Here is a 56,308-nt window from a genome sequence, read left to right as displayed (position 1 = left end):
CAGATTATCCGCCACCTGACGAATGATGGCGGGCGGAATGAGCGGCTCATCCCCCTGCACATTGACGATGATGGTATCGGCGGCAAAGCCGTAGTGACGGCACACCTCGGCCAGACGCTCGGTGCCGGACTGGTGATCCGGTGAGGTCATGCACACCTCGACGCCGGTGCTCTGCAGTGCCTGCTGTACCCGCTCGTCATCGGTGGCAACGATCACCCGATCGGCACCGGATTGCAGCGCTTTTTCCACCACGTGCTGCACCATGGGCTTGCCATGGATATCCGCCAGCGGCTTGCCCGGCAGACGGGTTGACGCATAGCGGGCCGGAATGACGACGACGAAACTCATGACGGCAGCTCATCGCTGTTGAGCGGACGGGCACGGTTCTCAAGCAGCACCGGGATCCCCTCCTCCAGCGGATAGGCCAGCTTGTCAAAGCGGCAGACCAGCTCATGAACTGCTTTGTTGTAGTGCAGCTTACCCTTGCAGACCGGGCAGGCGATGATGTCGAGCAACTTGATGTCCAAAGCCAAAACGATACTCCTTCAACGATGTCGCGCTGGCGGCTTTATCACGCCAGCGATGGATGTCGAGCAACCAGATATTCCGTACGGGGCGTATCAAGCCCCTGCTCCCTCACCGAGGCAAGAGAGATTAATCTTGCGCCCTGGCCGCGCCCTTCCCCTTTGTCCCCAGCTTGTGCAGCAGGGCATCGAGCAGGGAGGCGGGCAACTCGGCACTGACCGGCAGATACCACCAGTTATCGAGGGCAAACGGACGACACTTGACCGCATCCTTCTCGGTCATCAGCAGCGGCTTGCTGGCAAAGCGGCCCACCAGCTCATCCCGATCGAAGGGGTGATGATCGCCGTAGGCGGCCTGCTGATCCAGCTGATAGCCGAGCCCTTCCAGGGTGGCAAAGAAGCGGGGCGGATGGCCAATCCCCGCCAGCGCATCGACCGGCCCCGACAAGGGGGCAGCAAGCGGGGCATCGTCGCGCACCCGGCGCGGGGTGTCGGCGACCAGTTGCATGGGGTACTCCCCCTTGCCCGGCTCGCCGCCGTTGCAGATGATGGCATCCACCCGTTTGAGACGAGTGATCGGCTCGCGCAGCGGCCCCATCGGCAGCAAGCAGGCGTTGCCGAAACGGCGCGCGCCGTCCACCACCACCAGCTCGATGTCGCGGGCCAGCGCATAGTGCTGCAGGCCGTCGTCGGTGATGATGATATCCACCTCACCGCTCTGCTCCAGCAGTCGTACCGCGTCGGCCCGTTTCGGGGCAACCACCACGGGGCAGCCGCAGCGCCGGGCAATCAGCACCGGCTCATCTCCGGCCTGCGCCGTGGTGCTGGTCTCATCCAGCCGATAGGGGTAATGGGGCGCCTTGCCACCATAACCACGGCTCACCACCCCGGGGCGATAGCCGCGGGCTTGCAACTGCTCCACCAGCCAGACCACCACCGGCGTCTTGCCGTTGCCCCCCACCGAAATATTGCCCACCACAATGACCGGCAAGGAGGAGCGATACCCCTTGCGCCAGCCATGACGATAGGCGTAGCGGCGGGTGCCGCTGATGATGGCAAACAGCAGGGCAAAGGGGGCCAGCAACCAGCGCCAGCCACTTTTGCGATACCAGAGCCGTTCCAGCATCAGGCTTTGCTTCCCGCGTTGCCAAACTGAATGGCGCGCAGCTGGGCATAGGTGCCGCGCTGCTCCATCAGTGCTTCGTGGTTACCGCGCTCGACGATATGGCCTTCGTCGATCACCAGGATCTCGTCCGCCTTCTCGATGGTGGAGAGACGGTGGGCAATCACCAGCGAGGTACGCGCCTTGCAAAGCTCGTCGATAGCCGCCTGAATGTGGCGCTCGGACTCGGTATCGAGGGCCGAGGTGGCCTCATCCAGCAGCAGAACCGGCGCATCGCGCAGCAAAGCCCGTGCAATGGCAACACGCTGGCGCTGACCACCGGAGAGGGATGCACCGTTCTCGCCAACCACAGTGTCATACCCGTTGCTCATCTTGCTGACGAACTCGTCGGCATGAGCGATACGGGCGGCCTGCACGATCTGGTCGCGGCTGTATTTGTCTTCTGCGGCGTAGGCGATGTTGTTGGCAACCGAGTCGTTGAACAGGTGGACATGCTGGGAGACCAGCGCGTACTGCTTGCGCAGCTCGCTCAACTTGTATTCGCGGATGTTGATGCCGTCCAGCAGGATCTCGCCCTGATCGATGTCGTAGAAGCGGGTCAACAGGCTGGCAATGGTACTCTTGCCAGAGCCGGAACGGCCCACCAGCGCCACCGATTTACCCGCCTCCACCTTGAAGCTGACGTTGTGCAGCGCCGGGGTATCCTTGGTCGGGTAGGTGAAGGTGACGTTGCGAAACTCGATCTCGCCGCGGGCACGCTCCAGAGTACGGGTGCCGGTATCCTGCTCCGGCTCGCTGTCGAGCAGGCCAAACAGGCTGTGGCAGGCAGTGATGGCGCGCTGGAACTGGTTGTTGACGTCGGTCAGGCTTTTCAGCGGCTTGAGCAGCATCATCATGGAGGTGATCATGACGGTAAACGTACCGGCAGTCAGCTCGCTGCGCACACTGTCGATGGTAGCTACATACAGGAAGGCAGCCAGCGCGATGGAGGCCACCATCTGCACCACCGGGCTGCCGATGGCATCGGCAGCGACCATCTTCATGGTTTGCTGGCGCATGTTGTTGCTGACCTGGAAGAAGCGTTTCTCTTCCACCTTCTGGCCACCAAACATCAGCACCTCTTTGTGCCCTTTGAGCATCTGCTCGGTGGAGGTGGTGATATCCCCTACCGCCTGCTGGATGTGACGGCTGATCTGGCGGAAACGGCGGCTGATAAGGCCGATGATGACCCCCACCAGCGGGCCAACCACCAAAAAGATCACCGACAGCTGCCAGGAGTGCCAGAACATCAGGCCGAGCAGGCCGACCACGGTCGCCCCTTCCCGCACCAGGGTCACCAGCGTGGTGCTCGCCGCCGAGGAGACCTGACTGGCGTCATAGGTCACCTTGGAGAGCAGATGACCGGTGTTCTGACGGTCGAAGAAGCTCATCGGCATCGCCACCATGTGATTGAACACCTGCTGTTGCAGACGCATCACGACGTGGTTGCCAACCCAGGCCATGCAGTAGTTGGAGAGAAAGTTGGCGACACCGCGCAGGGCCACGATGCCGAGGACGAAGAAAGGCATCCATTTCAAAACGGTGCTGTCGTTGCCATTGATGCCCTGATCGATCAGCGGCTTGATGGAGTAGACAAAGGTGGTATCCACGGCGGCGTAGCCCAGCATCCCGATGATGCCACCGACCAGGCCCAGCTTGCGATCACGGACATAACCGAGCAGGCGTTTGAATACTGGCCAGCTCTCTTGTGAGGTTTCTTGTTGCATGAATAGCCGTTAGTAATGGAAATGACGGGCTATTCTAGCCAAAGCGCAGGCTTACACCAAGCGCCGCCACCTATATCGCATTCCTACACGGCAGAAATGGCCGATTATTGCTCAAACCACACTCGCGGTCTCCACCAGTCGCCACTATGTCGGTACCAGGGCCCCACATCTCGCTCGGCGGTGACGCTCAAGCCCTCTGCGGTGGGTTCGACCAGCATCGCCCCTTGCTGACCGGTGATCCACTGGCGGGCATCCCGATAGCGGGCCACTACATCGGGACGGGGAAAGCCCCACTGATTCATAAAACCGGCGCTGTGGATCACCTCCTGCGCCGCTACCGCCGCGACAAACGGGGGCGTGGAGGAGGTGCGACTGCCATGATGGGGGCTCACCAGCAAGGTGCTGGCCATCCCCTCTCCCTCCAGCGCCACCAGTCGCAGCTCGGCCTGCCGCTCGATATCGGCGCTCAGCAGCACGCTGCGCTGCCCATCGCTGATACGCACCACGCAGCCATCGTTATTGCGCCCGCCACCGGGGCGCTCGGGCCAGAGCACTGCAAACGAGAGCCCCTGCCAGCGCCACTGTTGCCCACGCTGGCAGAGCGTTGTTCCCTCACTGAAGGGGTAAGAGGAGAGCTCGTGACGCACCGGCATGGCGCTGAGCAGTCGCTTGCGATTGCCGGCATGGTCCCGATCCTTGTGACTGATGATGAGGCGATCGATGACCCGGATCCCCAGATGGCTCAGCTGGGGCAGGATCACCGCGTCCGCCATGTTGTAGCCTCCGGGATAGCGATCACCAGTGTCATAGAGGATGGCACGCTCCCCCTTGCTGATCAGCACTGCCAGCCCCTGCCCCACATCCAGCACCCGCAGTTGCCAGCGGACAGGCGTTGGCCAAAGCGCCAGCAACAGCGCACACAGACCCGGTAGCCAGAGCCAGCTTGCCGGGCGCCACTGCGCGGCGAACCAGAGCAGCAACAACAGGGTGCAGAGCGGCAGCCACCAGCCGGGCAGTGGCCACCACAGTTGCAGTTGATCGGAAAGCCAATTCAGGATGGTCAGCACCCACCCGAGCCCCAGATCCGCCAGCCAGAACAGGACATAGGCAAGCGAGGTGGAGAGCGGCGCCAGCAGCACACCGATCAGGGCCAGCGGGATGATGGCGATACAAAAGAGCGGCACAGCCAGCAGGTTGATCACTATGGCAAGGGGCGCGATCCCCTCGAACAACGCCAACTGCAGCGGCAGCAGACCGAGTAGCAGCCAGAGCTGGATCTGCCAGAGCCCCGGCTTGTCGTGGAGATATCCCACCAGCAGCAAGATGGCCACCGCCAGAAACGAAAGCCAGAAGCCGGCCGAATAGAGTGCGAAGGGATCCCAGAGGGTCAATACCACAAAGGCCCACAGCCAGATGCGCCAGGCCGGCCACTCTCGCCGACTCCAGCGCAACACGCTCCACACCAGCACCATGATCAGGGCCCGCTCGGTGGCCACCGCAAACCCGGCCAACGCGCTGTAGACGGCGGCAAACAGCAGGGAGGTGATGATGGCGCCGCGCAGACCAAACAGCCTGCCCAGCCACCACCCGAGCACCGCAACCAGCGCGATGTGTTGCCCTGAGATGGCGATGATATGGGTCAGGCCGCTGCCGCGAAACAGCTCCCACTGGGCATCCGTGATACCGCTCTGCTCGCCAAAAGTGAGCGCCGCCAGCAAGGGGGCATAGTCAAGCGGACGCCAACTCTCGGTCGCGGCCCCCAACCAGCGTTCGCGCCAACCCGCAGGTGCCTGTTGAATGTCGATCACCCGGCGCAAATTGCCGGTGGCGGTGATCCCTTTGCCCAGCAGCAGACGCCGCCCATCCAGCCCCGCCTCGTTGGCCAGACCGTGAGCCGGTTTCAACGAGGTCACCAGGATGATTCGGCTACCTACCGTCATGGCTGGCAATGCCTGATAGGCATTGACCCGGATCAGGGGCTCAGGTGTCACCGGTTGCTCGTCGAGGGTGCTCACCCGCAGCAGCAGCCGGACAAATTTATCCCCCTCGGGCTCTGCACTTTGCAGCTGTGCGGTTATCATGTGGCTCGTCTGATCGCCCAACCGCTCCAGCCAGGCCAGCCGATAGGCAAGATTGGCCTGCATCCAGAGGATGCCGAGCAGGAGAAACAGCCACCGCCAGGCACGGCAATATGCAAGGGGGATCAGCAGGGACAGCAACAGGCCCCCCCATGCGAGTGAAGGTAACCATGGCCAGAACAGTGAGGAGCTTGCCCCCAGGGCAAACGACAACAGACGCAGATCCATGGAGCAAGTATTTAGCAAGGTTTCAATATGCCCAAACGACTCATTAAACGCTGGATGCCCGATCAGCAAACCCTGAAAGAACACAAGCACCTGCGGCTGTTCGGCAAACTGCTGCTCGATGCCAACCTCTGGCACCTCAACCGCCGCTCGGCCGCCGGGGCCTTTGCGGTGGGCCTCTTCATGGCCTGGGTGCCGCTCCCCTGCCAGATGCTGCTGGCTGCCGGAGGCGCTATCCTGTGCCGGGTTAATCTGCCGCTCTCGGTGGCGCTGGTCTGGCTCTCCAACCCCTTTACCATGCCGCCCCTGCTCTATGGCGCCTATCTGGTGGGTTGCCAGCTGCTGGGACATTCAGCGCAGCAGATAGAGATTGAGTTCACCTGGGAGTGGCTGGTCTCGGTGCTGGGCACAGTGGCACCGCCGCTGTTGCTGGGCTCGCTGATCCTTGCCCTGCTCAGTTCTCTTATCGGTTACACCCTGATCCGCACCTTCTGGCGGATCAGCACGGTGCGCCAGTGGCAAAAACGCAAGATGGCACGCCCATGCTGAGTCGCTGGTTTGCCCGCTTCAAGCTAGATCCCGATACCCTGCGCCAGCAGAAGTGGTTTGCCCTGTTTGGTGAGCGACTGCTTGCCCCCGCCCTCTGGCAAGGGGGCACCCGCGCCCTGAGCGGCGCGGTGGCGGCCGGGATCTTCGCCTGCTGGTTCCCCATCCCGATGCACTCGCTCATCGCAGTCGGTCTGGCGCTGGCATTCAGCCTCAACCTGCCACTGGCGCTGCTGGCGGTCTGGTTCAACAATCCGCTGACTTTGCCGTTCATGTATCTATACGCCTATCGCACCGGTTGTCTGGTACTGCACCAGACACCGGAGCCCTTCCACCTCAGCTGGACCCTCCACTGGCTGGAGCAGGAGGCGGCCACCCTGGTGCCCCCCTTCCTGCTCGGCAGCCTGCTGCTGGCGGTACTCACCGCCCTGAGCGGCGGCGCCCTGACCGCGCTGCTGCTGCAACTGCGCAAGTTGTGGCAAGGTGCCCGCCACCACTGAGCTGCCCTTACCCTTGTTTGGCGATCAGCCGTTGGCGATCAAAAAAGCCCGTCACCAAGGTGACGGGCTTTTTTATGGCATAGTGCTGCATAGCGCCAGAGCATCAGGCGATGGGATTACAGCACCTTGGCAATGGCCTCGCAGAGGGGATCGATATTGGCGCGGGTAATACCGGCCACACTGATCCGGCCGGAGCCGACGATATAGATGGCAAATTCGCTCTTGAGGCGTTCAACCTGATCCTTGGAGAGACCGGAGAAGGAGAACATGCCGTTCTGCTCGCGGATAAAGCTGAAATCCTGGCTCACGCCGAGGGCAGCCAGCTTCTCTACCAGCAGTTCGCGCATCTCGCGAATACGCACCCGCATGGCGGCCACTTCTTCGACCCACTCGGCATAGAGAGCCGGATCGCTCACCACGGCGGTAACCACTGCGGCACCGTGTGACGGCGGGTTGGAGTAGTTGGCACGGATCACTGTCTTGACCTGAGTGAAGGCCACATCGGCGATTTCCTTGGTCGCGCTGACCAGCGTGAAGGCGCCGACACGCTCGTTATAGAGGCCGAAGTTCTTGGAGAAGGAGCTCGCCACCAGCAGCTCTTCATGGCACTCGGCGAAGATGCGCAGGCCTTCGGCATCCTCTTCAATACCACGGGCAAAACCCTGATAGGCGAAGTCAAACAGCGGCAACCAGCCGGCGGCAGCACTCTGCTTGGCCAGTGCGCGCCACTGATCGCTAGTGGGGTCGATACCGGTCGGGTTGTGGCAGCAGCCGTGCAGCAGCACCAGCTCACCCGGCTGCACTTCGGCCAGCGAGGCCTGCATGGCGGCAAAGTCGAGTCCCTTGGTGGCGGCGTCGTAGTACTTGTACCACTTGACGGTCAGGCCCGCGGCCTGGAATACGCTTACGTGGTTGGCCCAGGTGGGATCGGAGATCCAGATGGTTTTGGCCAGACCGTTGCGCACCACGAATTCGGCCGCGATACGCAGGGCACCGGTACCGCCCGGCGCTTGCGCGGTCTTGGCGCGGCCGCTGGCAACCAGCGCAGAGTGCTGCCCGAACAGCAGTTGCTGCACGATGCGGCCATATTCGATATTGCCTTCAATACCGAGGTAGTTCTTGGTCTTCTCGTCGGTCAGCAGCTTCTGCTCGGCTTTCTTGACGCAGTGAAGAATGGGGGTGGCACCGGACTCGTCCTTGTAGATCCCTACGCCCAGATTGATCTTGTGGCTGCGAGAGTCAGCACGGAAGGCTTCGGTCAGGCCCAGGATCGGATCCGCTGGGGCGGCAACAACCTTTTCAAACATGGTATTCCCTGTATTCCGTTGAGTTCGTTGGGTGGCAAAGCGGCTTGATAAACAAAAGCGCTCATCTGGCGAGCGCTTCGTCAACTCTTTATATCACCGCGTTCAATGAGGGAAAACCGCTTTTTGGCTCGCTTTCAGGCCAATTTCAACCAACGGCATGCCACGCTGGCGCCAGTGCGCACACCTCGGCAGACAAGCCACCATTTGACTCAACCAAACCGCTACAAACTGCTAACAATGGCTTGGGGATCCGGCTCGGTTCCCAGGGCCGGGCCTCAGTCAAAGGTTGGGCATACGCACTGAGGATGGGGGCCAGATCACGGGGCAGCCACCAGCTGGCCGGACGACCCAAGCGCTGGGCCAGCGCCTGCAGCCGATCAACCCCGGCAGGGTCGAGGGCGGTGAGATGACTCCACAGCACATTGGGGGGCAAGGCGGCCACCACCTGCTGCAAGGCCAGAGGAGCCGATGGAGGGGCCCACACCAGCAAGGTGCCGGGTTCAAGAGGCATCTCGGCAAAGGCGCCGACGCTGTCTGTGGTGATCACCCGCTCGATGCTCCCCTCCCCCCACAGGATCTTGCCAAGACCCGCCAAAGTGCGCTCGGGCAGGGCCACCTCCCCCAGCGCCTGCAACCAGGGGGCTGCGTCGATCAGGGTACCACCGCTGAAAAAGAGGCTGAACGGCTGGGCTGCGCGCAAGCGCAACAGCTGATCGGCGCAGAGCCGGATCCCCTTGTCCTCGAAATAGATCTGCTCGTTGGGGGTGAAGTTCACTTCGCTCTTGCGATAGAGCGCCGCCAGCACCCGTTCGTTGACCTGCTCCCCCAATTGCCAGCCCTGAGCATGCAACCACTCCTCTGGCTCGGGGGGCGCGGTGGCGATCTCGGCCAGCATCAGCTCGCGGGTGAGATAGCGCCGCCCGGCCGGGGTGAGCTCATAGCTGTGGCTGCCATGGGCGAGCAGCAGCTGGTTATCCTTGAGCAGGCCCACCAGCGGTTGCCACTGGCGGCCACGGATCACCACAGGTGAGTGGCTCAGCAACTGCTGCGCCAGCGCCCGCCATTCGGGGTGACTAAAGTCGATCAATTACAATCCATCCCTGTCAGTGCTCAATCGGATAAACAGCCTGAAAAGGTACCGTTACAGGCCGATGACGCCAAGCCTCCCGCGCCAATTACGTGACCTCGCTCCCTGCAATTTTCCCCAAACAGAAGAGCCCACCGTGGGGTGGGCTCTTCCTTGGATAACACTCGACGCTTAATCGACGTTGAGGCGCAGTTCGGCATCGTGCCAACCCAGTGGCAGGGTCAGCAGCTGATCGATCAGCTCCCGGCGATCGGATTTCTCCAGATAGGCGAGATAGAGCGGACGGCTCAGCGGCTGGCCCCCCTCCACCAGATGGAGCGCCCCCTTCTCGAGGAAGGGGCTGACCATTCGCCGTGGCAGGTAGGCAGCCCCACCGTTGGCCAGCACGAACTGCAACGCCATGCTGGCGGAGCTGGAGTGCAGCACCGGGGTCTTTTGCAGGCTCTGCAAACGGCTGGGTTGCGGCTCGAAGCTGGTGCCCCAGTCGAGATGGATATGCGGCATCTGCATCAGGTTGTCGGCATTGGCGGCCGGATCCCGGCTCACCAGCTCGAATACCAGCTCACCGATGGGATGCAGGGCGATCTCGTCGATCTTGGTGGGCTCGGAGAGCAGGGCCAGATCGAGGGAGCGCTCAAGCAACTGACGGCAGAGGTGCTCGCGGGAAGCCGTTTCCAGCCGTACCGCCAAACCGGGCGCCAGCGCATAGATGTGGTTGAGCCACTCGTTGAAATCGAGCTCCCAAAACACCGCGGGCGCGCCGATGGCCAACTGCTGGCTGAATCCCGGTGAAAGCGCCACATCCTGCTTGGCACGGCCAAGGGTGTGCAAGATGGCGTCTGCGTAGGGCAGCAGACGCTCACCGGAGGCGGTCAGGCGGATGTTGTTGCGATGACGGGCAAACAGACTGACACCCAGTTGCTGCTCTAGCTGGCGGATCCGGAAACTCACCGCCGACTGGGTCAGGTAGAGATTTTCAGCAGCCCGGCCAAAATGCCGGGTCTTGCTCACCTCGATAAAGGTCCGAAGCAGCTCGGTATCCATTAATCGATGGACTCGTCACTGCCACCGCCGCTGCCACCACCGACATCAAAGCTGCCGCCACCGCTGCTCTCTTCGCTGGCACCACCAACAACGGTGCAGAGGCGATGAACACGCTTGGGACCGATCACCTTGAGGTACTTGAACCACACCTTGGCATGGGGGTTGGCACCGGCTGTGCCGGATTTGACCTGCTCGACGAAGGCGGACTCGACATCGTCACGGGGTGCAAGGTTGCCCTGGTAGAGTGCCAGCATGGCGGTACCATACTTTTCCAGACTGTCCGCTTCGGCCACAGTGAATTCACCACTGCGACGCAGGCCACGGGGAAAATGTTTGAAGTCGTTGAAACGCTTGTCTGATTCGAAGCTCATAGTGCTCTTTTTTCTGGTTAGTTTGACCTTTGCGGGCAAGTATCATCAGGCCATCGCCGAGTGCAAAATCAATTTTCTCACTATGTTAATAAATATCTTTTATCGAAGTCACTTTGCCCCATCGCTGACGCCGATTTTGTGGCATAACACACAAAAAACGTTGATAAATAATAAACTTATGTAAACGTGCAGCCAATTTGCACGTCACTTTTTGGACTGTGCAGGCAAAAATAAAGCGCCATACGGCGCTTTATTTATCACATCAGATGAACCAGCTGAACCTTTGGTTCAAACATGCTTACTCAATCATGGCCGGTTGGGCCAGGTTGTCGGCACGCCACAGACGGTAGCGCACTTCATACTCCTGCGGCACGTAAATCACGAACGGCAGTTTTGAGTTGTAGTTCACGAAGAAGCCCTGACCGTAGATCTGGACGAAGGTCTCTTTCTGCTGGTTATCCGGGCACATCATCAGGGTGCTGATGGGGTCGGAGACTTTGCCCAGCTTCAGGTAGTTGTAGCCCCAACCTTTGACGCTGTGCTGTTCCAGGTTGCCTGCAAAACGCGGTACGTTGCAATCAACCATCATCTTTTTGCCGACCTGCAGCTCGACCATCATGTCGGCTTCTTTCTCGACTTCAGGCAGGCGGATCACCACACGTTCCTGATTCACGTCAGCGGCTGGGAACATGCTGATATCAAATTTTTTCGGCTCGGCGGCGAAGGCATGGCCACCCAGCAACAAGGCGCCCAGCAGGCTAAAACGCAATACGGTTTTCATCTGTACCTCATGGGGTTGGTTCAACGCCGCTAGACTAACCGCTCTGCCGATTTCATGCCAGCGATCTGCTACGTAAAAACTGCGTAAAATGATGCAGATCCGGCACACCATGACGTGATCTGGCTATTTTCTGACAGGGCGCACACTCCCGTTACAGGAACCTGAAACAAAAAGCGAGGCCAATTGGCCTCGCTTTGCATCCAAATGGCGCCAGAGTGCTATTTGGCCGCCTCTTGATGGGCCTTGATGACGGCCACCGCCTTGTCAGGGAAGTCGCTGAACACCCCGTCCACATCGGCTTGATAGAGGAAGATGTTGAGCAGATCGGTAAAGTCCTTGGCATAGGCCGGGATCTGCCCCTCATCCTGACGGAAGGTATAGGGGTGAACTTTCAGGCCCGCCGCATGGGCTTCTTTTACCATACCGGTGAAGACCGGTTTGCCCAAAGTGCCCGGCTCGGTGACGATCATCGGTTTCCACGGGCCAATCCCTTCGGCATAGCTGGCGATGGTTTTCATCGCTCCCGGCTTGAACATCCAGTCATAGTTGTAGGGGGTCGCCTTACCCTTGGCGTCGTAGACCATGGTCTCGTTCCAGTCGGTCTCGGCCATCAGCTGCACCAGTTTCAGATCCATACCCATGGCGGGCATCAGTTCGCTGTTGATGCGCTTGAGTTCATCGGCATCGAAGCACTGCAGATAGACCTTGTCATCCTTCCCGGTATAGCCGTACTCCTTGAGCACCTTCAGCACCGCCTTGGAGATATCCTTGCCTTCGTGACGGAACAGCCAGGGTGCTTTGATCTCCGGGTAGATGCCGATGTTCTTGCCGGTGCTCTTGTTGAGCCCCTGGATCATCTCGATCTCCTCCTGGAAGGTGTGGATCTTGAAGTCTGACTTCCAGAGCGGGAAGCGGGCCGGATAGACCGGCACCTGCTTGCCATCCACCAGCTGGAATGGCTCGGTCATACGCAGGGAACGCACCTCATCCAGAGTGAAATCCACCACATAGTAACGACCGTCCGGACGGGCACGACCGGGGAAGCGCGCCGCCACATCGGTGATGCCATCGAGGAAGTGATCGTGCATCACCACCAGCTGGTCATCCTTGGTCATCACCAGATCCTGCTCCAGATAATCGGCCCCCATGCCATATGCCAGCGCCTTGGACTCCAGGGTATGCTCGGGCAGGTAGCCGGAAGCGCCACGGTGGGCGATAACCACCTTGCCTTCATCGGCAGCCAACACGGGTAATGAGAGGGAGGCCCCAAGGCTCAAGGCGATGAGGGAAACGGCGAGTTTTTTCATATGTGATGCTCTTTATTATTGTGTGTAGGTAATTGTTCTATCAGAGGTTTGTTTCATATTTACGGTGGGCAGCAGCGCACTGCCCACCGTCACTCATCAGCTCGCCTTGCGCAGAGCCTGATGGTATTGGTCGAGCCAGATCTGCAGCATTTGCTGCTCTGACTCGTTCAGGCGCAGCCCCAGCTTGCTGCGGCGCCAGAGGATATCGTCCAGTGAACAGGCCCACTCCCGCTCGATGAGATAACGCACTTCCGACTCGTACAGGCCGCCACCGAAGTGAATGCCGCGATCCTCTTTCAGCCAGAGACGGGCATGGGCACCATAGGCCTCGGCAATGCGCAGGGCGCTGCGATCATCGAGCCAGTCAAACTCCAGCGCAAAGGCGCGGGCCAGCTCGCGTACCGAGCAGTCAAACTCGCCGCCGGGCAGACGGCTGGTCGCCGTCCAGTCATCCCCCATCTGGTTGAACCAGGGCTTGAGCTTGTTGCAGGCGGCCTGCGCCAGCTTGCGATAGGTGGTGAGTTTGCCGCCAAACACCGACAAGAGCGGCGCACCATCCGATTCGCCAGAGAGCTCGAGGGTGTAGTCGCGGGTCACCGCCTGCGGCGAGTCTGACTCGTCATCACAGAGCGGGCGCACCCCGGCGTAAGTCCAGATCACATCTTTCGGCGCAATCTGGCGAGTGAAGTGGGCGTTGACCACCTTGCACAGGTAGGTAATTTCGGCCTCGCTGATCTTCGCTTCCCGCGGGCTGCCGTGGTGCTCCACATCGGTGGTGCCGATGAGTGAGTAGTCCTGCTGATAAGGGATGACGAAGACGATGCGGTTGTCTTCGTTTTGCAGGATATAGGCCTCTTCGCGCTCATGGATGCGCGGCACTATCATGTGACTGCCTTTAATAAGGCGAATGCCGCGGGGGGATTTCTCGTGCAGGCTCTCGTCGTAGAAGGTCTTGACCCAGGGGCCCGCCGCATTGACCAGACCACGGCAGGTGACGGTGAACTGCTCGCCCCCTTCCCGCTCCAAAGTGAGCGTCCAGTGTTTGGAACCGCGCACCGCCTTGATGCAACGGGTGCGGGTCTGCACGTCGGCCCCCTTGTCACGGGCCATCATGGCATTGAGTACCACCAGCCGGGCGTCATCGACCCAGGCGTCCGAGTATTCAAACCCCTTGTTGATCCCCGCGGTCAAGCCATCTTGCGGCAGAAAGCGTACACCGCAGCTCCCCTTGAGCTTGTCGCGCTTGGCCAGATTGTCATAGAGGAACAGACCGGCGCGGATCATCCAGGCCGGACGCAGGTGCGGGCGGTGCGGCAGGCGAAAACGCATGGGACGAGCAATGTGAGGCGCCATACCGAGCAGCACCTCACGCTCCGCCAACGCCTCTTTCACCAGCCGGAATTCGTAATGTTCGAGATAGCGCAAACCGCCGTGGATCAGCTTGCTGGAGTTGGACGAGGTGGCAGAGGCGAGATCTTGCGCCTCAAACAGGGCAACCTTCAGACCCCGTCCTGCCGCATCGGCTGCGATGCCGACCCCGTTGATGCCGCCACCGACGACGACCAGATCATAATGTTCGCTCATGTTCACCTACTTTCATTTTTATGATTGCTATAACAGCAATGTTTGATTTCGCTCATTTTAGAACATGAAAATACAACAAACGAACATTTTATGATGAAAGTGTGATCGCCACAGCCCGCCAGAGGTGGCAAAGGGGACAGGTCAGCGGAGCAAATGGCGTCGGGCCAACATCGGCGGGTTAATAGCCAAAAAAACCAGATTGAATAGTGGTTTTTGCAATACCTATAAAGGGGTGAGATGGGTGCAGGGATGGTGGAGAGAAAGAGAAAGGAGGCCGCCCTGACGGGCGACCGGCACAGCCTTGGCGTGTTTCGCCGTCAGCAGATGTGGCAGGCGATCTGGTGTTGCGCCATCAATCGCGTCAGCTTTTCCGGTGGCTCCTGATCGGTAAAGAGGGCGTGGATCTGGCTGAGATTGCCCAGATTGACCATGGCATTGCGACCAAACTTGGTGTGGTCGGCGGCCAGGAACACCTGACGGGAGTGGGCGATGATGGCCTGGGCGATCTTCACCTCGTGATAGTCGAAATCGAGCAGGGAGCCGTCGTTGTCGATCCCCGAAATCCCGATGACGCCATAGTCCATGCGAAACTGGCCGATAAAGTCGCGGGTCGCCTCCCCCACGATGCCGCCATCGCGGTTACGGATCTCGCCGCCGGCAATGATGACGGTGAAGTCATCCTTGGCCGTCAGAATGCTGGCCACGTTGAGGTTGTTGGTGACGATGCGCAGCTCGCGGTGATCGAGCAGGGCGCGGGCAATGGCTTCGGTGGTGGTACCTATGTCGATAAAGAGCGATGAGCCGTCGGGAATATTGGCCGCGACCTCGCGGGCGATGCGCTCTTTCTCCTTGAGTTGCATCACTTTACGGGCGCTGTAGGCGGTATTGACGGTACTCGAATGCAGGGAGGCACCGCCATGATGGCGCCGGATCTTGTTCTGTTCGGCGAGATCGTTCAGATCCCGGCGAATGGTCTGGGGGCTGACGTCAAAGTGGGTCACCAGATCGTCGGTCGAGACAAATCCCTGCCGCGTCAGGACGTCCAGGATCTCCAGATGTCGTTGGGTTTGCTTCACGCTTGCACTCCGATGATGAGACAAAAAAAGGCCCCGGCAGATGCGGGGCCTTTTGGCAGTTTACCTGATCCCCTTTGGGATCAATAAGCTGAGGATCACGTTTTATGCCTTATGGGCAGCCGCTTTCTTGGCCGCAACGGCAATGTTCTCATGCTTGAGGGTCATCGCCAGCAGGATGATGGAGAGCACGCAGGAGACGGTCAGCACCATGAAGCCGCCATCCCAACCGAAGTGGTCAACGGTATAACCCAGCATGGCGTTGGCTGCCACGGCGCCGCCCAGATAACCGAACAGACCGGTGAAACCTGCCGCAGTACCGGCTGCTTTCTTCGGTGCCAGCTCAAGAGCATAGAGGCCGATCAGCATGACAGGGCCGTAGATCAGGAAGCCGATTGCCACCAGCGCCATCATGTCGATGGTCGGGTTGCCGGCCGGGTTGAACCAGTAAACCAGCACAGCCAGGGTCACCAGCACCATGAACAGGATACCGGCCGGTGCACGGCGGCCCTGGAACATCTTGTCAGAGATCCAGCCACACAGCAGGGTGCCAGGAATACCGGCCCACTCGTAGAGGAAGTAAGCCCAGGAGGAGTTGTCGACGGTGAAGTGCTTGGCCTCTTTCAGGTAGGTTGGCGCCCAGTCCAGCACACCGTAACGAATGAGGTAAACGAAAGCGTTGGCGATCGCGATGTACCACAGCAGTTTGTTGTGCAGCACGTACTTGACGAAGATCTCCTTGGCGGAGAACTCCTGCTCGTGGCTCTCGTTGTAATCCTTCGGATAGTCGTTCTTGTACTCCTCGATAGGAGGCAGACCGACCGATTGCGGGGTATCACGCATCACGAAGAAGGCGATCACCGCGATGGCGGCCGCCGCTGCCGCAGGCACATAGAAGGCACTGCGCCAGTCGTTGAACCAGCCCATCCCGAGGATAAACAGCGGGCCAATCATGCCGCCGCCCACGTTGTGCGCCACGTTCCAGACCGCAACCACTTCACCGCGCTCTTTCTGTGACCACCAGTGCACCATGGTGCGACCGCAGGGCGGCCAGCCCATGCCCTGTGCCCAACCGTTCAGGAACAACAGCACAAACATGATGGCAATGCTGGAGGTGGCCCAGTGCATGGTACCCATCATGAACATGATGGCAGCCGAGAGCAGCAGACCGGCGGAGAGGAAGTAACGGGCGTTGGAACGGTCAGAGACGTTCCCCATCAGGAACTTGGACAAACCGTAAGCGATGGAGACCCCGGAGAGCGCGAAACCGAGATCACCACGGGAGAAGCCCTGCTCGATCAGATAGGGCATCGCCAGACTGAAGTTTTTCCGTACCAGATAGTAGCCGGCGTAACCGAAGAAGATCCCGAAAAACACCTGCCAACGCATGCGTTTGTAGAAGGGGTCGACCTTGTCAGCCGGGAGCCTGTCGATGTGCGCCGCAGGCCTGAAGAGACTAAGCATGTTCTGCTTCCTTATTGTTGTTATGGGCGGTTGAGGATGCCCTGACCATTCCGACGAATCATGTGAGTCCACCGATTCGCAAGCGAGCCAATTGTGCTCATATGCGCTCATTTAATCTGTGATGCATGCTCAAATATTGCAGTTTTATTACAAATAAAAGCTCCAAATGAGAAATTGCTCAGCAAGCGCCAGCCCTTGTGTGGCAAGGGTTGCAAGCTACCCCCTAAGTGGTAATCGGCTGTTATCAAGATGCTTTACGTCACATTTTCTTAGCAATGAGTGGGATCTTGTCCACATTTCCTATGGAGGGGGGATGGTGAAATTAGCGGGAAGGGTTATTTTCTGTCACGACCGATAACGAGCGCAAACGAGCATATCGTTTGCGCAAGACGCAAAAACAACAAGGAAACGTTTTCGGCAGCAACGGATAGACACAAAAAGATAGAACGGAACATCAAACCTCTACGGGTGGATATAAGGAATAAAAGTATGAGCATACAAAGACCCAATACCCTGCTTGGTGAGTGCATCGCCGAGTTTATCGGAACCGGACTGCTGATATTTTTCGGCGTCGGATGTGTGGCGGCACTGGTGCTGGCAGGCGCCAACTTCGGGCAGTGGGAAATCTCCATTACCTGGGGTCTGGGTGTGGCCATCGCCATCTATGTGACCGGCGGCATTTCAGGTGCTCACCTGAACCCGGCTGTAACCCTGGCGCTGATGACCTTCTGCGGTTTCGACAAGCGCAAGGTGGTGCCCTACATCATCGCCCAGATGGCCGGTGCCTTCTGCTTCGCCGCCCTTGTCTACTTCCTTTATGGTAACCTTTTCACCCAGTGGGAAGTGACCCATAACGTGGTGCGCGGCAGCGTCGAGAGCCTCGGCACCGCCGGGATCTTCTCCACCTACCCCAATGCCCTACTGACCAATATGCAAGCTTTTGCCGTCGAGCTGGTGATCACCGCTGTCCTGATGCTGGGCATCATGGCGCTGGGTGACAACAACAACGGCGCCCCCAAGGGTTTCGCTGCCGCCCTGCTGATCGGTATCCTGATCGCGGTGATCGGTGCCTCCCTTGGCCCGTTAACCGGTTTTGCCATGAACCCGGCCCGTGACTTTGGTCCGAAACTGTTCGCGTTCTTTGCTGGCTGGGGTGATGTTGCCCTGACCGGTGGTCGTGACAACCCCTACTTCTGGGTTCCGATCCTTGGCCCCATCGTTGGCGCCCAGATTGGTACCGCTCTGTATGTCAAAGTGCTGGCTCCCTGCGTCCCGGGCAACCGTGTCGTCACCACCGAGCAAGCGACCCAAACCGCCAAAGAAGAGGCTGCCGCATAAGAGCGGCCCCCTCCAACGTATAAAAACGTGGAAAATAGAAACGTGGAGAACATCATGTCTGCTGAAAAGAAATATGTCGTCGCTCTGGACCAGGGAACCACCTCTTCCCGCGCCATCGTGTTTGATCAGGATGCCAATATTGTCGGTACCTCCCAGCGCGAATTCACCCAGCACTACCCGAAAGCGGGCTGGGTAGAGCACGACCCGATGGAGATCTGGGCGACCCAATCCTCTGTCTTTACCGAAGTGCTGGCCAAGACTGGCCTTCGCAGCGAAGAGATCGCCGCCATCGGTATCACCAACCAGCGTGAAACCACAGTGGTATGGGAAAAGGCCACCGGCAAGCCCATCTACAACGCCATCGTCTGGCAGTGCCGCCGCACCGCCGCCATCTGCGAAGAGCTCAAAGCACGCGGTCTGGAAGAGTATGTTCGCGAGAACACCGGCCTGGTGCTGGATGCCTACTTCTCCGGTACCAAGGTGAAGTGGATCCTCGACAACGTGGAAGGTGCCCGCGAGAAGGCGATGAACGGCGAGCTGCTGTTTGGCACCATCGACACCTGGCTGGTCTGGAAGATGACCAATGGCGAAGTGCACGTCACCGACCCGACCAACGCCTCCCGTACCATGCTCTACAACATCCGCGAGCTGAAGTGGGATCAGAAGATGCTGGACGAGCTGGGCATCCCCATGTCCATGCTGCCGGAAGTGAAACCCTCTTCCGAAGTGTACGGCTACACCACCCGTGGTGGCGGCTCCCGCATCCCCATCGCCGGTATCGCCGGTGACCAGCAGTCTGCCCTGTTCGGCCAGCTCTGCTTTGAAAAAGGGATGGCCAAGAACACCTACGGCACCGGCTGCTTCATGCTGATGAACACCGGCACCGAGCCGGTTCGCTCCAGCAACGGCCTGCTGACTACCGTTGCCATCGGCCCGAAAGGGGAAGTGAACTACGCGCTGGAAGGTGCGGTGTTTATGGGCGGCGCCACCATCCAGTGGCTGCGTGACGAGCTGAAGATCATTCACGATGCCCGCGATACCGACTACTTCGCCTCCAAGGTGGGTGACACCAACGGCGTCTATCTGGTACCGGCCTTCGTCGGCCTAGGCGCGCCCTACTGGGATCCCTATGCTCGCGGCACCATGGTCGGCCTGACCCGTGGCGCCAACCGCAACCACATCATCCGTGCCGCGCTGGAATCCATCGCCTATCAGAGCCGCGATGTGCTGGATGCCATGCAGCAAGACTCCGGCATCAAGCTGGCTGCCCTCAAGGTAGACGGCGGCGCCGTGGCCAACGACTTCCTGATGCAGTTCCAGGCTGACATGATGCACACCCCGGTGGTACGTCCGACCCGCATCGAGACCACCGCCATGGGCGCTGCCTTCCTAGCGGGTCTGGCAGTCGGCTTCTGGAAGAGCTCCGACGAGCTGGAAGACAAGTTCAGCGTGGACCGCGAGTTCATCCCGCAGATGGACAGAGACGATCGCGCCAAGCGCTACAACGGCTGGAAAAAAGCGGTTGAGCGTTCACGCCGTTGGGCTGAAGAGGATTGATCGGGCTCCCGACATTCCGTTGAGATAAACACCAAGGAGGCCGACCATCACGCCGGCCTCTTTTTGTCTACCCCTTGCCGGCCCTCCCCTCCCGTTGCTCCCCCTGTTTTTATCTGGTGAATCTTGTTCTCACCAACCGTCACAACACAATTGAGTTCTCTATCTATAATCATCATCTGGGTCGCATATGCGGCCTTTCTTTATGGAGGAGAGAAATATGGAGAGGGCGATACACCGTTTTACACTGCACTCACTCTGGTCAGGGCTCGGGATCCGCACCCGGATCCTCTCCGGCGTAGCGATACTGATGGTTATCGCCATCAGTTGCATCACCCTGATCCTCGAGCAGATATCCCACACGCAGGCACAGCAGCGGGTCGAACGCTATGAACTGCCAAGCAGTGTGGACCGCATTGCCAACCAGCTGACCGCCCAGCTGACCCAGCACCTGACCGAGGCGCAAGCGCTCGCCAGCAACAGCTTCGTCATCGACTGGCTGACCGCTGGCATGCCAGAAGCTGAGTGGCCCGAGATGGAGCGCTACTTTCAGGCTCTGCAACGACGTCTCGGCGGTAACGTCTTTATTGCCCCTCGCCAGACCAACACCTTGCTCAACTTCAGTGACGGCCCCACCGCCCAGAAAGCGCTGAGCGAGTCAGACCCGAAAGATGAGTGGTTTTACGGTTTTCTCCAGCGCAATCAACCTTACGAACTGAACCTCGACATCTCCGATTTCAACCAGCGTGCCTCCCTCTATATCAACACCGCCGTCACCCACGAGGGCAAGACCCTGGCGGTGGCCGGTACCTCCATCGACATGAGCATCCTGAGCAAGCTCATCAGCAGCTATCGGATCGGCAAGAGCGGTCAGGTCTATCTGGCGGACATGGAGGGCAATATCGAGATCCACCCCGCACTGGAGCAAAAAGATGCCGCTCACCATCAACAATCCTTTCTCGATACCGTCAAACGGCTTATCCCCAAGGCTGGGGAACAGGTGGCAGTTGAGGCACTGACGCTGGAGGGAGAAACCTACCTTCTTGCTGTACGCTACATCCCCACCCTCAACCGGCTGCTGATTGGCGAGATCAACAGCGCCGAGTTGGAAGAGGGATTACATGAGTCACGCCAGCTCATCATCATGGTGTCGCTCGCCATCGGCACTCTGGCGATGCTGGCCTCCGCCTGGTTGGCTCACTCCATCAGTCGCCCGATTCGTCAGGCTGCCGATGGCATGCACCACATCACCGCCGATCGGGATCTGGCGACCCGCCTCGACTTCTCCGACGAGTCGGAGCTGGGCCAGATGGCCCAGAGCTTCAACCGGCTGATCCAGAGTCTTAACCAGAGCTTCTCCCGCTTCCAACAATCGGGGAGTGCCCTCTCCGCCCAATCCTCGCAAACCCTTCATCAGGCGCAGGCACTGGCGGGAGAAGCGTGCCAGCAGGCAAGGAGCATCCAAGAACTGACCAATGTAGTCGCTGCTATCGGCAGCAATGCCGAGCAGATCGCCAGCCGTTCCGAGGGGGTCAGCGACGTGACCCGGCGCATCGCTGACCACATGCTCAGTGTCGAACAGGATGTGATCCAGAGTGCCGATCGTCTCGATACTTTGCGCAGCAGCATCGGCACCTCGTCCGCGCTGCTTGAAGAGGTGGTCAAGGACAGCAACAACATCACCCAGATCATGAACCTCATCCGCGATGTCTCGAACCAGACCAACCTGCTGGCCCTCAATGCCGCTATCGAGGCTGCCCGGGCAGGGGATATGGGGCGGGGCTTTGCGGTGGTGGCCGACGAGGTGCGCCAACTGGCGGTGCGCACCCAGACCGCCACCAAGGATGTGCAGGATCTTATCTTGCGTCTGCAGGAGGGTACCCGGCAGGCCAGCAGCTCGATGGCAGGCTCCCACACCCTGAGCGAAGAGGGCTATAGCCGGATGCATCAAGCCAGAGAGGTGCTGGTCGATGCCACCAGCCAAATTAACCAGACAGCAAGGGAACTCAACGAAATCAGCGCGCTGGCACAAGCTCAGGATCAACAGATGGGGCAAGCCAGAGCTGCGCTTGACGAGCTGGCCATGGTGGCCGAGCATCAGCGTGAACACGCAGAGGAGAGCAATGCCGCCAGCCGCGAACTGTTCGAACTGGCCAAAGCCATCGACGAGCAGATCCGCCAATACCGGATTGGCTAGACCCGGCGCTTCCCCCTCTCCCTCTCAATAACCAAGACGCCACCGCAGGGTGGCGTTTTCATTTTGCAAATCATTTTGCCTGCGCTCTCGAAACGGGAATGACGACAAGACTTGCAAACCATTGATAATTAACATGAAAAAATGTGGAACGGCCATTGCTTAGTGATATCAGACTCAACAGAGGGATATCGCCATGAAACCCACCACCAATCAAGCGCCCGTAGCCCACGTCGCCACTCAAAAAGAGACCCTGACCCCCCGCGAAGGCACCTTCCTGATGATGGTGGCCCAACTGGTGGTGCTCACCTGCATCGTACTGGCCGCCACCGTCGGCGGCCTCTCCTGGCAGTGGACCCTACTGCTGGCCATTCCACCGGTGATCGGCGGCGCCCTGCTCAGCCGGGTATGGGGCAAATTGCCCCGCTAACTGCGCTTCAGCTCACACACCTTCCCGAACCGGCGGCCGACCCTCAAGTCGGCCGTCTGTTTATCTGCCGCCTGGCTCATGCTGATTGGCCGCAACGAAGGCGCGGCTTGTTTTTCGTTAAGCAAACCGCAACGACGAACCGTTCAAACAAACCGCACAAACCAACCTGAACTACAGGGTATGGCTGCCCAGCTGCTCTTTGAGAAAATCGAGCCAGACCCGCAGCCGGATATCCCGCTGGGCATCGGAGTAGAAGACCGCATTGATGGGGCGCGAGGCGCCACTGTTGCTGCGGGCCAGCACCTCCACCAGCGCGCCGCTCTCCCGATCCGGCCCGGTCATGAAATCTGACAGACAGACGATCCCCTGCCCCGCCAACGCCAGCTGACGCAAGGTTTCGCCGCTGCTGGCTCGCAGGCTGGGGGTAATGGCAAAGCGATCCCCCTGCTCGGCACTGAGCAGCGGCCAGTGGTTGAGGTGATCGGGATGCAAAAAGCCGAGCAGCTCGTGACCGCTCAGCAGATCCGCCGGTTGGCGCGGGGTGCCGCGCTCGCTCAAATAGCCAGGGGAAGCCAGCAGCCGCAACCGCGAACGGCCCAGTGGCAGTGCGCGCAGTGAGGAGTCGGTCAGCTCGCCGATGCGGATGGCCATGTCCACCCGCCGCTCCATCAGATTGATAAAGCCCTCCGAACTGTGCAGCTGCAACTCGATGGCAGGGTAGCGGCGGCGAAACTCGCCGATGATCGGCACCAGCCGGTGCAGAATAAAGGGGGTAGCGGCATCTACCCGCAAGATCCCCTCTGGTTGCTCCCGGCGCATCAGCAGATGCCCCTCCGCCTCGCTCATCTCGGTCAGGATCTTCACCGCCCGCTGATAGAACCAACTCCCCTCCTCGGTCAGACTGACCCGGCGGGTGGTGCGATTGAGCAAAACGGTTGAGAGCTTCTCCTCCAGCCGCTTGATGCCACGGCTCACCACCGAGTTGTCCATGCCGAGGTTCTCCGCCGCCTGGCGAAAACTGCCCGCCTCCACCACCGCCACAAACAGGGTCAGTTCATCAGAATGGGTCTTCATTGCTGTTATCCGGACAAGAGTAATGGGCCTTTATAGGCGCAGCCGCTGTGGATTGGCAAGCGTGCGGTGAGGCCAGTTCTTTTTTCTACAGAAAAAGAACGTGACCGCGAGCCCACATCATGCCCGCGATTTGTCAGTACAATGCAGCCTGAAAAGCACCGTATGACACCACTTATTTCACAAGGATGAATACCATGACATTTGAAGAGCGGCTGGCCGCCGCCCATCAGGAGCTGGCTAACAAAGGGGTATGGCAGTCCAACTACAATCCCCCCTTGTTCTGGTTGTTGCGCCAACTGGGTTGGTCTGTCAAACCGCCACATTACGAGAGCTGGCTTACCAACTTTCTGGTATTTGGCATCGGCCTTGGACTGATCTGGAGCATACTGTTGTGGTTTTTCAGCTGGCAACCCATGGGAATGGATCTGCTATTTGCTCTACGTCAAACCGCATTTTTTGCGGGATTTATCGGCCTCATTATGGCCAGTGTCCTCAGGTTACGGCATAAGCAACTTAAACTGACCCCGTGGGAACAACTTGCTGAGCCCAGCGATGCTGATGATGAGGGAGACGAACTGAATGAAAGCCCATGAAAAACTGGACTATGTGGAGTTTGCTGCGCGAGATCTTGCCGCTACCAAGGCATTCTTTCAGGCCGTATTTGGCTGGCAATTTGTCGATTACGGCCCCGACTACTGCGCCTTTGCCGATGAGGAGCTGGATGGCGGCTTCTATCGGGCGGATCAGTGCAACCTGACAGATCAGGGCGGCGCCCTGCTGGTCTTCTACAGCGCAGATATTGAAGCGACCCAAGCCAAGGTGAGCCAACACGGAGGCATCATCAACCGCCCTCTTTTCGATTTTCCCGGTGGCCGTCGTTTCCACTTCGTTGAGCCCAGCGGCAATGAGTTTGCCGTCTGGGCTGAACCGGCTTGTGCGTGATGGGTTAGTGGGAGAAGCATCCACACGATGCGCCCCAACAATATCCATAATCAGCCGTGATCTCTTACAAATATCTAAAAATACTAATTAATAACTTGTTTTGTGATCTTGCCGATGCAATTCTTTGGAAACAATGAAGTATCATCGACATTCAATGCTAATGTTTGTTATTAGCATGATGCTGCTCTTGTATATATGTTTTTAATATCCATACATTGAATACCAACCATACAATATTTAAATACCGTTTTATCTGGAAGGGATTATGTCAAAAGCAATTCAAGGATTTGAATACGCAATAAAGGATGCTGAAGAGTTATTAGCCCATTTTGATAGTGTAAATGCAAACCCACCTCCACCAAACAGCGAAGTACTAAAACGAGCAGGACTTGTAATGGCACTCACTGCATGGGAAACCTATGTAGAAGATCGTGTTGTCGAAGAAATGCATAAAAAGCTTGCGATTGTTCAAGGTAGCTATCTTGGTGATTTTATATTAAAAAAACTTCATACAGATTTGAAAACATTCCACAACCCTAGCTCCGATAAAACAAAACGAATTTTTCAAGACTATTTAGGGTTTGATGTCACTGAAGGGTGGCGGTGGTCAAATTACGAGCCAGATAAAGCCAGATCAACATTGAATCAATGGATTAAGAAGCGTGGGGATGCAGCCCATCGATCAAAACCTATAAACTCAGGAATTCCATCAGCTCATTTGATTAAACGTGACGAACTTGAAAAAGTAATCAGATTTATAAAAGACTTGGTGAAGGCCACCGACAACTATGTCAATGAAAAGATAGATCAGCACCATGCTTCTGTTTTTGAGAGACAGCATCAGATATCAAGCTAAACAACTGAAAAAAAAGTGCTGTATCTTGGCTATTCCATAATAACTACGCAAGTCTATACAGCTCTAACTATCACTTGACACCGACTTTGTCGGTGTCATTTATCGGATCCCATTGCTGCTCTCCCCTCAATACTGTTTTGCAACCAGCGCCCTGTTTCCAGCAAGTCACGGCAGGCATACTGACCCTTCGTTTTTGCCAAGGAGGTTCAGATGTCATCACCCGTGATTGTGATTGCCCAGCTTGAAGCCAAACCCGAATTCGCCGCCCAGTTTCGCGCCGCCCTTGAGCCGCTGATTGCGGCCACCTTGCAAGAGGCGGGCTGCCAGCGCTATCAGCTGCATCAGGATCTGGACAATCCACACAGCTGGATGCTCTACGAGGTATGGGAGAGCGAGGCGGCCCTCACCGCCCATCAGGGCCAACCCCACTTTACCGAATTTGTCGCCAAGGCCGAGCCCTGGTTTGCCAGCAGCACCATTCGCCGCTATCAGCCGCTGGGCGCCTGACTGGCCCCTGTGCCACTTTCCACTTAGCCCATCAAGGGCCAACCACCACCCCATTGAGGAACAAGATGATCAATATGCCACCCATGGGTCTGGGCACCTTCCGCCTGAAGGGCGAGCCGCTGCTTGCCACCCTGACCAACGGTCTGGAGCTGGGCTATCGCCATATCGATACCGCCCAGATCTATGACAATGAAGCCGAGGTCGGCGCCGTGCTGACCCGCAGCACTGTTGCTCGCCACGAGATCTACCTGACCACCAAGGTGTGGACCAGTGAGTTCGGCCCGGGCAAGCTGATCCCGAGCCTTGAGGTGAGCCTGGAAAAACTGGGCACCGACTATCTGGATCTGGCGCTGATCCACTGGCCCTCCCCCAAGGATGAGGTGCCGATGGCAGTCTATCTGGAGCAGTTGGCCGAGGCCAAGGCCCGGGGCCTGACCCGGGAGATCGGGGTCTCCAACTTCACCGTGGCCCAGCTCAAACAGGCTATCGAGATTTTGGGGCCGGGGGCCATCGCCCACCAGCAAATCGAAGTTCATCCCTTGCTGCAAAACCGCAAGGTGGTCGAGTTCTGCAAAGCCAACGGTATCGCCGTCACCGCCTATATGCCGCTCGCCTATGGCAAGGTGCTGAGCGAGCCGCTGCTGATGGAGATTGGCAGACGCCACGGGGTATCGGCGGCGCAGGTGTCGCTGGCCTGGCTGCTGGCACAGGACATGACAGTGATCCCGAGCTCCACCAAGCGGGAGAATCAGGCCGCCAATCTGGCCGCTCTCGATATCACCTTGAGCAGCGAGGAGATGGCCGCCATCGCCACGCTGGATCGGGGCGAGCGCTGCGCCAACCCGGACTTTGCCCCGGATTGGGATTAAACGGGAAGGGAGACATGGGCTCTCTTGCTTCGACGGCGGATACCGGCAACTCTCACGAGCCTATTGCAACTGCGAACTATCCCCTCTCCCGACGGGAGAAGGTCAGAGTGAGGGGGCAAGCGACCTCCCCCTCATCCCTAACCCTTCTCCCACAAGGGGAGAAGGGTGCAAATAACGCTCAACGACATTTTTCAGCAAAATCGGGAGGTATCATGCCTCCCGCTTTTTTTGCCCTTTCATCTCACTCGTTGCTCATTCCCCCACGCACAGCAGGTTCAGCCAACCCTGTCTCCTTACATTACCCCCGCCCCCGTTTCCTCTTTATACCCTACTCGCTCAACACGCTTTGTCTCTGCTTTCCAGTCACTTCGATCTCATCTCTCTTCCCCCCTCTTTGCGGCCACTCTTGTCTCTCCCATTCCCCTCCTACTCATCGCTATTGCTGCTGATTTGGCAAAAGTAATTTGCTGTCACCGTCATTTTTACCAACAAAACCCATCGGCATACTGGCGCCATTCTCCCGTCGGGAGTCCCTAACCAAGGAGTTGTTATGCCACTGGCGTTATTTGCCCTTACCTTAAGTGCCTTTGCGATCGGCACTACCGAATTTGTGATAGTGGGGCTTATCCCCACCATCGCCGAGCAGCTCAATGTCTCGCTCCCCTCGGCGGGCCTGTTGGTCAGCCTCTATGCCCTTGGGGTGGCCATCGGCGCCCCTGTGCTCACGGCGCTCACCGGCAAGGTACCGCGCAAGTGGCTGCTGATAGGGCTGATGGCGCTATTTACCGCCGGCAACCTGCTGGCCTGGCAGGCCCCCGGTTACGAGAGCCTGATTGTGGCCCGCATCCTGACCGGACTGGCGCACGGGGTCTTCTTCTCGGTGGGCAGCACCATCGCCACGGGTCTTGTGGCCAAAGAGAAGGCGGCGAGCGCCATCGCCATCATGTTCAGCGGCCTAACTGTGGCGCTGGTGACCGGCGTACCGCTCGGCACCTGGATTGGTCAGGTCTTTGGCTGGCGTGAAACCTTTCTGGTAGTGAGCCTGCTCGGCCTCGTCGCCATGGTGGGTAGCCTGCTGCTGATCCCGGGCAACCTGCCCAAGGGAGCAGCCTCGACCATCCGCGAGCAACTCTCGGTACTGACCAAGAAGCCGCTGCTGCTGGTCTACACCAAGACCGCCCTCGGTTATGGCGGCGCCTTCACCGCTTTTACCTTCCTCGCCCCCATCCTGCAGCAGGTGAGCGGCTTTAGCGCCGGTGCGGTGAGCCTGATCCTGCTGGTGTACGGGGTATCGGTCGCCATCGGCAATATCTGGGGCGGCAAGCTGGCCGACAAGATGGGCCCATTGCCGGCGCTGAAGCTGCTGTTTGCCGGTCTGGCGCTGGTGCTGCTGGCCCTCACCTTCACCGCACCCCATCCGGTGCTGGCCGTGCTCACCGTGCTGGTGTGGGGCGCCTTTGCCTTCGGCAACGTGCCGGGTCTGCAGGTGCTGGTGGTGAAGCAGGCCGAACTGCACACCCCCAAGGCAGTGGATGTGGCATCGGGCCTCAATATTGCAGCCTTCAACGTCGGCATTGCGCTGGGCTCCGTGGTCGGTGGCCTGGTGGTTGAGCACCTCGGCCTGATGCACACCCCCTGGATCGGCGCCCTTATCGTGCTGCTGGCCTACGGGCTGACCCATGTCAGCGAGCGCCACGAAGCCCTCCGGCTCGCAGCCTGTCAGGCATAAGCTGCGCCAGCAGGCGTCACGCAAGGGCGTGGCGCCTGCTGCAATCGGCGCGGCAGGCTTCTATGCTGTGACACAGCGCCAACCCGGCAACTGTTTCAGTAACTTTTTCAGCAACCAAGCCTGTCACCCTCGCATCATTTGCCACGGAGTCTGTTATGAAGGTGCTTATTGTCTATGCCCATCCCGAACCCAAAAGCTTCAACGGTGCCCTCTTCTGCCACGCCATCAGGGCGCTGGAGCAGGCGGGTCACACAGTGATGACCAGCGATCTCTATGCCATGGGCTTTGATCCCGTCTCGGATCGGCGCAACTTCACCGCCGCCAGCGATCCCGATTTTCTCAAGCTGCAACTCGAAGAGCTGGCTGCCACCGAGCAAGGCAGCTTCGCCCCGCAGCTGGAGCAGGAGATGCAAAAGCTGGAGGCGGCCGATCTGCTGATCTTCCAGTTCCCGCTCTGGTGGTTTGGCCTGCCAGCCATCCTCAAGGGGTGGGTGGAGCGGGTCTTTGCCATGGGGCGGGTCTACGGTCAGGGCCATATCTACGAGAGCGGCAAGTTTCGCGGCAAGCGGGCGTTGCTGAGCCTCACCACCGGCGGCCCTGCCGAGACCTATCTGCCCGACGGCTTCAACGGCGATATCGACGGGGTGCTGCGCCCCATCCAGCGCGGGATCCTGCAATTTGTCGGCTTCGACGTGCTGCGCCCCCATATCTGTTATGCCCCGGTGCGGGTCTCGCAAGAAGAGCGGGAAGCCTGGCTCGCCCAGTGGGCCGAGCGCCTTGGCCAGATTGAGCAGGAGTCCCCCATCGCGGTCGGCCGCTACCAGTAACGGCTGACGCAGCTGACACTCTCCCCCCAAAAGCACAAAAACAGCGAGCGGCACCCGGCCGCTCGCTGTTTTTCACGCTCTGTCGTTATGGTTTTTGTTATCCGTTGGCGGGTCTTATGCCGCCTGTTGCACGCCTGCTTTGCCGGTCACGGCACGTTTGAGCCAGTAGTCGAGGCTGACGTAACGGCCCCCGCCGTAAACCAGCAGTACCAACAGCATCACGAAGTAGGTGGCGGCAAACTCCATCCCGTTGTTGAGCATCACGGGATCCCCGAGCTCGGTGATGTAGTTGTAGCGACCGGGGAAGTTGGCGGCCAGCCACTCGATAAAGCCGTTGAGGCGCACAGTGGCCTCCATGCTGCCGGTGGCGATGGCGTCCCAGCCGTGCTTCCAGTGCACCATGGCGCTCGCCACGCTCATCAGAAAGATGGTGGGAATAGCCATGATGCGGGTAAAGAGGCCAAGGGCGATGCAGATGCAGCCCAGCACCTCGGTGCCTGCCGCCAGAAAGGCGAGCAGGGTCGGGAACGGCAAGTTGAGCCCCCCCTCCGAGACCGGGGCACCAAACCAGGCGACGGTGCCGGCAAAACCCACCACCTTGGAGTGGGCCCCCACATAGATAACCGGAATGAGATAGAGGCGAATGGCCAGCAGGGCCAGAAAATCGAGCCGCTTGCACTGGGCTACCGCCCGCTCGTACCACTGGATCAGGGTGTTGTTCATGGGAATTCTCCTTGGTGTTTGCTAAATGAGGGCAAGGGAGTGCCAGGCTGGCACTCACCGACGGGCAGGGTAAGCAGACCAAGCCGGTAAAAATGGCGTGCCCACTCGCTCAGATCAAAATCACTGCGAACCTGTTGCACCTGTTGCTGGAACGCGGCTTGGGTGATCCCCGGCTGCTGTTGCAGCAACTGGATCAGCGCCACATCCCATTCGCGCAACCGCTGAGTCACCACCTGATGATCCGGGCTGCGAAACAGGCCATAGAAGTGGTTGCCCTGCCGGGTCGGCACCACGCCGCTGCGACGAATGGCAAAGGGGAGTTCAAGCAGTTGCAGGGTGGGATTGAGCACAAGCGGACTCTCCGCCGTCACCTCAACCCCCGGTACAACTTGCGGCACTACCCCTTCATCAATCTCGACACAGAGGCAGGCCCACTCATACTCCAGCAGCGCCAGCCGCTGCCTGGGCCAGTTGAGAGAGCCCTCGCCTTGGCGATGCTGCACATAGCGGACAAACTCGGTGGCGATATGGTGAAACTCGGGGGCCTCGGCGCCGTGCGCGATGACAAAGCCCTCCACCAGCAGCCCTCTGTCCAGCGGCGCCCAGTGAGCGTGGGTGAGCGGAAAGGCGCTCTCCAGCACCGACTCCACATTGGCACGCACGCTGCGGGCATAGTGGCTGGCGATGCCATCCTGCGGCAGCCGCACCCGGCTCGCCAGCCAGGCGGTCTGCTGCTGCATCCGCTGCGGCGCCGTTTTGGGCGCAGTGATCAGAGATAACCGTCTACCCATAACGCACCTCCCGCACCTGACTGTCGATCGCCTCGCAACAGGCGCCGTGCACCCGCGCCAGCTCGGCCTCCAGCTCTGCCAGCGGTGGCAGATGGTGATCCCGCTCCAGCAGCAGGGGGCGCAGGCCGTGGGTCTGCACCGTATAACGGGCCAGCGCTACCACCGCCTCGCACACCGGTTTGCCATGGGTATCCAGCAAGGTGCCATCCGCCTCTTCCAGATGACCGGCGATATGAAAATAGCTGATCGCACTGCTCGGCAGCCCGGCAATCATCCGCTTGGGGCAGTAACCGTGGTTGCGGCTGTTCACAAAGACGTTGTTGATATCGAGCAACAGCTCGCAGCCGCTGCGCGCCACCAGCTCGGCGAGAAAATCCTCCTCCGGCATCTCGTGGTCATAGCCGTGGTAGTAGGAGATATTTTCCAGCACCAGCGGGCGGGCCAGCGCCTCCTGCACCTGCGCGATCCGCTCGGCCAGATAGGGGATGTTCTCCCACTGGCGCGGCACCGGTAGCAGTTCGTAGAGATAACCCTGCTGGTCGCGGGAAAAGCTCAGGTGCTCGCTGTAGATCTCGATGCCGAACTCGTCCAGAAAGGTGCGGATCTGGCTGAGCAGGGTGCGATTGAGGGGCTGGCAATCGCCGAGGGAGAGGCTGAGGCCGTGGGCCACCAGCGGGTACCGCTCGGCGATCCGGTGCAACTGCTCGCGCCTGGCGCCGCCGATGGCCATCCAGTTCTCCGGCGCCAGCTCGAGAAAGTCGATGCCGGGGCGGACGGGGCCGGAGCAGAGCGCATCCAGATGCTCCTGACGCAGCCCGATCCCCCGACTGCGGGAGCTTATTGGCCGCATACCCCCTCCGTCATCTTGCTGCCCTGGCTGGATGTATTGCCATCAATCCCCTCTCCCACCACGCCACACTTGCCATCGCGAGCGCGCACCAGCCGCCCCTGCGGATCACTGTCGAGGGCCTGCTTCTCGAAGCGCTTCTCGGTGCCGCACTTGCCCGCCGCACACTTGCCGCCGTGCTGTTCGCTGGGGGCGGCCTTGACCGGCGCATCGCTCGGGGTGGCCGCCAGCGCCAGCCCCGGAGTGAGGGCAATCAGGCTGGTCATGGCGATGGAGAGGGTCAGTTTGCCGGTGGTTTTGTTGCTGCTTGAGTTACTCATGGGCGGACTCCTTGACGGATGAAACGGGGTAGCTGGAGAGATCGCGGGCGGCCACGATCTGGCCGTGGAACTGCTGTTTGACGATGGCCATCGCCTCTTTCTTGTGATTGAGGCCGACCCCCATCCAGTGGTTGAGCACCAGCAGCTTGGGGTTCACCTCGGCGGCAATCTTGGCCACCACCGACGGCTTGGCGTGAAGCGAGGCGGAGACAGGGTCGGCCCCTTCGTGGATGGCGAGCGGCATCACCAGAATGTCGGCCCCCTTGGCAAACGGCACAAAGGCCGGGTTGCTGCCGTTCTGATCTGCAGAGATAACGATGGTTCCCTCGGCGCTCTCGATGCGATAGGCCAGACAGGGCACGTCACCGTGAGGGATGCCGAGGGCGGTGATGGTCAGCCCATCCTGCTGATAGACGGTGTGGGGCTGCGGGCTCTGGTAGGGCACATCGTGCAAGGTGATGGGGAAGAGGCCATCGGTGCCATCCTTGAAGCCGCTCAGGTAGGCATAAGCGCCCTTGTCCTTGTTGAAGAGGGCATCAAAGTAGCCGCTCATGCTGGGGAAGGCCGAGCCGGCCTCTGGCCCCGCCAGATCCAGCGGATCGCTGCGCTCGAAGAAGTAGGCCCCCTTGAGCAGGGCGGGCAGGTCGGTCACATGATCGGTGTGAAAGTGGGTGATGCCGATAAAATCGACCTCTTCGAGCTTGGCCCCCGCCTGGCCGAAGCGCAGGTAGACGCCGCCACCGGCATCGATCAGGATGCGGGATTTCCCCTTCCACCAGATCACCTCGCTGGAGGAGGCACGCAGGTCGTCGGAGATGGGGCCGCCACTGCCGAGCACCTGCAGGGTGAAGGTTTTATCCAGTGGCGTCAGTTGTACCGGTTCGGCACAGGCCGGGGCGACGGTGAGCGCGCACCCGATGGCCAGCGCCACCGCTTTCAATCTCTGTTTCATCACAATTACCTGTCGGTTGGTTGTCGGTTGAAAGTGTGTCGTTTGTGTCGTTTGTGTCGTTTAAAGAGGGGGGATAGAGGGGCCGATGGCGACGAGTGAACGCCAGCCACCGGCCATGGCGGGGCGCGAGCCCCCCGCCGTCAGTTACCGTCCCGTTCGTCCGCCTGCCAGCGCGCTTCCAGCCAGAGCAGGTTGCACAGGCCCAGCAGCAGGGCGAATCCGAGGCCCAAAATCCAGGTGAAGTACCACATAGCAGATCCCTTGAGGTCAGTAGAGTTGATGGCTATCGCGCTTGATGCGGGCACGGTCGAGCTTGCCGCGCACCACTCGATAGACCCAGCCGGTGTAGCCCAGATTGATCGGCATCAGCACCAGCACGAGGCCGAACATAATGGCCAGGGTCTTGTAGCTGGAGGTGCTGTCCCACAGGGTCAGGCTGCTGACCGCATCGAGGGATGAAGGCAGCACGAAGGGGAACAGGGCGATGGCTACCGAGCAGAGCATGGCGGCGCAGGCGATGGCGCTGGCCAGCAGCGCAATTCGGCCCCGCTCCAGCCAGGAGGCAATCCCGCTCACCAGCGGCGCCAGCGTCCCGATGATCGGCACCAGCCACAGCAGCGGATAGTCAAAGTAGTTGCGCAGCCAGCCTCCGGCGTGGGGGATCACCCCCTTCATCAGCGGGCTGATGGCGGCATTCGGGTCAAAGGGTTGCGTGCCCATACCGGTCAACTGAAACCCTTGCAGATCCACCAGATGCCAGCCGGCCAGCAGGTAGCAGAGGCTCACCAGCGGGGCCAGCAGGATGGCAATCCCCCGTGCGCGCAGCGCAGGGGTGCCGGTCACCTTGGCTTGCAGAAAACCGGCGCCATGCAGCAACAGCAAGGTGATGGCGGTGGCCAGCACCGAGAGCAGCCAGCCCCAGTGGAAGTCGAAGGCGCCATAGTGCAGACGCAGCGCCGTGTCGAAGCGAAACGGCAGCCCCTCCATCACCAGACCGATAGCCGCACCGAGGATGAGCGCCGGTATCAGGCCGCCGGCCACCAGCGCCCGATCCCACCAGCGGCGCCACACCGGATCGGCCAGCTTGCTGCGATAGTCAAAGCCGACCGGACGCAGAAAGAGCCCAAGCAGCAGCACCACCATGGGGATGTAGAGCCCCGAGAAGGCGGCGGCATAAACCAGCGGCCAGGCGGCGAACAGGGCACCGGCACCGGCAATCAGCCACACCTGATTACCCTCCCACACCGGCCCCACGCTGTTGATCACCAGACGGCGGTCGTCGTCATCTTTCGACACCACCGGCAGCAGCATGGCGATGCCGAGATCGAAGCCATCCATCACGATAAAACCGACCATCATGAAGAGCACCAGCGCCCACCAGATGAGTTTCAGGGTTGCGTAATCCATCAGGCGATCCTCGCAAGTTCGGGTTGTTCACCGCTGTAGCGGCCGGTATGGAGAATGGCGGGCCCCTTGCGGATCACATGGCGCAACAGGAACAGCTCCACCACTAGCAACAGGGTGTAGATGGAACAGATGGCGATGAGGCTGAACCAGAGTTGGCCCGGCTGAAGCAAAGAGACCGAGGCCGAGACCGGCAGCACATCGCTGATGGTCCAGGGTTGACGGCCGAGTTCGGCCACCAGCCAGCCCGCCTCGATGGCAATCCAGGGCAACGGAATGCTCCAGAGCAGGGTCTTGAGCAGCCGTGGCGAGTCTTGCAGCCGGTTGCGGCAGAGCTGGACAAAGCTCACTACCATCAGCCCCAGCATGGTGACACCAAGCCCCACCATCACCCGAAAGCCCCAGAAGAGCGGTGCCACTGGCGGGATGGAGTCATCGACCGCTTTGGCAATCTCCGCCTCACCGGCCTTGGCAATATTGCTGGCATAGGGGGTCAGCAGCATGCCGTAGCCGAGATCCTTGCCGTGCTGCTCGAAGCGGGCGCGGTTGGCCGGGGTGTCATCGCCCTGCCGGATCTGCTCGAGGGCCTCGGCCGCCACCATGCCGCTGCGAATGCGCGCCTCGTTTTGCACCTTGATATCCTTGAGGCCGGTCACCGCCTCGTCGATGGAGCGGGTAGCGATGATCCCCATCAGATACGGGATCTTGATGGCTGCGTGGGTGGTCTCGGCAGTCTGATCCGGGAAGCCGAACAGGGTAAAGGAAGCTGGCGCTGGCTCGGTCTCCCACTCCGCCTCGATGGCGGCAAGCTTCACCTTCTGCACCTCGCCGGTGCGATAGCCCGACTCATCCCCGAGCACAATGACCGAGAGGATGGCCGCCAGCCCGAAGCCGGAGGCGATGGCGAAGGAGCGCAGGGCAAACTGCACCTCGGTCTTGCGCAGCAGATACCAGCTGCTCACCCCCATCACGAACATGGAGGCGGCCACATAGCCCGCCGCAACGGTGTGAACGAACTTCACCTGCGCCACCGGGTTAAACAGCACGGCGGCGATATCCACCAGCTCCATGCGCTGGGTCAACAGGTTGAACTCGGCCCCCACCGGGTTTTGCATCCAGCCGTTGCCGATCAGGATCCAGAGCGCCGAGAGATTGGAGCCGAGCGCCACCAGCATGGTCACCAGCAGGTGCTTGCCGCGGGAGAGCTTGTCCCAACCGAAGAAGAAGAGCCCCACCAGGGTCGATTCGAGAAAGAAGGCCATCAGCCCCTCGATGGCCAGCGGGGTACCGAAGATGTCCCCCACATAGTGGGAGTAGTAAGCCCAGTTGGTGCCGAACTGAAACTCCATGGTGATCCCCGTGGTGACCCCCATGACGAAGTTGATGCCAAACAGTTTGCCCCAGAAGCGGGTGATGTCCTGATAGATCACCTTGCCGGTCATCACATAAGCCGACTCGGCGATCACCAGGATCCAGGACAGCCCCAGCGTGAGGGGCACAAACAGGAAGTGGAACAGGGCCGTGGCGCCAAATTGCAGGCGAGACAGGCTGACCACGTCATCCGGATTGATCATGCGTCACTCTCTTTTGTTGTATTTGCCTTGCACGTTTCGTGCGTGACAAGTACATCACGGAGCATGACACCTATAACAGATGCAGTTATATTGAATCACACCTATAACAGTTGATCCAAATCATGTCCCTTTACCAGCAGTTGGCCGACCGCCTGCAAAGCCAGATTGACGATGGCATCTGGCAACCGGGGGAGCGCATCCCCTCCATTCGACAGAGCTGCAAGACCCACGGGCTCAGCCCCATGACGGTGTTGCAGGCCTATCAACTGCTCGAAAGTCAGGGGCGGATCCTCGCCCGCCCCCAGTCCGGCTACTACGTCAAAGCCGCCTCACCACAGGTCGTGCAGCACACCCCGAGCCAGACCCACTACAGCGGCTCGGTGGATATCAACGATCTGGTGTTCGAGGTGTTGCAGGCGAGCAAATCGCGGGATCTGGTGCCCCTTGGCATGTCGGTAGCAGACCCGACCCTGTTCCCCCATCCCCAGCTCGGGCGTGCGCTGGCCAGCTGCATGCGCAAGCTAGATCCCTTCAGCACGGTGGCCGACCTGCCCCCCGGCAACGAAGCGCTGCGCCGCGCCATCGCCCAGCGCTACGCCAGTGACGGGGTGGCGGTCAATCCGCAGGAGATCATCATCACCACCGGCGCCATGGAGGCGCTCTCCCTCAGCCTGCAGGTGCTGACCGAGCCCGGTGACTGGGTGGTGGTGGAGTCCCCCACCTTCTATGGCGCCCTGCAGGCCATCGAGCGGCTGAAACTCAAGGCGGTGGAGATCCCGGTCATTCCGGGGGTAGGCATCGACCTCGACCTGCTGGCCGACGCCCTCACCCGCATTCCGGTCAAGGCGTGCTGGCTGATGGGCAATGTGCAGCACCCGCTGGGCCACACCATGCCGGATGGTCACAAAGCGCAGCTGATGGCGCTGCTCAACAGCCATGGGGTGCCGCTGGTGGAGGATGACGTCTATGCCGAGGTCTACTTTGGCCGCGAACGCCCCAAGCCGATCCGCCACTGGGATCAGCGTGGCGACAGCCTGCTCTGCAGCTCCTTTTCCAAGTGTCTGGCGCCGGGCTTTCGGGTCGGCTGGGTGGTGGCGGGGCCCCATGCCGAGCGGGTGCAGCGGTTGCAACTGATGTCCACCCTCTCCACCAATGTACCGAGCCAGCTGGCGCTGGCCGAGATGCTGCGCCAGGGCGGGGTCGATGCCCACTTTCGCCGCCTGCGCCACACCCTGGCCCAGCGCCAGCAGCAGATGCGGGCGGCCCTGCAACGGTTGTTGCCGGACGAGGTGCGGATCTCCTCCCCCGATGGCGGCTACTTTCTCTGGCTGGCACTGCCTGCCCATTTCGACAGCCGCGCCCTGCACGCCAAGGCTCTGGGCAGCGGTTTTTCAGTGGCCCCCGGCGCGCTCTTCTCCAGTCAGGGGCAACACAACCACTGCCTGCGCCTCAACAGCTCCCATCCCTGGAGCGAACAGCTGGAGCAGGCCCTCACCCGGCTGGCGGAGCTGATTGCCGCGCAGCTCGGTGAAAAGTAACGAGGCAAGGAGCCGCTGGCGAAACGAACAAAGGCCCGCAACGGGCCTTTGTAGTTGGGGAGTGACGCGCCTTGGCTCGCCATCAGAAACTGGTTATCTGGCCATGATCTGCGACTGCACCTTGAAGCCCAGCGCCTCGTAGAGCGCTTTGGCACGCTCATTGAAGGCCATCACCTCCAGCCGGATTTGCTGAGCATCACGGGCCTTGGCCCACTCATCGCAATGGGCGATCAGCGCCTTGCCAATCCCGCGGGAGCGGTGCTGCTCATCCACCACCACCGAGCCAATGCGGCAGATCGGCGCACGGGTGAGAAAAGGCACGCTCTCATTGATGTCTATCCGCGCCGTCAAAAAGCCCACCACCCTGCCATCCTGCTCGGCAACGCAGAACAGACGCCCTTCGGCGGCAATGGCATCGAGCAAAAATGCCCGCTCCTCTGGTGACGGCGGGCAGAACACCTCGGGATAGTGCTGATGGTGGAGCTCTCCAATCTGCCGGTTCAGCTCGACAATGGCGTCGATATCCAGTTCGCTTGCCTTGCGTATCTCCAACGGTTGCTCCTTGCAAAAATGGTGATGGTCCTGCGCCATCTTAGGGGCTGTGCCCCACAATCCAAATAGGCTCATCCGTATCTTTTGGCGGGCAGCAGAAACAACAACGCCCCTTGAGCGGGGCGTTATCGGCAATCCATGGCGATGAGGGATATCAAGCGGGGGCGTTAAGCTGGGCCACCTGCCGCTCGATGCTCCCCTTGAGGTTGTCATCGAGCTTGAGGGCGCGCGCCAGTTCGTCGAGATAGCCTCGCTCCATAAAGTGATCCACCTCGATGGCGAGCAGGGAGGCGAGATAGACCTCGGTGGCCAGCTCCATGTCGGTCACTTCCCGCGCCAGCGCATGGGGATCGAGGGGACGGGCCAGCTCGGCGTCAATCCAGCGGGCCACATCGCTCTGACCCTGTTCGGTCAGGTACTCCTGAATTTTCTGGCGCTCGGCGCCGTCGATATGGCCATCGGCCCGGGCTGCCGCCACCATGGCACGCACCAAGAGTGCCGCGCGGGCATCCAGCGCATTGCCTTCCAGGGTACTGACGGGATGGGTAGGCTCGGCGGGTGCCGCCTGCTGGGCCTGCCAATCCTGATAGAGCTTGTAGGCCAGCCCGCCAAGGGCCGCAGCGCCGCCCACGGCAGCGGCCTTGCCGCCATATTTGCGCATCTTCTTGTTCCCCAGCAGCAGACCGAGCGCACCGCCGGCCAACGCTCCCTGCATCTGCCCCTTGCGCTTGTCTCCGCCTTCGTTGAGCCAGCCTTTGCCAGCCCCCAGCAACTGTTCCAGCATCTGTTTCATCGTGACACCTCGCTATTGTTCGCCCCATGCTGGCGCTGGCGTCATGAACCAAGAGTGAATGGGCCCCATTATTGCGCCGTCCCCTGTGCATCCTGCCGCCATTCGCGGTATACCTGAAACAGGTCAACAAGGAGCATCAGGATGCGCATCATCACCCCTTTCGTGGTTCTGCTGTTGTGCGGCACTGCCAGTGCCGCCAGCGAGCTGGATCGCTCAGCCCAGCAGGCCAAGCTGGATGCCGCCTGCCAGCAAGCTCAGCAGCAACTGGTCGAGCAGGGCAAGCAACAGCGGATCGACGCCTGCATCAAGGAGGGCGGCAAGGCCGACAAGTGTCAGCAGGAGTTCGCCAACTTCGGCCAGCGCGAGGGCAACAAGCGGCCCGACCTCAACAACCTGCCCCCCTGCCAACAGGCTGACGCCTACCGCAAGAGCTACCGCCAATGACCCCGAACCAAGGAGAGAGCATGATCCCCCCCCGCGAACTGACCCTGCAATTTCTGGCCGAACCCTCCGACGTCAATTTCGGCGGCAAGGTCCACGGCGGCATGGTGATGAAGTGGATCGATCAGGCGGGCTATGCCTGCGCCGCCGGCTGGTGCGGCGGCTATGCGGTGACCGTCTATGTGGGGGGGATCCGCTTTTTGCGCCCCATCCAGATTGGCCAGCTGGTGGAGGTACACGCTCAGGTGATCCACACCGGCACCACCAGCATGCATCTGGCGGTGGATGTCTACAGCCGCCACCCCACCGAGAGCGAGCGCCACAAGACCACCCACTGCATCATCATCTTCGTGGCGATGGATGAGCAGGGCAAACCGACCCCGGTGCCCCAGTGGCAACCACTGAGCGAGAGCGATCTGCAGTTGCAGCAGTACGCCAAAAAGCTCATCGCCCTGCGCGAGGAGATCGACAAGGAGATGCGTCAGCACCTGTGACCTTCATGCCTCACAGCCCGACAGAGCGGGCGCTTTCGGCCAACGGCGGCGCCCCTGTATAATCCCCCCTCTTCCCGCAACCGGAACCCTGCCCATGTCACTGGAAACTGCCCCACCCGAGGTGAAACTCGCGGTGGATCTGATTGAACTGCTGGAGACCAACCAGCTGGCCCCCGAGCTGGTGCTGGCGGCGCTGACCATCGTAAAAAATGACTACGAGCGCAAGCTGGCGGAGGGGAAGGATCACTGATCCCCCCGTTTTATCTTTCCGACTTCAGTTTTTCACCACATAGCCACTCACTGCGGCCCCATTACTTCGTCGCACAGGGCGATCAGGGCCGAACTCAAGCGGGTGAGCGGTTCGCTCCCGCTTACCCCGGCATGGAGCGCCAGCTCCACCGATGCCACCTTGGGCCACTGGGTCAGGGCCAGCTGATCGGCGGGCATCAGCCGCTTGGGCAGCAAGCTCACGCCAATGCCTGCGCTCACCGCCCCCTGCAAACTGGCGAGACTGGCGCTGACATAGGCGATCCGCCAGCGCCGACCCAGACCATCGAGCGCCTCGGTCATCTGCTGGCGATAGAGCCCTTCACTCGGGAAGGCAACCAGCGGCAGCGGATCACGCCCCTTAGCCGGCCAGTCGCGACTATCGACCCACACCAGCGGCTCACGCCAGCTGGCGAGCGGCGAGCCCTGTCCGCGCACCTGCTTGACCAGCGCCAGATCCAGCTCCCCCGCCGCAAAGCGCTGCCAGATGTGGTGGCTCAGGCCGCTCTCCACCTCCAGCCGCACCTCGGGGTAGTCGCGGGCAAAGGCAGCCAGCACCGGGGTGATGGCACCGGCGGCGAAATCCTCCGGCACCCCGAGGCTGAGCGATATGCTCCCCTCGCTCACCTGCTCCTCGGCCTGTGCCAGCAGCGCCAGAATGCGGCGGGCCAGCCCCAGCAGCTGCTCCCCCTCGGCCGTCGCCACCACCTGCCGACCGGAGCGGTCCAGCAGCGGGCAGCCAATCTGCTGTTCGAGCCTGCGCATCTGCTGGCTGATGGTGGATTGGGTCAGGTGGACCCGTTCACCGGCCCGGGTGAAGCTGCCGGTGTCGATAATGGCGACAAAACTGCGCAGTAACAGGGGATCCAGCATGGGTTTCTCCATTTATAAAACCACTGAAACTCATTTTATCATTTAATTTCCAAATGGTTTATTTCGCCGCTAGGCTGGCATTTGTTCAGTCAAATCAGGGTTTTTCATCATGTCTGCGCCCCTTGTTGCCTCTGCCAACACCCGCCCGATCCCCTCATCAACCACCCTCCCGACTCATCAGCGCTGGCTGGAGCAGGCGGTGCAACTGGCCAGAGCAAACCACCGGCAGGGGGGCCGCCCCTTCGCCGTCCTGCTGGTGCGCGATGAGCAACTGGTGGCGAGCGCCGTCAACGGCATCCATCTGGATGGGGACCCGACCCGCCACGCCGAGCTGGAGGCGCTGCGCAAGGCAAGCCAGTGCGGGCCGCTCGCGGGCAGCATCGTCTATGCCAGCGGTCACCCCTGCCCCATGTGCCTCGGCGCGCTGGTGATGAACGGTATCGCCGCCGTCTATTACGCCTTTGATAACGCCGATGCAGCGCCGTTCGGCTTTGACAGCACCGCCGCCTATCAAAAGCTGGGGCTACCGCTGGCACCGCCACCTCTGCCGCTGGTCAAACTGGCCGTCACCCTGACGGCGGCAGATCTCTACGGCTCCCAGTTACAACAAGCCACACAAGCAGCGCCTGATCATGAGTAAAGGGACTTTCGAACGCCCGGCAGAGGCGCGCCGCCAGCAGTTTGCCCTGCTGGTGCTGGTGATCCTGATTGGCCTTAATCTGCGCCCCTTTCTTACCGCCATCGGCCCGCTGGCCCAAGCCATTGATCAGCGTCTGGCGCTGGGGATGGATACCCTCGCCTGGCTTACCCTGTTGCCGCTGTGGCTCATCGGGGTCGGCGTGCTGCTCACTCCCAGCCTGCGTCGGCGCGCCAGTGCGTGCCAACTGCTGGGGGCGGCCCTGCTGCTGCTCGGCATTGGCAGCGCCATCCGCTTCGATACTCAAAGCGGCGCCCTGCTGATAACCAGCGCGGCGCTGTGTGGATTGGGCTCGGCACTGGTGCAGGGAGTGCTGCCCGCCCTTATCAAGCAGCACTTTGCCCGCAAGGTGCCGCAAGTGATGGGGATCTTCTCTGCCTGCATGATGGGGGGCGGGGCGCTGGGGGCCAGCCTCACACCACGGTTGGCAGTCAGCCTCGACTGGTCGCGGGCGCTGGCGCTCTGGAGCCTGCCGGTGCTGCTGGCCCTCGTCTGGCTAGGGTGGAAAGTGCGTCTGCCACGGGCCGCCGCTGTCGCAATCCCCCACGGCGAACAGCGGCTGATCACCCTGCCCCGCAGCTGGTTGCTGATCGTCTGCTTTGGCATCATCAACAGTGGCTACGGCATCGTCGTGGCCTGGCTGGCCCCCGCCTATATGGCGCAGGGCTGGAGCGCCGCGCAGGCGGGCGAACTGGTCGCCTGGCTGGCACTGGCCCAGACCGCCAGCGGCCTCGGTCTGCCGCTGCTGGCGGCGCGCAGTCTGGATCGGCGGCCGTGGATGGGCCTTGCCATCGCCATGCAGCTGGCGGGATTCGGCGGCCTCTGGCTGACGCCAGCCAGTGCCCCCATTCTCTGGTGCATGCTGTGCGGTGCCGGTCTTGGCGGCAGTTTTTCGCTGATCATGGTGATTGCGCTCGATCACCTGCCAGACCCGCGCCGCGCCGGCACCCTGAGCGCCCTGATGCAGGGCTTCGGCTTTATGCTGGCCGCCACCGGCCCCTGGGTGGCGGCGCGGCTCTATCACTATGTGGGCGACTTTGCGGCCGCCTGGCAGTGGCAACTGGGAGGCTTGCTGCTGATGAGCCTGCTGGTAGTGCGCCTCGACCCGCGCCACTATCCTCGTGTCATGGGGTTAACGACCACCAGCGAGCCAACCCTTTCGGCGCCCCGCCCAACCGACTCTGCGACCCAAAGCAACACACCGGCCTGAGGCCGGTGTGTTGGGGATCACAAGACGAGGCTGACGCCACTCAGGGGAGCAACTTAGCGCCCCTTCTTCTGCCGTCCGCTGTTAGCGGTGCGCGGCTTGCCAGCGGCCGGTTTGCCACCCTTGGGAGCCCCTTTGCCAGCGCCGCCCTTGTTGGCAGCACCTTTACCCGCGCCCCCCTTGCCCACCGGCAGCTTCTTCTCGAAAGCTTCCGGGCCCGGCACATTGGGACGCCCGCCAATCTCGTGATCATCATCGCGGCGCGGCTTCTTGCCTTGGGCCGGTTTGGCGCTTTGCGCCGCAGGGGCCTTAGCCGCCTTGGGTTTGTCGCCTTTGGCCGGTTTCACCTCGGAGGAGGAGTCCTCAATCAGCTTGAACAGATCGATCAGCTCGTCGTCGGTGAGATCGCGCCACTCGCCCACCGGCAGCCCCTTGAGGCTGACGTTCATAATGCGGATGCGCTCCAGCTTGGTCACTTCAAAACCGAAGTGCTCGCACATGCGGCGGATCTGGCGATTAAGCCCCTGCACTAGCGTGATGCGAAAGACAAACGGCGCCTCTTTCTTCACCTTGCACTTCTTGGTCACAGTACCGAGGATCGGCACCCCGGCCGCCATGCCGCGCACAAACTCGTCGGTCACCGGCTTGTCGACGGTCACCAGATACTCTTTCTCGTGATCGTTGCCCGCCCGCAGGATCTTGTTGACCAGATCGCCGTGGTTGGTGAGAAAGATCAGCCCCTGCGAATCCTTGTCGAGCCGCCCGATGGGGAAGACCCGGGTGCTGTGGTTGACGAAATCGACGATGTTGTCCTTCTCGCCCGCCTCTGTGGTACTGACGATGCCCACCGGCTTGTTGAGGGCGATCAGCACCAGACTGTCCGCCTCGCGCGGCTCGATCACCTGACCGTTCACCTTGACCAGATCGCCAACCTGCACCTGATCGCCAATCCCGGCCCGCTTGCCGTTGATAAAGACGTGGCCCTGCTCGATAAAGCGATCGGCCTCGCGGCGCGAGCAGATGCCGCTCTCGCTGATGTATTTGTTCAGGCGCATGGATTCATTAGCCAGCATGGGTCACCTGCCACAGGATCTGGGCCGCGCCCGGTTGTGCCATCGCCTGTTCCGGCTGCGCCGGGGAGGCTGTCTGCTGCATCAGCCAATTCACTACGTCAAAGTTCTGCATACCATTCCATCTTCAAAAAAGGCCAATGCCAGCTTATCCATCAAAAAACGCCGCTACAGTAGCATAATTGCCCTCTTTCAGGGGCAGATAGTTGCAAGGTCGCGCGCCCAAGCGGGCATCTGCGGACAAGTTCACGCCGCCGGATGGCCCGCGATGCCGCCTTTGAACAACCAGCCTGATGCCAACGGCGGGATCCGGCTCCCACAGCCAGCGCGGCCGAACGCCATCAACTATACATATCACCTTGTTTCCATTAGGCTTTAAGCCGGTTGGCCGCGCCCAATGTGCTGCGCCGAACTCGCCCGCCCAAATGCGGCTTCACCTCTATCGCCAAGGATTGCACCATGCTGGCTCACACTCGCCGCCTTGTTCGCCGTGCTCTGCTGACCCTGTTGCTGCTGTTGCTGACCGCATGGGCGGTGATCGCCTACTTCGCCTGGCAGGCAGCGCCGCTGCAGCTGTGGCACACAGTGGTGCCCCCCGAACTCAGTGCCGATGAGCTCGACAGCAGCGACTGGCAAGCCTATCTGGCCCGCGAAGCAGAGCTGTTCGAGCTGGTGGCCACCGAGGTAGTCGCCAAGACGCCGCCGGAGCAGCAACTGGCCAGCAATCGCTACTATCAGGACGCCCCCATCAATCCCGCCCGCTTTCAGCAGAACTGGAACCGCTCCTACCTGCTGCGCCCCGAGGGGGAAGCCAAAGGGGTAGCGGTGCTGCTGCACGGCCTGACCGACTCCCCCTACAGCCTGCGCCATCTGGCTAGACGCTATCAGCAGCAGGGCTTTATCGCGCTGGGGCTGAGGATCCCCGGCCACGGCACAGTGCCCGCTGGCCTCGTAGATGTGGATTGGGAAACCTGGCTGGCCGCCACCCGACTGGCGGTGCGGGAGGCCAGATTGCTGGCACCGGGCAAGCGGCCGCTGCATCTGGTGGGCTTTTCCAACGGCGGCGCGCTGGCGGTGAAATATGCGCTCGATGCGTTGGCCGACCCGAGCGGCACGCTGGCAAAACCGGATCGGCTGGTGCTGATCTCCCCGATGATCGGGGTGACCCGCTTTGCCCGCTTCGCCGGGATCAAGGCCGTGCCTGCCCTGCTGCCCGCCTTTGCCAACGCCGCCTGGCTCGACACCATGCCGGAGTTCAACCCGTTCAAGTACAACTCGTTCCCGGTCAACGGCGCGCGCCAGTCCTACCGCCTGACCCACGCAATCCAGCAGCAGGTGCGCCAGCTGGCCGCCAGTGGCGAGCTGGAGGCATTTCCCCCCGCCCTCACCTTCCAGTCGGTGATGGACTACACCGTCAGCACCCGCTCCATCATTGCCGATCTCTATCACTACCTGCCGGCCAACGGCAGCGAACTGGTGCTGTTTGATATCAACCGCAGCACCCTGTTTGGCCCGCTGATGAGCTCGGCCTCAGAGCTGGCGCTGCACCGCTTGCTGCCAAACGCCCCCGGGCACTATCGCCTCACCGTGGTGGGTAATGTCGAGCCAACCTCCCCCGCGACGCAGGCCAGAACGCTGGCCAGCGCAGACCAGCCTGAGCAGGTCCGCCCGCTGGGCATCGACTATCCCAAGGAGATCTACTCCCTCTCCCATGTGGCGCTCCCCTTCCCGATGGACGACCCCCTCTATGGCATGGCAGCGCGCCCGCAGCAGCGGGAGCAATACGGCATCAACCTCGGTGGTCTGGCCCTGCGTGGCGAGCGCGGCGTGCTGATCGTCAACCCCGGCGCCCTCACCCGCACCTCCTCCAACCCCTTCTACCCCTATCTGCAGCAGCGGGTGATGGAGACTCTCATCGCCCCTCCCGTCGCCCCGTCTGCCGCCGTAACCCCTGCCAGCAGCGGTCAACCTGATGCGGCCTATCAGGCAGAAGTGGAGCAGTTTTTACAGGAGAGCGACGAGAGCAGCGCGCCTTTCTAGGGCATTTCTGGAGTATCGGCAAAGAGCCACTGGCGCTGGGTCGATGGCGATACAAGAAAGGGGCCGTCAATTGACGGCCCCTTTCTATTGATGATGGCGATGGGAGTGATGACTTGGTGGGCTCAGGGATAGATGCTGACTTCTATCAGGTTCTGGTCAGGGTCGAGGAAGTAGACAGATTCTATCGGCCCGCAGGCACCGCTTTTGGTCACCGGCCCCTCGACAATCTCCACCCCGTGGCAGGCAAGCTGGGCCATCACCTGCTCCAGCGGCCAGCGGGTGATAAGGCAGACATCTCCCGACCCCACCTGCGCCAGATTGCGCGGCTCCTGCCCCAGCAGTTGCAGATTGATCTTCTGGTTGCCAAACCCTACCGCCCGGCGCCCCGCACCGAAGGTAATGGCCTCCATATTGAGCACCGAGCTGTAAAATTCCACGGCCCGTTCGATATCACTGACCGTCAATACCAGATGGTCGATATGGCTGATCATGGTTACCTCCTGGTGGTGATCTGGCTGATGTGACCGGCATATACCCGCAAACATCCGGCTGTTGCCGCCACGGCGGGCAACCCCATCATACCCGGCAAGGGGAAGCCCATGTGTGTCGTGACGCGCAAAGCGAGCGCAAATGATCTGGTCAGATAAATTCGCTTTACTGCACCGCTGCGCACGCTTTCTCCCGCTGGGCCAGCAGGGCGTCATCGTCACTGTCCATTGCCGCCAGAATCGCCTGATTGCAGGCGCGCTCCGCCAGCTTGGCAGGACTCTGCTTGGCATCCCCAATCTCTGCAATCATCGGCCGATAACTGATGGCCGCCGAGCAGTACATGGTGCGAAATTTGGGCAGTTGCCAACTGCTGTCATCCTGCCGGGTCAAGTCATCGCACAGCTTGTGAAACAGGGCGGACGCCTTGACCGTGCACTGGCTAAAACGCCGAACATCCTGCTGGTAGGGACGACAAACGCTCGGCTGCTGGATCTGCCACAGCTGAAAAGAGAACGGGACCGACTCCCCCTCATACTGCACCACCAGCGTCTTGGCCTCAGTGCCATAGATATCCGCAACCTGCTGCTGTACCAGATTGAGATAAGCCGAAAAAAGATAGGAAACCGGATCCATCACCACCTCCCTGTGATTGTCACTGCCGGGCTTTATTACCGAAAACCGGGGCGATTTTCAAACGAGTAACAGGCGACAACAGCTTACTGATTTGGTTGGAAAAAATGATACTCTTCTCGCCACCCTCATGTACAACGTTCAAGGCTAAAGTGCGATGCAACAATGCGGTATTTATGAACAGCTCATTACTCAACTGCTGACATCTCGACTCGACCGCGAGCGCTTTTACGTGGGGGAACGCCAACTTGAGCCTGCCGAAGCGGCAGTTTGGTTATCCAGATTTCTGAGCCGGGTTTTGGAATATGCGGTGGGCTCGGTAACTGGAGAGGATCAGCTGCAACGGCAGATTGAGCTGGCTAACCAGTTATTGCTTTGGCTAAAGGATCGCACCCAAGACCCAGACTTTATTGGCGAGAACCTCATCGATAGTCAGGGAAAAATTCTGACAGCACTCTACCAGTTGGATAACCCCATCTCCGCCAATTTAAAGCAATATGCCGAGGATATTTTCCCTCTGACAGGTCTCACTCAGAGCGAACTGTTTTGTGGCAGCAATGCGGGTTTGTCGATGGAGTCGGAGATTAAACGGGAAATTTTATCGGCAGATAGCATCTGCTGGCTGGTCTCATTTATCAAATGGGCAGGTATCCGGATTTTCCGTCATGAGCTGGAAGAGTTCACTCACAGCGGCCGCCAATTAAAAGTAATTACTACCTCTTATATGGGGGCGACCGATGCCAAGGCAGTTGAATTTTTAGCCAGCCTCCCAAATACCGAAGTCAAACTCAGCTATAACACCCAGCGCGAGCGGTTGCATGCCAAGAGCTATCTCTTTTGCCGAAATACCGGCTTTCATACCGGCTATATAGGTTCCTCCAATCTCTCTCACTCTGCCCTCACCAGCGGCTTGGAGTGGAACCTAAAAATCACCTCGCAAGAGATCCCTCATATTATCGAGAAATCCCTGAGTACCTTTGAAACCTATTGGGAATCCGATGATTTTGAGCTGTTTGATGGCAAGCTCGAAAGCCGTACAAAATTGCAGCATGCACTGCAAGAGGCCCGTGGGGATGGGGACAAAAATAGCCCTGCCTATTTCTTTGATATCACGCCGTTTCCCCATCAACTGGAGATCCTTGAACAATTGGCGATGGAGCGCGCTTTACACCAGCGCTTCCGTAACTTGGTGGTTGCGGCCACCGGTACAGGGAAAACCCTGATCTCCGCTTTTGATTTTGCGCGTTTTCTGAAAACCAAACCCGATGCCAAGTTCCTGTTTGTCGCCCACAAAGAGGAGATCTTGCGCCAAGCATTAGCCTCGTACCGCGGTGTGCTCAAGCAATCCAATTTTGGCGAACTCTTAGTCGGCGGCGCCGTGCCAACCCACTACCGTCAACTATTTGCCTCGGTGCAATCCTTGAATAACCAGCTGGCTAATTTACCTCTTAGCCCAGATTATTTCGATTACATCGTCATTGATGAGGTTCACCATATTGCGGCGGCCAGTTATCGCGGTCTGCTCGCCGCCTTTGAACCTCACATTCTGTTGGGATTAACCGCAACGCCAGAGCGCCATGATGGCGGTGATATTCTTGCCGACTTTTGTGGTGTCATCGCAGCAGAGATCCGCTTGCCCGAGGCCATCAATCGTCGCCATCTCTGTCCGTTCCAATATTTTGGTATCGATGATGATACTGACTTGCGCCAAGTGGCTTGGAAAAATGGCCGTTATGACATCACTGAACTCACCAATATCTATACCCATAACCAGCAGCGGGTACAGAAAATAGTCCAGAGCCTCAATGAGATCGTCACCGATATTACCAAGATAAAAGCGCTGGCATTTTGTGTGAGCCGTGAACATGCCGATTTTATGCGCAAGGCCTTTTTATTGAAGGGCATCAAGGCTGATATTCTCACCAGCGATAACCGAGAAGAACGGTATAGCAAACAACAAGATTTGCGTACCGGCGTTATCAATATTCTCTGCGTGGTGGATATCTTCAACGAAGGGGTTGATATCCCGGAAGTCGATACCTTGCTATTTTTACGACCAACGGAAAGCCTCACTATCTTCTTGCAGCAATTAGGGCGCGGCCTGCGGCTGGCGAGCGATAAAGAGTGCTGCACCGTGTTGGACTTTGTTGGCAATGCCCGTGCTGAGTATGACTTTGCCCAGAAATTCCGGGCACTGGTGGGTAAAACTAATAAGGCGATCAGCCACGAGATCAAACAGGGCTTCCCTCACGCCCCCTTGGGCTGCCGCATCGAACTCTCAAAACAGACCCAAGAGTTAATTCTGAGCAATATCAAGAAGGCGACCCTCAATACCTCACGCCTCATGGGCCTGATCCGCCGTTTCTCACAGGACTGTGATTTACCACTGACGCTGGCGAACTTTTTGAAGTTCTACCCTCACATCAGCCTTGAGGAGATCTACAAGCGCGGTAACTGGAGCGCCTTGGTCAAACAGGCTAGCAACCATACCATTTCTGAAATGAGCGATGAGAAGCTGTCGACCCTCTACACCCGGGCCATCAAAACCCGGCTATTGGGCTGCGATGCGCTCCATTACTTGAAATTCTTACAAACCTTGGTGGCAGACGCCTTTACCTTAAGGGCCGAACACGATGAACGTATGGCCTTGATGTGCCATTACGACTTCTGGCAACAGAGCGGCCCCAATGCAGGCTTTAGCTCCTTGGCGCACAGCCTGAAACAACTCAATCAACCAGAGTTAAGGGCCGAGCTGGCAGATCTGTTGCCCATGCTGCTCAACCGGGTGCAACACGAACAAAGCGCCATGCCAAACCTTCCCGGTAATCCGCTGCAACTGCATGCTCGCTATGCCAGAGAGCAGGTGCTGGTTGGCTTTGGTGCGACCACCTTCGCGCAGCAACCCACGGCTCGCGAAGGGGTCTATGTCATCGCAGAGCAAAATATCGAGTTGCTGTTCGTGACCTTGAACAAAACGGAACAGCACTTCTCCCCCACTACCCGTTATCACGACTACGCCATCAACGAGTCGCTGTTTCATTGGCAGAGCCAAAACAGCGCTCGCCCAGAACGGGGTAAGGGGCTGAGTTACATAAACCACAGAGCAGAAGGTAAGCGCTTGTTTCTGTTCGTTCGTGAGCAGAGCAAAGATGAATTTGGCCGCACCCTTGGCTTTGTGAACTTTGGTGAGGTGGAGTACGTATCCCACACTGGCAGCCAACCGATGAACATTAAATGGCGTCTCACTACTCCGATGCCGCCATTTATGTGGAAAGAGGCCGCCAAACTGGCTGTTGGTTAGTAAGGCTTCTCACCCGGTGGGAAGATGACGCAAAACCCACCGGATTCTTGCCCAAAACCCCGGCTAAATTATCCAGTTGCATAATAACCATGCGGCCTTGCGGTTGTTTAACTGGCCCTAACGTCAGATAATACCGCCCGCCTTCAAACCCCGATAACCCGACTTTCAGTGACGGTAATTGATGACTGAGTACCTGCTTTTATTGATCGGCACCGTGCTGGTTAACAACTTCGTGCTGGTGAAATTCCTCGGCCTCTGCCCCTTTATGGGGGTCTCCGGCAAGCAGGAAACCGCCATCGGCATGGGGCTGGCGACCACCTTCGTGATGACCCTCGCCAGTGCCAGCTCCTATCTGGTGGAGCACTATATCCTGCTGCCGCTGGATATCGCCTATCTGCGCACCCTCGCCTTTATTCTGGTGATCGCCGTGGTGGTGCAGTTTACCGAGATGGTGGTGCGCAAAAGCAGCCCGACCCTCTATCGCCTGCTGGGGATCTTCCTGCCGCTCATCACCACCAACTGCGCGGTGCTCGGGGTGGCGCTGCTCAGCATCAATGAGCGACACGACTTTATCCAGAGCGTGATCTACGGCTTTGGCGCCGCCACCGGCTTCTCGCTGGTGTTGATCCTGTTTGCCGCCATGCGCGAGCGTCTGGTCGCCGCCGATGTGCCCGCGCCGTTTCGCGGGGTGTCGATTGCCATGATCACCGCCGGTCTGATGTCGCTGGCCTTTATGGGCTTTACCGGCCTTATCAAGATATAACCATGATCCATATTCTCTTTGCCATTCTGGTGCTCACCCTGCTGGCGCTGGCGTTCGGGATTATCCTGGGCTTTGCCGCCGTCAAGTTTCATGTGGAAGCAGACCCCATCGTCGATCAGCTCGATGCCCTGCTGCCCCAGACCCAGTGTGGCCAGTGCGGCTATCCCGGCTGCAAACCCTACGCCGAGGCGCTCGCCAACGGCGATCAGATCAACAAATGCGTACCCGGTGGCGAGGCCACCATGCGCAAGATTGCCGATCTGATGGGGGTCGAGCCCCAGCCGCTGGGGGGCAGTGACGAGGCCGCCGTGCCGGTCAAAAAGGTCGCCTTTATCCACGAAGATCAGTGCATCGGCTGCACCAAGTGCATTCAGGCCTGCCCGGTGGATGCCATCGTCGGCGCCACCAAGGCGATGCATACCGTGATTGCCAACGAGTGCACCGGTTGCGATCTCTGTGTCGATCCCTGCCCGACCGACTGCATCGAGATGATCCCGGTGCCCACCACGGTCGATAACTGGAAGTGGGATCTCAATAACGTGCATGTTCCGGGCAAGATTCCGGTCAAGATAGTGGAATAAACAGCGGAGCAACCATGCATTCCTTACTCGAACGTATCAAAGCCGGCACGCTCTGGGACTTTCACGGTGGCATTCACCCCGCCGACAACAAGCTGCAATCAAGCCAGAGCCCGGTGGTAGACGCCGGTCTGCCGCCACGCCTCATCATTCCGCTGCGCCAGCACGCAGGCCCCGCCGGCGATCTGCTGGTGCAGGTGGGCGACAAGGTCAAGAAGGGTCAGCCGCTGACCCGTTATGCCAAGGGGCGGGTCGTCCCTGTCCATGCCTCCACCTCCGGCACCATCACCGAGATTGGCAACCACACGGTTGCCCACCCCTCCGGGCTCGGTGATCTCTGTGTCATTCTCACCCCGGATGGGGAGGATGAGTGGGGCGAGCGCAATGGCAAAGCCGATTACTGGAATCTGGAGCGGGGCGAGCTGCTCGAGCGCATCCAGCAGGCAGGGGTCGCGGGCCTTGGCGGCGCCGTATTCCCCACCCACAGCAAGCTCGACGGCCGCGGCCAGCTCACCGAGATCCTGATCGTCAACGGGCTGGAGTGCGAACCCTATATCACCACCGACGATCGGCTGATGCAGCAGTACGCCGACGAGATCATGGATGGCATCCGGGTGCTCAAGCACCTGCTCAAACCGAAACTCACCCTGATCGGGGTGGAAGACAACAAGCCCGAGGCGATCGAGCAACTGACCCGTCACGCCACCGACGAAGATGTGCTGGTCAAGACGGTGCCGACCAAGTACCCCTCTGGCGGTGCCAAGCAGACCATCGAGCTGCTGACCGGCCGTCAGGTGCCCAAGGGGGGCCGCGCGGTCGATATCGGCATCATGGTGCTCAACGTCGCCACCGTGTTTGCCATCAAGCGCGCCATTATCGACGGCGAGCCGCTGATCGAGCGGATCGTCACCCTCACCGGCGACAGCTTCAAGAAGCCCGGCAACGCCTGGGTGCGCTTGGGTACGCCGGTACGCTGGCTGTTGCAGCGTTTCGAACTGCAACCGGAAGCGGAGCAGCGGGTGATCATGGGTGGCCCCATGATGGGCTTTACCCTGCCCCACGCCATGGTGCCTGTGGTCAAGGCCACCAACTGCCTGCTGGCGCCGACGCAGGCCGAACTGCCCGCCCCCGGCCCGGAGCAGCCCTGCATCCGTTGCAGCGCCTGCGCCGATGCCTGCCCAGCCACCCTGCTGCCGCAAGAGCTCTACTGGTACAGCCGGGCCAAGGAGTATGACAAGGCCGAGAAGCTCAACCTGATGGACTGCATCGAGTGCGGCGCCTGCGCCTGGGTCTGCCCCAGCGAGATCCCGCTGGTGCAGTACTACAAGATTGCCAAAGACGACATTCGCGAAGCCCGCGCCGAGGCCGAAAAAGCCGAGCGCGCCAAGCAGCGTTTCGAAGCCAAGCAGGCCCGCTTCGAGCGGGAGAAAGCAGCCCGCGAAGCGCGCCATGCCGAAGCCGCCGCCCAGCGCCGTCAGACCATGACGGCCGCAGGCGGCGAAGATCCGGTTGCCGCCGCCCTCGCTCGCATCAAGGCCAAGCAGGATGCGCCCATCACAGCCATTGCCGCCACCGCCGAGGGCTTGCCTGACAACAGCGCGGTGATTGCCGCCCGCGAAGCGCGCAAACGGGAAGCGGAGGCACGCCGCGCCGCCAAACTGGCGGAAAGCGCAAACAGCGAAACAGCCGCTGCGGCGCAATCCACCGAGGCGGTTGACCCCGCCAGCGATCCCAAGAAAGCAGCCATCGCTGCCGCACTGGCCCGCGCCAAGGCCAAAAAGGCCGCTCAGGCTGGCGATAGCGCCGAGCCTGTGACTGCCGAAGCCGTTGCTGCGCCTGCGGTAGATGCTGATCAGCAAAAGGCAGAAGTTGATCCGAAAAAGGCAGCAATTGCCGCAGCCATTGCCCGTGCCAAAGCCAAAAAGGCCGAGGCGAATGGTGAACCGGTAAGCGCAGCCAACAGCGCGGTAGCAGACGCAGGCTCGCAAAGCGATGCGCCTGTTGATCCCAAAAAAGCGGCAATTGCTGCCGCCATCGCTCGTGCCAAGGCCAAAAAGGCGGCCCAGCAGGGTAACAGCGCTGAGGACGATCTGAGTGCAAATACTGGCACCAGCGAAACGGCAGCAACCCAAAGCGATGCGCCATCTGCTGTCAGCGAAGCTGTCGATCCCAAAAAAGCGGCTATCGCTGCTGCCATCGCCCGGGCCAAGGCCAAGAAGGCGGCCCAGCAGGGTGACAGCGCAGAGGGCGACCTGACTGCAAATGCTGGCACCAGCGAATCCGCTGTAACCCAAAGCGATGCGCTATCTGCTGTCAGCGAAGCGGTCGATCCCAAGAAAGCCGCTATCGCAGCTGCCATTGCCCGCGCCAAGGCCAAAAAGCTGGCCCAGCAGGGCGAAAGTGCCGGTGTTGAGGATGCGAAGAGTGAGCCAGCTGCCAGCGCACAGACCCGCGACGTGGCGGTAGCCAAGAGCGAAGTAACCACCAGCCACAGCGATACGGCTGCAAGTGAAGCGGTCGATCCCAAGAAGGCCGCTATCGCCGCAGCCATCGCCCGGGCCAAGGCAAAAAAACTGGCCCAGCAGAGCGCAAGTACCAGTGCTGAGGTAGAAAATGCCGGTGCTGAGGTAGAAAGTGCCTCTACTCAGGTAGAGAGTGCCGGAACTGAGGGTGAGCGCGCACCGGCCGAGCCGATGCAAAGCGATGCAGCCAGCAGTGAGCAACCACTTGCCGTCACTGCCGTGCCTGAAGCGAACGCTCCTGCAGCTGATGCCCCGGTTGATCCGAAAAAAGCGGCCATTGCAGCCGCGGTGGCCCGCGCCAAGGCGAAGAAGCTGGCGGCCGAGGCAGCCAGAGCCGCAGAGACCGCCGCTGAAGATGCCCCGTCAGCCGACCGAACAACCACAAGGTAATCGACAGACTCATGTTCAATATTGCGACTGCGCCGTTTGCCCATAACCGCAAACAGACCCGAACCCTGATGCTGCTGGTGATCCTGGCCTGCGTGCCGGGCTTGCTGGCCCAGACCTGGTTCTTCGGCTGGGGCTCCTTTATCCAGATCCTGCTGGCGCTGGTCACTGCGCTGCTGTGCGAGGCGCTGGTGCTCAAGCTCCGTGGCCGCGCCATCAAGCCAGCCCTGATGGATGGCAGTGCGGCGCTCACCGCCGTGCTGATCGGCCTCTCCCTGCCGCCGCTGCTGCCGTGGTGGATGCTGGTGGTGGGCACGGCCTTTGCGATCATCGTCGCCAAACACCTTTACGGCGGACTGGGTCAGAACCTGTTCAACCCGGCCATGGTCGCCTATGTGCTGCTGCTGGTCTCCTTCCCGGTGCAGATGACCAGCTGGCTGCCGCCGGAGAGCGTGCGCGCCTACAGCCTCGGCTTTGGTGATGCGGCGTCGGTCATCTTCACCGGCTTTAGCCTCGACGGCTACAGCATGGCCCAGCTCAAGCAGGGGGTGGATGGTCTCACCATGGCAACTCCCCTCGATACCCTGAAAACCGGCCTGACTCAGGGGCTCACCACCGGCGAGATCCTGAGCGGCCCGCTGTTTGAGGGTTGGGGCGGAATCGGCTGGAGCTGGGTCAACCTCGGCTATCTGCTGGGCGGCCTGTTCCTGCTGCAACAGAAGGTGATCAACTGGCGCATTCCCACCGCCATTCTCGGTGCCCTGCTGGCGGCCTCCACCATCGGCTATCTGGTGAGCCCGGATGCGACTGCCACGCCCATGTTCCATCTATTCAGCGGCGCGACTATGCTGGGAGCCTTCTTTATCGCCACCGATCCGGTCAGTGCCTGCACCACGCCGCGTGGCCGACTGGTCTATGGCGTGCTGATCGGGGTGCTGGTCTACATCATTCGCCGCTTTGGCGGCTATCCGGATGCGTTCGCCTTCGCCGTGCTGCTGGCCAACCTTTGTGTGCCGTTTATAGACAGCCTGACTCGCCCGAAAGTGTATGGAGCTCGTCGCCAATGATGTTTCTGCCCTTTTCCCCCATCACAGCTGACGGAGCCCGGACATGTTAAAGAGCATGCGCAAGAACGGCCTTATTCTGGCGATGTTCGCGCTGGGCTGTACCGCACTGGTGGTACTGACCAACGAGCTGACCAAGGATAAAATCGCTCACCAGCAACAGCTGGAGAAGCAGCAGACCCTCTCGGTATTGCTGCCGGAGGGGAGCTATGACAACGATTTGGTGGCCAGCTGCAAGCAGGTGACCAGCAGGAAGTATCTCGGCAGCGATCAGCCGCAAGCCCTCTATACCGCCAGCAAAAATGGCGTGGTGACCGGCTATGCGCTGGAGGCGATCGCGCCGGATGGCTACAGCGGGGCGATCCGCATCGTGGCGGGCTTTGATGCCAAGGGCACCATCACAGCCGTGCGCGTGCTCGCTCACAACGAGACCCCGGGCCTGGGTGACAAGATCGAGCTGAAGAAATCGGACTGGATCAACAGCTTTGCCGGAAAATTCCTGACCCATGACAACGAGCCCCAGTGGGCGGTGAAGAAGGATGGTGGCGAGTTCGATGCCTTTACCGGCGCCACCATCACCCCGCGAGCCGTGGTCAAGGCGGTGAAGAACCTGCTTAAACTGCAGCAGGAGCAACCCGAACTGCTCAGCAACGCCCCGGCTTGCCCGGCGGCGAACTAACGGAGTCGAGCCGTCATGAACCAGATGGAACAGATTGAAACGGGCGCAGCCCCGATTGCCGAGCTGGAAAGCCGCAAGGGCGAGCTCAAGGAGCTGATGAGTCAGGGGCTGTGGAAGAACAACCCCTCGCTGGTGCAGGTGCTGGGGCTCTGCCCGACCCTTGCCGTCTCCTCCACCTTTACCAATGCGCTGGGGCTCGGCCTTGCCACCAT

At 60.2% G+C, this 56,308-nt stretch carries 57 protein-coding genes (2 of these 57 running past the window's edge); 27 read left to right on the top strand and 30 right to left on the bottom strand.

Annotated elements, in window-relative coordinates; genetic code table 11:
* The 5 genes from kdsB to G5533_RS04455 form a co-directional block, all read right to left on the bottom strand.
* Positions 1–348, bottom strand: the 5' end (the start) of a protein-coding gene (kdsB, locus tag G5533_RS04475; protein WP_421254884.1) for a 3-deoxy-manno-octulosonate cytidylyltransferase. It extends 402 nt beyond the left edge of the window; only the first 348 of its 750 coding nucleotides appear in the window; its start codon is at positions 346–348; the stop codon falls past the left edge of the window.
* Entirely contained in the window at positions 345–533 is a 189-nt protein-coding gene (locus tag G5533_RS04470; protein ID WP_005347033.1) for a Trm112 family protein, read from the bottom strand. Before G5533_RS04470 ends, kdsB begins: the two co-directional genes overlap by 4 nt.
* Positions 534–654: 121 nt before the next feature.
* Entirely contained in the window at positions 655–1,650 is a 996-nt protein-coding gene (gene lpxK / locus G5533_RS04465; protein ID WP_421254885.1) for a tetraacyldisaccharide 4'-kinase, read from the bottom strand.
* Positions 1,650–3,413, bottom strand: a complete 1,764-nt coding sequence (msbA, locus tag G5533_RS04460; RefSeq protein WP_157160501.1) for a lipid A ABC transporter ATP-binding protein/permease MsbA — start codon at positions 3,411–3,413, stop codon at positions 1,650–1,652. Before msbA ends, lpxK begins: the two co-directional genes overlap by 1 nt.
* A 104-nt stretch (positions 3,414–3,517) precedes the next feature.
* Complete coding sequence (locus G5533_RS04455) at positions 3,518–5,719, bottom strand: DNA internalization-related competence protein ComEC/Rec2 (protein WP_441254548.1); 2,202 nt, start codon at positions 5,717–5,719, stop codon at positions 3,518–3,520.
* 27 nt (positions 5,720–5,746) lie between these two features.
* Between G5533_RS04455 and G5533_RS04450 the strand changes: the two genes are divergently transcribed.
* Together G5533_RS04450 and G5533_RS04445 are read left to right on the top strand one after the other, a co-directional pair.
* Positions 5,747–6,265: a DUF2062 domain-containing protein gene (locus tag G5533_RS04450; RefSeq protein ID WP_005350890.1), complete on the top strand. Its 519-nt coding sequence runs from the start codon at positions 5,747–5,749 to the stop codon at positions 6,263–6,265.
* The gene (locus G5533_RS04445; protein ID WP_042081972.1) at positions 6,259–6,762 is read left to right on the top strand and encodes a DUF2062 domain-containing protein; all 504 of its coding nucleotides are present in this window, start codon (positions 6,259–6,261) and stop codon (positions 6,760–6,762) included. The genes G5533_RS04450 and G5533_RS04445 overlap by 7 nt, the downstream gene beginning before the upstream one ends.
* A 116-nt stretch (positions 6,763–6,878) precedes the next feature.
* On the opposite strand, the gene G5533_RS04440 is transcribed toward G5533_RS04445, so the two are convergent.
* The 9 genes from G5533_RS04440 to glpT form a co-directional block, all read right to left on the bottom strand.
* A complete protein-coding gene (locus G5533_RS04440) occupies positions 6,879–8,069 on the bottom strand; it encodes an amino acid aminotransferase (RefSeq protein WP_441254547.1) in 1,191 nt (396 codons plus the stop codon).
* A 145-nt stretch (positions 8,070–8,214) separates the two neighbouring features.
* Positions 8,215–9,156 carry a hypothetical protein gene (locus G5533_RS04435; protein WP_421254888.1) on the bottom strand — a complete coding sequence of 314 codons (942 nt, stop codon included), beginning with the start codon at positions 9,154–9,156 and terminating at the stop codon, positions 8,215–8,217.
* A gap of 171 nt (positions 9,157–9,327) precedes the next feature.
* Positions 9,328–10,200 (bottom strand): HTH-type transcriptional regulator HdfR, encoded by an 873-nt coding sequence (gene hdfR, locus G5533_RS04430; protein WP_421206443.1) that lies wholly within the window; start codon positions 10,198–10,200, stop codon positions 9,328–9,330.
* Positions 10,200–10,571 (bottom strand): DUF413 domain-containing protein, encoded by a 372-nt coding sequence (maoP, locus tag G5533_RS04425; RefSeq protein ID WP_421206445.1) that lies wholly within the window; start codon positions 10,569–10,571, stop codon positions 10,200–10,202. Before maoP ends, hdfR begins: the two co-directional genes overlap by 1 nt.
* 298 nt (positions 10,572–10,869) lie before the next feature.
* Entirely contained in the window at positions 10,870–11,352 is a 483-nt protein-coding gene (eco, locus tag G5533_RS04420; protein ID WP_005337529.1) for a serine protease inhibitor ecotin, read from the bottom strand.
* Between the two features lie 218 nt (positions 11,353–11,570).
* Positions 11,571–12,659: a glycerophosphodiester phosphodiesterase gene (gene glpQ / locus G5533_RS04415; RefSeq protein ID WP_005337531.1), complete on the bottom strand. Its 1,089-nt coding sequence runs from the start codon at positions 12,657–12,659 to the stop codon at positions 11,571–11,573.
* Between the two features lie 96 nt (positions 12,660–12,755).
* A complete protein-coding gene (gene glpD, locus G5533_RS04410; protein ID WP_441254546.1) occupies positions 12,756–14,243 on the bottom strand; it encodes a glycerol-3-phosphate dehydrogenase in 1,488 nt (495 codons plus the stop codon).
* Positions 14,244–14,560: 317 nt separating this feature from the next.
* Positions 14,561–15,319, bottom strand: a complete 759-nt coding sequence (locus tag G5533_RS04405; protein WP_005347045.1) for a DeoR/GlpR family transcriptional regulator — start codon at positions 15,317–15,319, stop codon at positions 14,561–14,563.
* A gap of 102 nt (positions 15,320–15,421) precedes the next feature.
* Entirely contained in the window at positions 15,422–16,780 is a 1,359-nt protein-coding gene (gene glpT / locus G5533_RS04400) for a glycerol-3-phosphate transporter (RefSeq protein ID WP_005337540.1), read from the bottom strand.
* 489 nt (positions 16,781–17,269) lie between these two features.
* Between glpT and G5533_RS04395 the strand changes: the two genes are divergently transcribed.
* From G5533_RS04395 to G5533_RS04380, 4 genes are all read left to right on the top strand, one after another.
* Complete coding sequence (locus tag G5533_RS04395; RefSeq protein ID WP_005350866.1) at positions 17,270–18,118, top strand: MIP/aquaporin family protein; 849 nt, start codon at positions 17,270–17,272, stop codon at positions 18,116–18,118.
* A gap of 54 nt (positions 18,119–18,172) precedes the next feature.
* Complete coding sequence (gene glpK / locus G5533_RS04390) at positions 18,173–19,675, top strand: glycerol kinase GlpK (RefSeq protein ID WP_266135069.1); 1,503 nt, start codon at positions 18,173–18,175, stop codon at positions 19,673–19,675.
* 217 nt (positions 19,676–19,892) lie between these two features.
* The gene (locus G5533_RS04385; protein ID WP_441254545.1) at positions 19,893–21,869 is read left to right on the top strand and encodes a methyl-accepting chemotaxis protein; all 1,977 of its coding nucleotides are present in this window, start codon (positions 19,893–19,895) and stop codon (positions 21,867–21,869) included.
* A gap of 193 nt (positions 21,870–22,062) precedes the next feature.
* Entirely contained in the window at positions 22,063–22,296 is a 234-nt protein-coding gene (locus tag G5533_RS04380; protein WP_019446771.1) for a hypothetical protein, read from the top strand.
* A 171-nt stretch (positions 22,297–22,467) separates the two neighbouring features.
* Here G5533_RS04380 and G5533_RS04375 read toward each other — a convergent pair whose 3' ends face one another.
* The gene (locus G5533_RS04375; RefSeq protein ID WP_266135070.1) at positions 22,468–23,370 is read right to left on the bottom strand and encodes a LysR substrate-binding domain-containing protein; all 903 of its coding nucleotides are present in this window, start codon (positions 23,368–23,370) and stop codon (positions 22,468–22,470) included.
* Positions 23,371–23,564: 194 nt separating this feature from the next.
* Between G5533_RS04375 and G5533_RS04370 the strand changes: the two genes are divergently transcribed.
* The 7 genes from G5533_RS04370 to G5533_RS04340 all read left to right on the top strand — a co-directional run bounded on the left by G5533_RS04370 (position 23,565) and on the right by G5533_RS04340 (position 29,100).
* Positions 23,565–23,963, top strand: coding sequence for a DUF6404 family protein (locus tag G5533_RS04370; protein ID WP_266135071.1), 399 nt, complete (start codon positions 23,565–23,567; stop codon positions 23,961–23,963).
* Positions 23,950–24,312, top strand: coding sequence for a VOC family protein (locus tag G5533_RS04365; protein ID WP_266135072.1), 363 nt, complete (start codon positions 23,950–23,952; stop codon positions 24,310–24,312). The genes G5533_RS04370 and G5533_RS04365 overlap by 14 nt, the downstream gene beginning before the upstream one ends.
* Positions 24,313–24,577: 265 nt before the next feature.
* Positions 24,578–25,168 carry a HEPN domain-containing protein gene (locus G5533_RS04360; protein ID WP_082044030.1) on the top strand — a complete coding sequence of 197 codons (591 nt, stop codon included), beginning with the start codon at positions 24,578–24,580 and terminating at the stop codon, positions 25,166–25,168.
* Between the two features lie 210 nt (positions 25,169–25,378).
* Entirely contained in the window at positions 25,379–25,675 is a 297-nt protein-coding gene (locus tag G5533_RS04355; RefSeq protein ID WP_064336428.1) for a putative quinol monooxygenase, read from the top strand.
* A gap of 65 nt (positions 25,676–25,740) precedes the next feature.
* Positions 25,741–26,544: a 2,5-didehydrogluconate reductase DkgB gene (gene dkgB, locus G5533_RS04350; RefSeq protein ID WP_421386128.1), complete on the top strand. Its 804-nt coding sequence runs from the start codon at positions 25,741–25,743 to the stop codon at positions 26,542–26,544.
* 550 nt (positions 26,545–27,094) lie between these two features.
* Complete coding sequence (locus tag G5533_RS04345; RefSeq protein ID WP_441254541.1) at positions 27,095–28,273, top strand: MFS transporter; 1,179 nt, start codon at positions 27,095–27,097, stop codon at positions 28,271–28,273.
* Positions 28,274–28,428: 155 nt separating this feature from the next.
* Complete coding sequence (locus G5533_RS04340) at positions 28,429–29,100, top strand: NAD(P)H-dependent oxidoreductase (protein WP_139746547.1); 672 nt, start codon at positions 28,429–28,431, stop codon at positions 29,098–29,100.
* 114 nt (positions 29,101–29,214) lie between these two features.
* Here G5533_RS04340 and G5533_RS04335 read toward each other — a convergent pair whose 3' ends face one another.
* The 8 genes from G5533_RS04335 to G5533_RS04300 form a co-directional block, all read right to left on the bottom strand.
* Complete coding sequence (locus tag G5533_RS04335) at positions 29,215–29,823, bottom strand: HvfX family Cu-binding RiPP maturation protein (RefSeq protein ID WP_041208529.1); 609 nt, start codon at positions 29,821–29,823, stop codon at positions 29,215–29,217.
* Positions 29,820–30,614 carry an HvfC family peptide modification chaperone gene (locus G5533_RS04330; protein ID WP_441254540.1) on the bottom strand — a complete coding sequence of 265 codons (795 nt, stop codon included), beginning with the start codon at positions 30,612–30,614 and terminating at the stop codon, positions 29,820–29,822. Before G5533_RS04330 ends, G5533_RS04335 begins: the two co-directional genes overlap by 4 nt.
* Entirely contained in the window at positions 30,607–31,464 is an 858-nt protein-coding gene (locus tag G5533_RS04325; protein ID WP_201995465.1) for a DUF692 domain-containing protein, read from the bottom strand. Before G5533_RS04325 ends, G5533_RS04330 begins: the two co-directional genes overlap by 8 nt.
* Positions 31,452–31,781 (bottom strand): hypothetical protein, encoded by a 330-nt coding sequence (locus G5533_RS04320; RefSeq protein WP_201995464.1) that lies wholly within the window; start codon positions 31,779–31,781, stop codon positions 31,452–31,454. The genes G5533_RS04325 and G5533_RS04320 overlap by 13 nt, the downstream gene beginning before the upstream one ends.
* Complete coding sequence (locus G5533_RS04315) at positions 31,774–32,733, bottom strand: MBL fold metallo-hydrolase (protein ID WP_042081514.1); 960 nt, start codon at positions 32,731–32,733, stop codon at positions 31,774–31,776. The genes G5533_RS04320 and G5533_RS04315 overlap by 8 nt, the downstream gene beginning before the upstream one ends.
* Before the next feature lie 140 nt (positions 32,734–32,873).
* Complete coding sequence (gene cydX / locus G5533_RS04310) at positions 32,874–32,984, bottom strand: cytochrome bd-I oxidase subunit CydX (protein WP_005337572.1); 111 nt, start codon at positions 32,982–32,984, stop codon at positions 32,874–32,876.
* Between the two features lie 16 nt (positions 32,985–33,000).
* On the bottom strand, positions 33,001–34,140 hold the full coding sequence (gene cydB / locus G5533_RS04305; RefSeq protein ID WP_201995462.1) for a cytochrome d ubiquinol oxidase subunit II: 1,140 nt from the start codon (positions 34,138–34,140) through the stop codon (positions 33,001–33,003).
* Positions 34,140–35,711, bottom strand: a complete 1,572-nt coding sequence (locus tag G5533_RS04300; RefSeq protein ID WP_139732364.1) for a cytochrome ubiquinol oxidase subunit I — start codon at positions 35,709–35,711, stop codon at positions 34,140–34,142. The genes cydB and G5533_RS04300 overlap by 1 nt, the downstream gene beginning before the upstream one ends.
* A gap of 122 nt (positions 35,712–35,833) precedes the next feature.
* Between G5533_RS04300 and G5533_RS04295 the strand changes: the two genes are divergently transcribed.
* Positions 35,834–37,249 (top strand): aminotransferase-like domain-containing protein, encoded by a 1,416-nt coding sequence (locus tag G5533_RS04295; protein ID WP_346211446.1) that lies wholly within the window; start codon positions 35,834–35,836, stop codon positions 37,247–37,249.
* A 93-nt stretch (positions 37,250–37,342) separates the two neighbouring features.
* On the opposite strand, the gene G5533_RS04290 is transcribed toward G5533_RS04295, so the two are convergent.
* Both G5533_RS04290 and G5533_RS04285 read right to left on the bottom strand, forming a co-directional pair.
* The gene (locus G5533_RS04290) at positions 37,343–37,801 is read right to left on the bottom strand and encodes a GNAT family N-acetyltransferase (protein WP_204479636.1); all 459 of its coding nucleotides are present in this window, start codon (positions 37,799–37,801) and stop codon (positions 37,343–37,345) included.
* Between the two features lie 154 nt (positions 37,802–37,955).
* Entirely contained in the window at positions 37,956–38,594 is a 639-nt protein-coding gene (locus G5533_RS04285; RefSeq protein ID WP_421171883.1) for a tellurite resistance TerB family protein, read from the bottom strand.
* 141 nt (positions 38,595–38,735) lie between these two features.
* On the opposite strand from G5533_RS04285, the gene G5533_RS04280 reads away from it, so the two are divergent.
* The 3 genes from G5533_RS04280 to rsmS all read left to right on the top strand — a co-directional run bounded on the left by G5533_RS04280 (position 38,736) and on the right by rsmS (position 39,779).
* Positions 38,736–39,038 (top strand): hypothetical protein, encoded by a 303-nt coding sequence (locus G5533_RS04280; RefSeq protein ID WP_337072758.1) that lies wholly within the window; start codon positions 38,736–38,738, stop codon positions 39,036–39,038.
* A 20-nt stretch (positions 39,039–39,058) separates the two neighbouring features.
* On the top strand, positions 39,059–39,529 hold the full coding sequence (locus G5533_RS04275; protein WP_421171879.1) for an acyl-CoA thioesterase: 471 nt from the start codon (positions 39,059–39,061) through the stop codon (positions 39,527–39,529).
* A gap of 94 nt (positions 39,530–39,623) precedes the next feature.
* Positions 39,624–39,779 carry a pleiotropic regulatory protein RsmS gene (gene rsmS, locus G5533_RS04270; protein WP_139494005.1) on the top strand — a complete coding sequence of 52 codons (156 nt, stop codon included), beginning with the start codon at positions 39,624–39,626 and terminating at the stop codon, positions 39,777–39,779.
* 47 nt (positions 39,780–39,826) lie between these two features.
* Here the strand turns inward: rsmS and G5533_RS04265 are convergent, their stop codons facing one another.
* Positions 39,827–40,669, bottom strand: coding sequence for a LysR family transcriptional regulator (locus G5533_RS04265; RefSeq protein ID WP_160881703.1), 843 nt, complete (start codon positions 40,667–40,669; stop codon positions 39,827–39,829).
* Between the two features lie 109 nt (positions 40,670–40,778).
* Between G5533_RS04265 and G5533_RS04260 the strand changes: the two genes are divergently transcribed.
* The gene (locus tag G5533_RS04260; protein ID WP_441254539.1) at positions 40,779–41,309 is read left to right on the top strand and encodes a nucleoside deaminase; all 531 of its coding nucleotides are present in this window, start codon (positions 40,779–40,781) and stop codon (positions 41,307–41,309) included.
* Positions 41,302–42,576, top strand: coding sequence for a cyanate transporter (locus G5533_RS04255; RefSeq protein ID WP_421311098.1), 1,275 nt, complete (start codon positions 41,302–41,304; stop codon positions 42,574–42,576). Before G5533_RS04260 ends, G5533_RS04255 begins: the two co-directional genes overlap by 8 nt.
* A 53-nt stretch (positions 42,577–42,629) precedes the next feature.
* On the opposite strand, the gene rluF is transcribed toward G5533_RS04255, so the two are convergent.
* Together rluF and G5533_RS04245 are read right to left on the bottom strand one after the other, a co-directional pair.
* Positions 42,630–43,646: a 23S rRNA pseudouridine(2604) synthase RluF gene (gene rluF, locus G5533_RS04250; protein ID WP_441254537.1), complete on the bottom strand. Its 1,017-nt coding sequence runs from the start codon at positions 43,644–43,646 to the stop codon at positions 42,630–42,632.
* Entirely contained in the window at positions 43,636–43,758 is a 123-nt protein-coding gene (locus G5533_RS04245; protein ID WP_265783689.1) for a hypothetical protein, read from the bottom strand. Before G5533_RS04245 ends, rluF begins: the two co-directional genes overlap by 11 nt.
* 344 nt (positions 43,759–44,102) lie before the next feature.
* Here G5533_RS04245 and G5533_RS04240 point away from each other — a divergent pair, with 344 nt between their 5' ends.
* A complete protein-coding gene (locus G5533_RS04240) occupies positions 44,103–45,683 on the top strand; it encodes an alpha/beta hydrolase (protein ID WP_421206472.1) in 1,581 nt (526 codons plus the stop codon).
* 122 nt (positions 45,684–45,805) lie between these two features.
* Here G5533_RS04240 and G5533_RS04235 read toward each other — a convergent pair whose 3' ends face one another.
* Together G5533_RS04235 and G5533_RS04230 are read right to left on the bottom strand one after the other, a co-directional pair.
* Entirely contained in the window at positions 45,806–46,174 is a 369-nt protein-coding gene (locus G5533_RS04235) for a VOC family protein (protein ID WP_421243874.1), read from the bottom strand.
* A gap of 163 nt (positions 46,175–46,337) precedes the next feature.
* Positions 46,338–46,805, bottom strand: coding sequence for a hypothetical protein (locus G5533_RS04230; protein ID WP_441254535.1), 468 nt, complete (start codon positions 46,803–46,805; stop codon positions 46,338–46,340).
* Between the two features lie 154 nt (positions 46,806–46,959).
* On the opposite strand from G5533_RS04230, the gene G5533_RS04225 reads away from it, so the two are divergent.
* From G5533_RS04225 to G5533_RS04195, 7 genes are all read left to right on the top strand, one after another.
* The gene (locus tag G5533_RS04225; protein ID WP_441254534.1) at positions 46,960–50,103 is read left to right on the top strand and encodes a DUF3427 domain-containing protein; all 3,144 of its coding nucleotides are present in this window, start codon (positions 46,960–46,962) and stop codon (positions 50,101–50,103) included.
* A 181-nt stretch (positions 50,104–50,284) separates the two neighbouring features.
* Positions 50,285–50,866, top strand: coding sequence for an electron transport complex subunit RsxA (rsxA, locus tag G5533_RS04220; RefSeq protein ID WP_266135085.1), 582 nt, complete (start codon positions 50,285–50,287; stop codon positions 50,864–50,866).
* Between the two features lie 2 nt (positions 50,867–50,868).
* Positions 50,869–51,447, top strand: a complete 579-nt coding sequence (gene rsxB / locus G5533_RS04215; RefSeq protein ID WP_005350799.1) for an electron transport complex subunit RsxB — start codon at positions 50,869–50,871, stop codon at positions 51,445–51,447.
* Between the two features lie 14 nt (positions 51,448–51,461).
* Positions 51,462–54,356 carry an electron transport complex subunit RsxC gene (gene rsxC, locus G5533_RS04210; protein WP_441254533.1) on the top strand — a complete coding sequence of 965 codons (2,895 nt, stop codon included), beginning with the start codon at positions 51,462–51,464 and terminating at the stop codon, positions 54,354–54,356.
* An 11-nt stretch (positions 54,357–54,367) separates the two neighbouring features.
* Entirely contained in the window at positions 54,368–55,420 is a 1,053-nt protein-coding gene (gene rsxD / locus G5533_RS04205) for an electron transport complex subunit RsxD (RefSeq protein WP_005337606.1), read from the top strand.
* A 43-nt stretch (positions 55,421–55,463) separates the two neighbouring features.
* Complete coding sequence (gene rsxG / locus G5533_RS04200; RefSeq protein ID WP_005359614.1) at positions 55,464–56,096, top strand: electron transport complex subunit RsxG; 633 nt, start codon at positions 55,464–55,466, stop codon at positions 56,094–56,096.
* A 15-nt stretch (positions 56,097–56,111) separates the two neighbouring features.
* Positions 56,112–56,308, top strand: the start of a protein-coding gene (locus G5533_RS04195; RefSeq protein WP_421254901.1) for an electron transport complex subunit E. The gene runs 565 nt beyond the window's last position; the window shows 197 of its 762 coding nt (coding positions 1–197); it begins with the start codon at positions 56,112–56,114; the stop codon falls past the right edge of the window.

The organism is Aeromonas sp. A600620, assembly GCF_029479985.1.
Lineage (GTDB): Bacteria > Pseudomonadota > Gammaproteobacteria > Enterobacterales > Aeromonadaceae > Aeromonas > Aeromonas veronii_A.
Note: the sequence above shows the minus strand (reverse complement) of the source record. Positions and strands in the feature narration are given on the sequence as shown.

Bases quoted from the DNA above. Each gene is read 5' to 3' on its own strand.
- lpxK (WP_421254885.1), bottom strand. From the start codon at position 1,650: ATGCTGGAACGGCTCTGGTATCGCAAAAGTGGCTGGCGCTGGTTGCTG.
- msbA (WP_157160501.1), bottom strand. From the start codon at position 3,413: ATGCAACAAGAAACCTCACAAGAGAGCTGGCCAGTATTCAAACGCCTG.
- G5533_RS04455 (WP_441254548.1), bottom strand. From the start codon at position 5,719: ATGGATCTGCGTCTGTTGTCGTTTGCCCTGGGGGCAAGCTCCTCACTG.
- G5533_RS04450 (WP_005350890.1), top strand. From the start codon at position 5,747: ATGCCCAAACGACTCATTAAACGCTGGATGCCCGATCAGCAAACCCTG.
- G5533_RS04445 (WP_042081972.1), top strand. From the start codon at position 6,259: ATGCTGAGTCGCTGGTTTGCCCGCTTCAAGCTAGATCCCGATACCCTG.
- G5533_RS04440 (WP_441254547.1), bottom strand. From the start codon at position 8,069: ATGTTTGAAAAGGTTGTTGCCGCCCCAGCGGATCCGATCCTGGGCCTG.
- hdfR (WP_421206443.1), bottom strand. From the start codon at position 10,200: ATGGATACCGAGCTGCTTCGGACCTTTATCGAGGTGAGCAAGACCCGG.
- maoP (WP_421206445.1), bottom strand. From the start codon at position 10,571: ATGAGCTTCGAATCAGACAAGCGTTTCAACGACTTCAAACATTTTCCC.
- eco (WP_005337529.1), bottom strand. From the start codon at position 11,352: ATGAAAACCGTATTGCGTTTTAGCCTGCTGGGCGCCTTGTTGCTGGGT.
- glpQ (WP_005337531.1), bottom strand. From the start codon at position 12,659: ATGAAAAAACTCGCCGTTTCCCTCATCGCCTTGAGCCTTGGGGCCTCC.
- glpD (WP_441254546.1), bottom strand. From the start codon at position 14,243: ATGAGCGAACATTATGATCTGGTCGTCGTCGGTGGCGGCATCAACGGG.
- glpT (WP_005337540.1), bottom strand. From the start codon at position 16,780: ATGCTTAGTCTCTTCAGGCCTGCGGCGCACATCGACAGGCTCCCGGCT.
- G5533_RS04395 (WP_005350866.1), top strand. From the start codon at position 17,270: ATGAGCATACAAAGACCCAATACCCTGCTTGGTGAGTGCATCGCCGAG.
- glpK (WP_266135069.1), top strand. From the start codon at position 18,173: ATGTCTGCTGAAAAGAAATATGTCGTCGCTCTGGACCAGGGAACCACC.
- G5533_RS04385 (WP_441254545.1), top strand. From the start codon at position 19,893: ATGGAGAGGGCGATACACCGTTTTACACTGCACTCACTCTGGTCAGGG.
- G5533_RS04380 (WP_019446771.1), top strand. From the start codon at position 22,063: ATGAAACCCACCACCAATCAAGCGCCCGTAGCCCACGTCGCCACTCAA.
- G5533_RS04375 (WP_266135070.1), bottom strand. From the start codon at position 23,370: ATGAAGACCCATTCTGATGAACTGACCCTGTTTGTGGCGGTGGTGGAG.
- G5533_RS04370 (WP_266135071.1), top strand. From the start codon at position 23,565: ATGACATTTGAAGAGCGGCTGGCCGCCGCCCATCAGGAGCTGGCTAAC.
- G5533_RS04365 (WP_266135072.1), top strand. From the start codon at position 23,950: ATGAAAGCCCATGAAAAACTGGACTATGTGGAGTTTGCTGCGCGAGAT.
- G5533_RS04360 (WP_082044030.1), top strand. From the start codon at position 24,578: ATGTCAAAAGCAATTCAAGGATTTGAATACGCAATAAAGGATGCTGAA.
- G5533_RS04355 (WP_064336428.1), top strand. From the start codon at position 25,379: ATGTCATCACCCGTGATTGTGATTGCCCAGCTTGAAGCCAAACCCGAA.
- dkgB (WP_421386128.1), top strand. From the start codon at position 25,741: ATGATCAATATGCCACCCATGGGTCTGGGCACCTTCCGCCTGAAGGGC.
- G5533_RS04345 (WP_441254541.1), top strand. From the start codon at position 27,095: ATGCCACTGGCGTTATTTGCCCTTACCTTAAGTGCCTTTGCGATCGGC.
- G5533_RS04340 (WP_139746547.1), top strand. From the start codon at position 28,429: ATGAAGGTGCTTATTGTCTATGCCCATCCCGAACCCAAAAGCTTCAAC.
- G5533_RS04335 (WP_041208529.1), bottom strand. From the start codon at position 29,823: ATGAACAACACCCTGATCCAGTGGTACGAGCGGGCGGTAGCCCAGTGC.
- G5533_RS04330 (WP_441254540.1), bottom strand. From the start codon at position 30,614: ATGGGTAGACGGTTATCTCTGATCACTGCGCCCAAAACGGCGCCGCAG.
- G5533_RS04325 (WP_201995465.1), bottom strand. From the start codon at position 31,464: ATGCGGCCAATAAGCTCCCGCAGTCGGGGGATCGGGCTGCGTCAGGAG.
- G5533_RS04320 (WP_201995464.1), bottom strand. From the start codon at position 31,781: ATGAGTAACTCAAGCAGCAACAAAACCACCGGCAAACTGACCCTCTCC.
- G5533_RS04315 (WP_042081514.1), bottom strand. From the start codon at position 32,733: ATGAAACAGAGATTGAAAGCGGTGGCGCTGGCCATCGGGTGCGCGCTC.
- cydX (WP_005337572.1), bottom strand. From the start codon at position 32,984: ATGTGGTACTTCACCTGGATTTTGGGCCTCGGATTCGCCCTGCTGCTG.
- cydB (WP_201995462.1), bottom strand. From the start codon at position 34,140: ATGGATTACGCAACCCTGAAACTCATCTGGTGGGCGCTGGTGCTCTTC.
- G5533_RS04300 (WP_139732364.1), bottom strand. From the start codon at position 35,711: ATGATCAATCCGGATGACGTGGTCAGCCTGTCTCGCCTGCAATTTGGC.
- G5533_RS04295 (WP_346211446.1), top strand. From the start codon at position 35,834: ATGTCCCTTTACCAGCAGTTGGCCGACCGCCTGCAAAGCCAGATTGAC.
- G5533_RS04285 (WP_421171883.1), bottom strand. From the start codon at position 38,594: ATGAAACAGATGCTGGAACAGTTGCTGGGGGCTGGCAAAGGCTGGCTC.
- G5533_RS04280 (WP_337072758.1), top strand. From the start codon at position 38,736: ATGCGCATCATCACCCCTTTCGTGGTTCTGCTGTTGTGCGGCACTGCC.
- G5533_RS04275 (WP_421171879.1), top strand. From the start codon at position 39,059: ATGATCCCCCCCCGCGAACTGACCCTGCAATTTCTGGCCGAACCCTCC.
- rsmS (WP_139494005.1), top strand. From the start codon at position 39,624: ATGTCACTGGAAACTGCCCCACCCGAGGTGAAACTCGCGGTGGATCTG.
- G5533_RS04265 (WP_160881703.1), bottom strand. From the start codon at position 40,669: ATGCTGGATCCCCTGTTACTGCGCAGTTTTGTCGCCATTATCGACACC.
- G5533_RS04260 (WP_441254539.1), top strand. From the start codon at position 40,779: ATGTCTGCGCCCCTTGTTGCCTCTGCCAACACCCGCCCGATCCCCTCA.
- G5533_RS04255 (WP_421311098.1), top strand. From the start codon at position 41,302: ATGAGTAAAGGGACTTTCGAACGCCCGGCAGAGGCGCGCCGCCAGCAG.
- rluF (WP_441254537.1), bottom strand. From the start codon at position 43,646: ATGCTGGCTAATGAATCCATGCGCCTGAACAAATACATCAGCGAGAGC.
- G5533_RS04245 (WP_265783689.1), bottom strand. From the start codon at position 43,758: ATGCAGAACTTTGACGTAGTGAATTGGCTGATGCAGCAGACAGCCTCC.
- G5533_RS04240 (WP_421206472.1), top strand. From the start codon at position 44,103: ATGCTGGCTCACACTCGCCGCCTTGTTCGCCGTGCTCTGCTGACCCTG.
- G5533_RS04235 (WP_421243874.1), bottom strand. From the start codon at position 46,174: ATGATCAGCCATATCGACCATCTGGTATTGACGGTCAGTGATATCGAA.
- G5533_RS04230 (WP_441254535.1), bottom strand. From the start codon at position 46,805: ATGGATCCGGTTTCCTATCTTTTTTCGGCTTATCTCAATCTGGTACAG.
- G5533_RS04225 (WP_441254534.1), top strand. From the start codon at position 46,960: ATGCAACAATGCGGTATTTATGAACAGCTCATTACTCAACTGCTGACA.
- rsxA (WP_266135085.1), top strand. From the start codon at position 50,285: ATGACTGAGTACCTGCTTTTATTGATCGGCACCGTGCTGGTTAACAAC.
- rsxB (WP_005350799.1), top strand. From the start codon at position 50,869: ATGATCCATATTCTCTTTGCCATTCTGGTGCTCACCCTGCTGGCGCTG.
- rsxC (WP_441254533.1), top strand. From the start codon at position 51,462: ATGCATTCCTTACTCGAACGTATCAAAGCCGGCACGCTCTGGGACTTT.
- rsxD (WP_005337606.1), top strand. From the start codon at position 54,368: ATGTTCAATATTGCGACTGCGCCGTTTGCCCATAACCGCAAACAGACC.
- rsxG (WP_005359614.1), top strand. From the start codon at position 55,464: ATGTTAAAGAGCATGCGCAAGAACGGCCTTATTCTGGCGATGTTCGCG.